Origin of the sequence: Nocardia sp. NPDC004860 (assembly GCF_040609015.1) — a bacterium.
Taxonomy (GTDB): domain Bacteria; phylum Actinomycetota; class Actinomycetes; order Mycobacteriales; family Mycobacteriaceae; genus Nocardia.
Map to the genome: position 1 here is coordinate 56,160 of NZ_JBEXJI010000004.1, position 56,690 is coordinate 112,849.

The window sequence follows — 56,690 nt, forward strand, 5'->3', positions numbered from 1 at the left end:
CGCCTCGCCCAACCCGGTCAGATTCTCGGCGATGACCGCGTGCGCCCCGCACAGAATCCGGTGCACCGGGATGTCCTCGGTGGGCGTCGGGTCGACACTGAGCGCGTCGATCCCGACAGTCCGCACGCCCGCTGCGATCAGATACTCGGCCGCCTCCACGGTGAGATGCGGATGGTTCAGGTACGTGTGGGTGCCCCAGTGCCGCGACCACCCGGTGGCGATGAGCACGATCTGCCCCGCCGCCACCCGGTCCGCGAAGTACTCGCGCCCGATCACCCCGCCCGCCCCGGCCGCCCGCGCGTCGATGACCACGCCCGGACCGGTGAACCGGTCCAGTGGCAGCTCGTCCAGCGCCGGCAGCGAGTCGTCGATATGCCGCGGCGCGTCCACGTGCGTGCCGGTCTGCGACCCGAGATCGAGGTGCAGCACGTTCACCCCGTCGACGGCCACCGTGAGCGCGGGCCGGATGGTGACCTCCGGATCGCCGGGATACACCTGCATACCGGACCGAATCGGTACCGAAAGATCGATGATGCGCACTTTCCGCCTGCCTCCCTGTGGATTTCACGCGATGATGACAGTCAGCAAGATCGAATACAGTCGCCGATGAGGAATTCGAGAATCGCTATGTCTGCCATACATATTGCCGTGTTGAACCGCAGTACCGTACTGACCGACGCGCAGGTTTCTGCCGTGGTCCCAGCATTGCAGACGCAGGTGCACCGGGATTGGGCCCCGGTGTGGGGGAGTGACGCCGACCTGAGTTTCGTGGCGACCGGCGCGCAGCCTCCGGCCGGCGCCTGGTGGCTGGTGGTCTCCGACGACTCCGATCAGGCCGGGGCGCTCGGCTATCACGACCTCACGAATGAGGGTCTGCCGATGGGAAAGGTGTTCGCGCGCAGCGACATCGACGCCGGCCTGCAGTGGACGGTCACGGCCAGCCACGAGCTGCTGGAGATGCTCGGTGACCCTGATATCAACCTGGCCGCCTACGTGTTCTCCACCGCTACCGCCGGACGCATCTACGCCTACGAGGTCGCCGACGCCTGTGAGGCGGACCAGTACGGGTACGCGATCAATGGAATCCAGGTGTCGGACTTCGTGTTTCCCGCCTGGTTCGAGAACTTCCGCAAGGCGGGCAGCACCCGGTTCGACTACGGCAATCACATCAACGCGCCGTTCCAGCTGCTGCCCGGCGGATACATCGGCGTGTTCGACATCAACGGCGGCAGCGGCTGGCACCAGCTGACCGCGGAGAGCAAGCCCGCGCAGTACACCATGCGGGCCCGGGTCGGCAGCCGCCGCGAGCGCCGCCGCACGCCCCGCGACCAGTGGCTGCTCAGCGAAGTGCGGTGAGATCCGCCAGTTTCCGGCGGTCCGGCCGCGGCAGGGAGCTGTCGCGACCGGTCAGTGAGCCCGGGCGTCGAGCAGCCAGCAGGCGGCGGTGAAGCGGGCCTCGTCGCCGTGCACGAAGGGTTCGAAGGCCGCCCGCACGGTCTCGATGACCCGCTGCCGGGTGGTCTCGTCCACCTCGAGCAGCGCCAGGCCGACCGGTCCCAGCCGCGAGAGGTAACCGACGAGCGCAGGTTCGGGCATGACGCAGTCGACATCGAGCGGGCGAATGTCGATATCGGCCCAGCCGCTCGCCGTCAGGATCCCGGCCACGTGATCGTGGTCGGCGAGAGCGAATTGGCCTGGTGAACCGGGGATTCGGGGTTCGAGATTCGACAGCAGCGGCGCCGCGGCGCGTTCGGCGGCGGTGAAGAACGGATTCGCCTCCGGATCGCGCCAGACGATGCAGCCGAGCCGGCCGCCGGGCCGGGTGGCTCGGCGCAGGTTGGTGAAGGCGGCGACCGGGTCGGCGAAGAACATCACCCCGAACCGGGAGGCGATGAGGTCGTAGGCGGCGGGTTCGAAGGGCTGGGTCTGGGCGTCGGCGCGAATGAAGTCGACGGGCAGGTCTGCTCGCTCGGCGTTGGCGCGGGCGGCGGCGATCATCGGTTCGGCGATGTCGACGCCGGTGCAGTGCGCGCCGGTTTCCCGCGCGAGGGCGAGGGTGGTGCCGCCGGTGCCGCAGCCGACGTCGAGGACGTCCCGGGCCCCGGTGTCGCGCGCCAGTGTCACCAGGATGTCCTGGAGCGGTCGCATCACCTGGGCGATGAGGTCCTGGGCATCGACCCAGGCATTGCCGGAAGCGCCGTTCCAGCGGGCGGATTGGTCATTGTCGAGCGGTGTCGTCATGGTCGCTGTCCTTCGTCGGTGGACGGGCCGGAGAGCTACACTGTCCCAATTCAAGTCGGCTCGAGGTCAAGCTCCGAGGTGAATCCCGTGAGCAGTCTGGATATCGCCGAGGTCGTCCGCCGATCGGGCGTCCCGGCGTCGACACTGCGCTACTACGAAGAGCGGGGCCTGATCGCCTCGTGCGGCCGGCGTGGGCTCCGCCGCCAATTCGACGAATCCGTGCTGGAACAGCTGGCCCTGATCGCGCTGGGCCGCACCGCCGGTTTCTCCCTCGATGACATTGTCGTCGCCTTCGGTCCCCAGGGCGACCTGCGCGTGGACCGTGCCGCGCTCCTCGGCAAGGCGGACGAATTGGACCGCACCATCACGCAATTGACCGCGGTGCGCGATGGCCTGCGGCACGCCGCCGCCTGTCCGGCCCCGAGTCACGCGGAATGCCCGACCTTCCGGCATCTGCTGGGCGAGGTCATGGCGGGCCGGATCGCCACCATCGACGCGCTCACCCCGTGACAACCGCTGTGCCGCACCGCATCTGAGCGATCCCACTGGATGGCGGAGCGTCATTCCGTCTTGTAGCCCGGATGTACGCCCGGGGTCAGTCCATGATCGGCGGCCAGGCGAACCAGCAGCCCGGACAGCTGCGCTTGTTCCTCCGGCGTCAGCGACCGGCACATGTGCTCCTCGGCCTCGCGGGCGACCGCGCCCAGTTCGACGAGGGTGGTCCGTCCCTTCGCGGTCAGGAACAGCGAATGCTGCCGCCGATCGTCGGGATTGCGTTTGCGCTCGATGATTCCGCGTTCCTCGAGCTTGTCGGCGAATTGGACGAACCGGCTGGGCGGCATGCCCAGTTCGTCGGCGAGCTCCCGCTGGTTGCGGCCCGGCTGGACGATGAGCATGCGGAGCAGTCCGGCCTGCGCGGGCGTCAGGTCCAGGGTGGCCGTGCGCTCGGCGAATCGATTGGCCGCGTAGGCGCCGATCTGGGCCAGCAGGAACCCGACGGCCGTCACGCCGCGCTGCGGCGCGACCTCGTCTTTCGCATCCATGGCGCAATAGTAGCAGCGGCAAAATAATAGACGGTTGACAATCATTACAATCTGTAATCATTATTGGTCAGCACGGTTCGCCCAGAGATTGAGGATCACCGCTGATGAGCACCGCGATCGCTCGCACCAACCCCGCCGTTCTCGTCCCCGTCGCCGCGTTCGCGGCGCTCACCATGGCCTACGTCGCCACCAATGCCCGCACCCCGCACCCGGACGCGAGCGGTGCGGACGTGCTGGCCTACACCACCGCGCATGCCGGGCTCATCAATGCCGGAGCGCTGCTGCTGGTGCTGTCCGCCGCGCCGCTGGCCATTGCCGCCGGGCTCATCCAACGGGTGCTGCGCGGTCCGTCCATCGCCACCATCGGCGGTGCGCTCGCCGCCGGTGGGCTCACCTTCAGCGCCCTGTTCTCCTGGGCCGGCGGGCGGCTGAACGATGCCGCCGCACCGGAATTGGCCCGCGCGGTCGCCGATCTGGGCTTCCTGTCCGGCGGCCCGGCGTACGCGGCCGGCTTCGGGCTGCTGGCCGTCGGCATCGCGATTCCGGCGCTGCTGGAACGGAAGCTGCCGACCTGGCTGATCTGGTGCGGACTGGCCGTCGCCGCCGCGGCCGCGCTGTCCACGCTCGCACTGATCGTCTCCGCGTTCACCTTCCTGCTGCCGGTCGTCCGCTTCGGCGGTCTGCTCTGGCTGATCGCCGTGGCGGTCGTGCTGTCCCGGCGCTGAACCGCCCGCCGCTCTGCCGATTCACCTGCCGCTCAACCCGATTCACCGAGTAGCGCGCCGATCGAGCGGCGGTGGCCCACCCCGGGTCACCGCCGCTCAATGTTTCAGGCGGCCGGTAACTTTCGGCGGGCATGTCCCGTCATATGGGTATGAGCACCGAAGACCGGCGGGGCGACGCGTTCACCGGAGCCTGGCGGCGGCATCGCGCGTACGTGGTGGATCTGGCCTTCCGGCTGCTGGGCGATATCGGCGCGGCCGAGGACGCCGCGCAGGAGGCCTTCACCCGGCTGGCCCGCATGCGACCCGGTGAGGTGAGCGACGAGCGCGCCTGGCTGACCGTCGTCACCAGCCGCCTGTGCCTCGACGAATTGCGCAGTGCGCGAGCGCGTCGCGAGCAGGCCGGTGATCCGGGACAGCTGGAGGCCGAGATGCCGGTCGCGCATTCCGTGCCTCTGGATCCGGTCGATCGCATCACACTCGACGAGGAGGTGCAGCTGGCGCTGTACCGCATGCTGCAACGCCTAGCACCCGCCGAGCGGGTGGTGCTGATCCTGCACGATGTGTTCGCGGTGCCGTTCGAACTGGTCGCCGACACCGTCGGCCGCCCCGTCGGCACCTGCCGGCAGCTGGCGCGGCGCGCACGGATCAAGATGTCGGAGGCGCAGCGGCCCGACGGCCCGGTGGCGCCGGCCGAGCATCGCGCAGTGACGGAGCGGTTCATCGCCGCCTGTGCCGGTGGGGATCTGGACGAACTGCTGGCGGTACTGGATCCGGAGGTGTGGGGCATTGCGTCGTTCCGGCCGGACTCGCCGATCGTGGCGCGGCCGAGCCACGGGCCGGAGATGGTGGCCGCCAATATGATCGCGTTCTGGGGGCCGGGGATCACGCTGGTCACGCACTCGGCTTTCGGACGTCCCGCCCTGCTCGCCTATCGGGATCGGGAGCTGTTCGGTGTGCTGGTGCTGACCATCGCGGGCGATCGGATCGTGAGCGTCGAGGCGACGGTGGACGTGTGAGGTAACTTTCCCGGCGTCCGTCCCGTCTTGAATGCATGACTCACAACAGGATTCGTGCCCGGCATGGAAAATTCGCGGTAGCGGCGCTGCTCGGGATGATGCTGTCCTGGAACGCGCCGGCCGCCCACGCGGATCGGGCGGACGGCGCGGACCGGTATCTCGGCGTCTGGAACTACGATCAGCCCGACCGCGCGAATGCCACCGATATCGCTACGGTCGGCCAGTACGGCATCAACCCGCTGACCTTTCCTCAGGTCGGGACCGTGGAGTTCGCCCGGGGCACGGACGGCGACATCACCGGCCACACCGATCAGGGCTGTACCTGGCATTTCCGGGTGAACGGTGACGCCCTGGATCTGGCCGGCGCCGATCAGTACTGCTTCAACAACGTGATCGGCTCCGGCTACAACATCTACTACTGGCACGTCACCATCCGCGATGGCCACGAGCAGGAGGTGGTCCGCGCCAACAGCTATCTCCCGTACGGCACTTTCGATTTCGAGCTCGCCAACGGCAAGCGGACTCGCGCCGATGCCGCCGACCCGGGCGACGCGGCCCGCTTGTTCACCGGCTCCTGGGCGTACGACCCCACGAATCCCGCTTACCTGAATAACCTCACCTCGCCGGGGTACAAGCCCAAAACCGGTGTGGTGCACATCGATTCGAGCGACGGACAGCTGATCGCCCATACCGGAGACGGCTGTTCCTGGACCCTGGACGGCCATGGCAATACCGCCGAACTCGCACCCGCGGATCAGACCTGCCGAACGCCCGGCGGCACCGTCATCATGTCGTTCTGGTCGATGGCCAGCGACGGCACCCACCTGATCTCCGTCATGAACAGCACCGACCCGGAGAACGGCGAGTACTTCGTCGGCAGCGGCAGCTCGACGCGACAGCCCTGACCCGCCCGACTCCGTCCGGCCCGCGGGCTAGCGGACGGCGGCGACGGCTTCCTTGGCGAGAGAGGCGACCAGCGGATTGTCCACTGCGGCAGCCTGATCCGGCTTGGTGGTCAGCACCAGGATCACCAGTGGCGCGGCGCCGCCCGCGGGCCAGGTGACTGCGATGTCGTTGGCGGTGCCGTAGTCGCCGCTGCCGGTCTTGTCGGCGGTCTTCCAGTCTGCCGGGAGCGCGGCGCGAATGCGGGCATCGCCGGTGGTGTTGGCGAGCAGCCACGCGGTCAGCTGTGTCCGTTCGGGTTCGGCCAGGGCGTCGCCGAGTACCAGTTTGCGGTAGTCGTCGGCCAGGGCGGCCGGGGTGCTGGTGTCGCGTTCGTCGCCGGGGATATTGGTGTTGAGCTCGGTTTCCCAACGATCCATGCGGGTGGTCTGGTCGCCGATCGAGCGCAGGAAGGCGGTGACGGCCGGCGGCCCGCCGAGCAGCTCGAGGATCTGATTGCCCGCGGTGTTGTCACTGTGGGTGATGGCGGCGTGGCAGAGTTCGGCCACGGTCATGCCGGTATCGACGCGGGTGCTGGTGATCGGCGAGTTCGCCACCAGCTTGTCGGGGGTGAAATGGATGACCTGATCGAAGAATCCGCTGCTGAGCGGATGCGCGTGCAGCAATGCGCCGCAGGCCAGCGGTTTGAAGGTGGAGTCGAAGGCGAACCGTTCGTCCTGCCGATAGCCGATGGTCTTGCCGGTGCCGGTATCGATGGCGACCACGCCCGCCCGGGCCCCGTGCTGCTGTTCGAGCGCGCGCAGCGCCGCGGTGTCGGTGACCGCGCCGTCGGTGGTGGTCGGTCCGCTCACCGCCGCTCCGGTTTTCGAGTCGCTGCCGCAGCCGCCGGCCAGCGGGGCCAGGAGCAGGAGCGAAACCAGTGCACCGTATTTCAGGGTCGACAAAACAAGCCTCTCAATCATTTTCGAGTGCTGAAGGGGGTATTCGGCTCGCGCCGTGTGAAATTGGAAGTGAAGGAAATCAGTGCGGGGCGCGCAGCATGCGGCCCGCGGCCTGCACGGCCGGCTCGGAACTGCCCGCGTCGCTGATGAAGACGGCGAAAGCCAGATCGCCGTCGATGCCGACGAACCAGCCGTGCGCGTGTTTGTCGTCGATGTACTCGGCGGTGCCGGTCTTGCCGAGCAGATCGGGAATATCACGCAGTTCCGTGGCGGTGCCGCCCGTAATCGTTTCCCGCATCATGGATTTCACCTGATCGGCGATCCCCGGCGGCAGCGCGGGCGACTGCCTGTCGGGCTTACCGGGCCGGCCCTGGACCACCGTCGGCGGTTGGACCGTGCCCTGCGCCAGCGCGCCGGCCAGCAGCGCCATGCCGAACGGCGAGGCGGTCACCTTGCCCTGCCCGATGCCCTCCTCCACGCGCAGCGCGGGCGTGTCGGCGATGGGCACCTTGCCGGTGACGGTGGTCAGTCCGGGCGTCACATAGTCGATGCCGAGCCCGAGCTGGGCGGCGGCATTGGTCAGCCCGTCCGGTGCGAGCTGGACCGCCAGCCGGCCCATGGTGGTGTTGCAGGACTTGGCGAAGGCGGTGTGCAGCGGCACCTGGCCGAGGTCGAAGTTGTTGTCATTGGGGATCTCCCGGCCCTCGATGTTCTCCTTGCCGGGGCAGGCGACCATGGAGTCGGGAGTGACCTGGCCGGCCTGCAGCGCGGCGGAGACGGTGACCGTCTTGAAGGTCGAGCCCGGCGGGTACAGCCCGGTCAGCCCGATCGGGCCCTGCGCGTCACCGGCCGCGTTCTGTGCCATGGCCAGCACGTTTCCGGTCGACGGTTGCACCGCGACAATGGCCGCCGGGGTGGTGATCGGGGCCAGTGCGGCCTCGGCGGCCCGCTGCAAACCGATATCGAGGGTGGTGTGAATATCGGTGACCGGCTTGGGATCCGGGCCGCCCACTCGCTGCGTGCCGTCGCTGCCCTGGGCGCGCACGGCCCAGCCGGCGGCGGCGTCGGCCTGCTGCTGCCACAGGTCGGAGAGGCCCGAGAAGGTCGGGGAGGACAGGGACTTGTCGACGGACAGCAGCCGGGTCTGCTGGGCGGTGGTCACATTCGCGAGGTTCGTGAGGGCGGCTTGGACGGTGGCGTAATCGGATTCGCGCAGGGTGACCGCCGTGATCGGTTTGCCCTGGGCCGCGGCCAGATCCGATTGCAGGCTGGTGACCGTGACATCCGGTGCGACCGGTTGCAGGGTCGCCGCGACGGCCGCCGGGTCGGCTCCGGGCGCGACGTTGACCAGCGTCACCACCTGCTGGGTGAGCAGATCACCGCCGGCGCTGTCGAGGACCTTGGCGGGGTCGGGGTAGACGAGGCTGTAGGACAGCGGGCCGACATCGAGGCCGGGCGCGACGGTCGCGGGATCCCAGTGGATCTTCCAGTCGCCGCCGGACTGCGTGGCCCGGCCCGAGGTGATGTACGTCCACTCGTTCTTGCCGTCCTTGCCCAGCTTCCAGGTGGCGGCCAGCGTGAAGGTGCCGCCGTCGTCGGTCTTCTCGACCTTGCTCGCCGCGAAATGCACCTGCTTGCCCAGGCTCTCGTAGAGCGGGCCGAGCGTGGCGGAGGCCTTGGCCGGGTCGCTGGTGGCGTTGGCGGCCGCCGGTACGTCGTCGCGGTTCAGGGCGTCCGCGAAGCCGTCGATCATCTTGGACAGCCCGGACGTGGCATCCGATCCGGAGCATGCCGTCGCCGTGACCAGCATGGCCGCGGCGCAGACACCGGTGAGGGCCTTCCTGCTGAACTCTGCCATGACAGCCACCCCAACATGGATCACCGGTGGCTGTCCAAGACCAACACGGATGAGAACCGATATAGCAATCGATATCGTCGCAGCGTGCGGGGTGTCGAACGGCTGCGTCACGGGCGGTTGACGGACCGATCGGGGCACCGGGAATGCTGGGAGAGTGGACGAGATCTTCCGGACGGCCGGTGTCGAGGGCCGGGTGCATGCCCGCTGTTTCGACTGTGACGGCGAATTCGGCTGGGCCGCCGACGCACCGGTGGTGTTGTCCTCGGTGGTGAAGGTGCCGCTGGTGCTGGAGTTCGCGCGGCAGGTGGCGGCGGGGCAGCTCGATCCGGCCGATCGGGTGCGGGCCACGGCGGCGGACCGGCTGGGCGGGGTCGGCACCGCGGGCTGTCACGACGATGTCGAATTCAGCCTGCGCGATGCCGCCTACTTCGCGCTCACCGTGAGCGACAATACCGCCGCCGACCTGCTGTTCGATCGGGTCGGCGTGGAGAACGTGCGGTCGCTGGTGCGGGAGCTCGGGCTCACCGGCACCCGGATCATGGGCTCGCTGCGCGACATCCTCTACAGCATGGCCGAGGACATCGGGGCGCGTGACCTGCACGAATTCGCCCGGCGCTACCCGGAATCCAGCGCGGCGGAGGTGTTCGGCTCGCGTGCGGTGGATCCGCTGCGCACCACGGCCGGGACCGCGCGGGATATGACCCGGCTGCTCTGGCTCATCGGCGAGGATCGCGCGGGTTCGCCCGAGGCGTGCCGGTTCGTGCGGGATCTGATGCGGCAGCAGGTGTACGGGCATCGGCTGCCGTCGGCGTTTCCGCCGGGCACCGACATCTGGTCCAAGACCGGGACGCTGCCCGGGATCCGCAATGAGATCGGGGTGGTCGGGTATCCGGATGGAAGCCGGTACGCGATCGCGGTTTTCACCGTGTCACACAGTCTGGCCGGGCGGCAGCCCGCGGTGGATCGGGCGATCGGCGCGGCGGCGCGGCTGGCCGTCGAGCGCATCGATCACGGCCGGCCCGCAACCACATCCCACGGCCGGCGCTGCGGCGTGTCTTGAATCGGGGCCGGCCGGGACGCGCCGTCACCCTGCACGACCGTGACGATGAGGTCGGCGAGTTCCCGGACCAGCGGGTGCGGGGCGGCGGCCGGCCAGGTCAGGGCGAGCCGCCAGCTCAGGGTGCCCTCGGGCAGCGGCCGCCACACCACGCGTGGCTCCTTCTGCGCCACCAGGCCCTGGTCGAAGGCGACGCCGCGGCCGGAAAGCACCATGCCGAGCACGAATTCGGGATTGCGGGCGTGCTGCACCGACGTGGGGCGGAAACCGTGCTCCCAGCAGGTGCGCAGGGTGGCGTCGTAGAGGCCGGGCGCGGCGGCGCGCGGGAAGATCACCAGTCCGTGCCCGGCCAGATCAGCCAGGGTGAGGGCGGCCCGCGCGGCGAGCGGGGAATCGCGCGGCAGCACCACGCCCAGCGGGGTCTCCACCGCCGGGCCCGATTCCAGGCCGACCACATCCACCGGGTATTGCAGCAGCCCCGCGTCCAGTTGCCGATCGGCCAGTAGCCGCACCTGCTCGGCGGTGGTCAGCTCCTGCAGGTCCACCCGCACCTGGCGGCTCTCGAACGCGGTGAGAATGGCGGCCAGCACGCGGCCCGCCAGTTCGGGCGGCACGCCCACCCGCAGTGCGTCGATCTCACCCCGATGCGCCTTGCCGACCAGCGATTTCGCCCGCTCCCAGCGCGCGATCAGGTCCCGCGCCTCCACCAGCAGGATCTGCCCCGCCTCGGTGAGCTCCACCCGCCGGCTGTCGCGCTCCAGCAGCCGGGCCCCGATATCGCTCTCCAGCTTGCGGATTCGCTGGCTCAGCGCCGGCTGGGCGATCCGCAGCCGCTCGGCCGCCCGGCCGAAGTGCAACTCCTCGGCCACGGCGATGAAGTAGCGCAACTGACGCAGCGGATCCATCCCACCGACGATATCGGTTTCCTTATCGCCGGGTCAGGCCCGGGCGCGCACCTCGAGAATCTGCAGGCACCGCCCGATCGGCCCGCGCTCGTCGTGCAGCACGGTCGAGCACATCCCGACCCCGTCCGGCCCGATCGACGTCTGCACCGCCAGCCCGATCCACTCGCCCTCCGGCAGCCGGAACAGGTCGATCGTCAGGTCGGTGTTCAGGAACGTCCACTGATGCGGATCCAGCTGCGCCCCAATACCATTGGCCACATCCGCCACCGAGAACACCCGCACCAGCGGTGAGATCTCCTCCCCTTCGACCACCTCGACCAGGGGCCGCACCCACACCCGCCGGGTGACGTCGTCACTCTCCACCGCCCGGATGTCCACCGACTTCACGTACCCGACATCCCACCCGTTCGGCACGCCCCACCCGATTTCGGACGCCTCCGGCACCGCCGGCAGCGGCGCGTCGGCCGTATGCACCACCGACGAACTGTCCGACGTGGCAATCCGCCACGCCGAAGCCTTCGCTACCGCGCGCCGGCTCCCATCCGCCTGCGTCGCCACCAACTCCGCCCCCACCAACTCGACCCGCCTCCCCGGCCGCTCCACCCACGCCCGCACCTCGACGTTCCCCACCGGCACCGGCCCCAAAATCTCCATGGTCAACCGGGCCACCCGCGCCCCCTCCCGAGGCGCACACCGCTCGACCGCCCGAGCCAGCAATGCCGAAGGCGGCGCCCCATGCTGCATGGAAGCCGCCCACACACTCACCGTCGACCCAGTAGCCCCAAACCGCTCGAACCCCTCGTCCCCCACCCCTTGTGCGACGTAATAAGCCTTGGTCCCCGCCTTCTCCAACTCCGCCCGCTCCACCGCTGTCGCGTCATGCATCTGCGTCACCCAGCCAACGTATCAGCCCACGTCCAACCCACTAGACGCTGTACGACAAACACTTGATTCCACTGCGCGGTGAACGCAGCGCGGGCGCAATTGGAACGCGAGGGCGGCGGTCGATTCCCGAGGTAGCGGGGGTCAGAGTTTGTAGCCGATGGCGCGGAGGAGGTGGTGGCGGTCGGTGCGGTCGGTCTCGGTTTCGATCCCCAGGGGTGGTGCACCGTCGACGACGCCGATGATGCCGCGGCCGAGGGAGGTTTCGGCTATGAGGACTTCGACGGGGTTGGCAGTGGCGCAGAAGATGGTGCAGAGCTCGGGGATGTGGCGGATCGCGTTGAGGACGTTCACGGGGTAGCCGTCGCGGAGGAAGACGATGAAGGAGTGGCCGGCGGCCAGGGCTGTCGCGTTCTTGGTGGCGAGGTCGACGAGGTCGTCGTCGTTTCCGGACCACCGGATCAGGCGGGGGCCGGAGGCTTCGCAGAAGGCCAGCCCGAAGCGGAGTTGCGGGCCGGTGCCGACGAGGGCTTCGTGCATGTCCTCGACGGTCTTGATGAAGTGGGATTGCCCGATGATGACATTGAGCTCATCGGGATTCTCGATGGGCACCGCTGTCAGTTCCATCGGGCTATCGTCCCTCGTCACGCGGCCGGGGAACAAGATCAGGGAGCTGTCGGGGTGAGAATTCGGGCGAGTTCCCACGGTGACAGCTCCCTGAACTTGTTCGGGCTGGGTCAGGGGACCGGGTCGGGTTCGGCGGCGGGGATCGACTCGGCGGCAGGGATGGATTCGGGGACCTTTTGCTTGCCGAGGATCGAGTGGCGGCGGCTGTAGGTGAAGTAGATGACGACGCCGAGGACCATCCAGATGACGAAGCGGAGCCAGGTTTCGATGGAGAGGTTCAGCATCAGCCAGAGGCACGCCAGGGCGGCGAGGATGGGGATGACGGGGACGAGCGGTACTCGGAAGCCGCGCTTCAGGTCGGGGCGGGTGCGGCGGAGGATCGGGACGCCGAGGGAGACGAGGACGAAGGCCACGAGGGTGCCGATATTGACCATTTCCTCGAGGGTGCCGAAGTCGACGAAACCGGCCAGGAGGGCGCAGACGACGCCGACGATGACGGTCAGGCGGACGGGGGTGCCGTGCTTGCCGGTGTGGGCGAGGCTGCGGGGGAGCAGGCCGTCGCGGGCCATGGCGAACAGGACGCGGGTCTGGCCGAGGAACATGACCATGACGACCGTGGAGAGGCCCGCGAGCGCGCCGATGGAGATGATGTTCTTCACCCAGGTCGCACCGTGCAGGGCGAAAGCGGTTGCCAGGGTGGCGTTTCCGCTCGCGAGCTCGGTGTAGGGGACCATGCCGGTGAGGATCAGCGAGACGGCGACGTAGAGCACCGTCACGATGGCCAGCGAGCCGAAGATGCCGCGCGGGACATCACGCTGCGGGTTGCGGGTCTCCTCGGCGGTGGTGGCGACCACGTCGAAGCCGACGAAGGCGAAGAACACCAGCGAGGCCGCGGCCAGCAGGCCGTACCAGCCGAAACTCGTTCCGCCGGAACCGGTCAGGAAGGAGAACAGCGACTGGTGCACGCCACCGGCCTGAGCGGAGGGCTGCGACGGCGGGATGTAGGGGCTGAGGTTGGACGCCTTGAAGTAGGTGGCGCCGACCACCAGCACGAGCGCGATCACGGCCAGTTTGATGGCCACCGCCACGGCCGAGACCCGCGAGGACAGTTTGGTGCCGGTGGCCAGCAGCACGCCGACGATGGCGATGATGACCACCGCGCCCCAGTCGAACGAGACGGATCCGACGTGCGCGACCGGATTCACCAGGCCGCCGAGCACCTCGCCGAGATACTGCGACCACCCCTTGGCGACCACCGAAACGGCAAGGGCGAACTCGAGAATGAGGTCCCACCCGATGATCCAGGCGATGATCTCGCCGAAAGTGGCGTACGCGAACGTGTACGCACTGCCCGCCACCGGCACGGTCGAGGCGAATTCGGCGTAGCACAACGCCGTCAGCCCGCAGGCGATGGCCGCGAACACGAAGGCCAGCGAGACCGAGGGTCCCGCGACCGTGCCCGCGGTCCGGGCGGTGAGCGTGAAAATGCCCGCCCCGATGACCACCGCGACACCGAAGATGGTGAGATCCCTCGCCGTCAGATCCTTGCGTAGCTTGGAATCCGGCTCATCGGTATCCCGGATCGACTGCTCGACCGATTTGGTGCGGAACACTCCGCTCGCGAACGCCACTTGTCGTCTCCTCTCTGAAACTACGGTGCGGCGATCAGAGGGCCCGCGGGATGGCGTCGAGACGCCGCTCCGCGAACCTGTTGGCCGCCGCTCCGGTGCCGATTCCCTCGGCCTTGGATTCCGCGATGATGTCGCGGCAGCGGTCGAAGATGCCCCTCACCGCATCTTCGACCTCGGCCGGCGCTGCCTGGCGCAGCTCACCGGCCACCTGAACGAGCCCACCGCCATTGGCCACGAAATCCGGGACCCAGGTGATGCCTCGCTCGTTCAGGGCGTATTCCACTGCGGGCGTGGACAACTGGTTGTTGGCGGCGCCGCAGACGAGTTTCGCCTCGATGGCCTCGGCGCTGGACGCGGTGAGCGTGCCGCCGAGGGCGCAGGGGGCGTAGACGTCGACCGGAGCGGTGGATACGTTGCTCAACAGTCGGACCGACGGATTGTCCTTCGAAATGCGTTCCAGCGCCGCCTCGTTCACATCGGTCGCGCAGACCTCCGCACCGTCGGCGAGCAGCAGCTGGATGAGTTCGCGGCCGACCTTGCCGACACCCTCGACGCCGACGGTGCGACCCGCCAGTGTGGGTGCGCCCCATACGGATTCGGCGCCGGCGCGCATGGCGTTGAACACGCCCAGCGCGGTGAGCCGGGCACTGTCGCCGGAACCGCCCGCCGCGATGCTGCGGCCGGTGACATGGCTGGTGTAGCGGCCGATGGAGTCCAGATCATCGGTGTTGGTGCCCACATCGCCCGCGGTGATGTAGCGCCCGCCGAGGGATTCGACGAACCGCGCGTAGGCCGCGAACAGCTCCTCGCTCTTGTCGTGGGCCGGATCGCCGATGATGACGGCCTTGCCGCCGCCCAGGTTCAGCCCGGCGGCCGCCGCCTTGTAGGTCATGCCCCACGACAGTCGCAGCACATCGTCCAGTGCCGCCGCCTCCGAGGCGTAGGGGTACATCCGGGTGCCGCCGAGCGCCGGGCCCAGCGTGGTCGAGTGAATCGCGATGATCGCCTTGAGTCCGCTCTTGTCGTCCTCGCAGAACACCACCTGCTCGTGGCGCCGGGCGCTCAACTCGTGCGAGCGGCCGAAAACCCCTGCGTCGGTGTGCATTGCGGTCACAATCGATTCCTTTCGTGGACGCCGCTTGTGGCGGCTGGGTGGTGGCCGCGTGGTGGGCGGCCGGGTGTCGTGCCCGGATTCCGGGCACAGGTCACCGCGGTACGGCGGCGGGAACGATGCCGCCGTACTGCGTCGGGTATGGAGTTGGGAAGGGTGAGCGGCCCGGGTCAGCCGTCGAGGCCGAGCTCGCGCAGGCGGGCGCGGTAGAGCTCGACATTGCCGAGCTTCACGTCCTCGTAGCCGCGGACCAGGTCGGGCAGGGCCGCCGCCTCGGCGGCGGTGGCGTAGCCGTCGGTGGTGAGCCCGTCCGCGAGGCGGCGGACCAGGTCGGTGTAGTGGGACAGCAACTCCCGCTCCACCTTTCGGACATGGGCGTAACCGAAGGGGTCGAGCTTGGTGCCGCGCAGGGACTTGCCCTTGGCGAGCAGTTTCAGGGCCACATGGGATTTGGGGGTGAGGCCGATCTTCTTCTTGCGGCCGAGGGCGCGGAGCACCGGGGGATGCAGCTTGTAGGTGAGGTTCTCGCCGCCGGGGACCTGGGCCCGCACCTCGTCGAGGAAGGCCGGGTCGACCAGCAGGCGGGCCACCTCGTACTCGTCCTTGTAGGCGGTGAACTTGTACAGCCCGCGCGCCACGGCCTCGCTGAACTCGGTGCGCTCGGTGACCGCGCGCTCGGCGCTCCAGGCGGCCTGAACGGTGTCGATGTAGCGGCGGGCGACCTTGGCGTTCTGGTAGCCGATCAGCTCGGCGGCCCGCAGCTCCACCAGTCGCCGGACCTCGCCCTCGAGGCTGGTGCCCGCCAGCAGCTCGGCGGGGGCGGCGCGCGGAGTGCGCTGTGCCGCAGCGGTATCGGTGGCAGCCGCGAAGGCGGCCGGATCCGCGATGGCCACGCGACCCCAGCGGAATGCCGCGATATTGGCCGATACCGCGACCCCGTTGATGGTGATCGCCTCTTCGATCGCCGCGGCGGGCAGCCGCAGGCCGCCGGTCTGGAAGGCCGCGCCGACCATCAGGAAGTTGGCGGCGGCGGTATTCCCGAACAGCTGCTGCGCGGCCGCCAGGGCATCGAAGCCGAACTGCGAATCCGACACCGCCGCAAGCCGATCCAGTAGCGGACCGGTCTCCGGGTAGGTGACCGACTTGTCGTAGACCATGTCACCGGTCGGGGTCTGGCTGGTCGAGGCGACCACGACCGTCGCAGCCGGATTGCCGTACTGCAGGTTCTTGGGATCGGCAGCGGTCAGCAGATCGATGGCCATGATGCAGTCCGCGCTGCCCGGGGTGAGCCGGTTGGACGGCTCCAATTCCGTTGTGGAGAACCGCAGGTGGGACAGCACCGGCCCGGCCTTCTGGCTGAGCCCGATCTGGTCCAGGCTCTCGACCGCGTACCCGGCCCGCAGCGCGGCGGTGGCCAGCACCTGGTTCACCGTCACGATGCCGGTGCCGCCGATGCCCGCGATGAGCACGTTCTGCGTGCCCAGCGGAGCGCCGAGTCCCGGATCGGCCACCGTGGGCGGCTCGGCCGCCTCCCGGCGCTTCGGGGCGGCCGACTTGGAACCCTTGCGCCCCTTGGCATCCGGGTTCAACTCCACCGTCACGAACGACGGGCAGTCGCCGTCCAGGCAGCTGTAGTCGGTATTGCAGGAGGTCTGGTCGATGCGCGTCTTGCGCCCGAACTCGGTCTCCACCGGCTGCACCGACAGGCAGTTCGACTTGGTGCCGCAGTCGCCGCAGCCCTCGCACACCGCCTCGTTGATCACCACGCGGGTATTGCGCACCGGCAGCGTGCCGCGCTTGCGCTGGCGGCGGGCGTCGGCGGCGCAGTGCTGGTCGTAGATCAGGACGGTGACGCCCTCGATCTCGCGCAGCATCTTCTGCGCCTCGTCGAGCCGGTCGCGATGCCACAGCAGCGTGCCCTTGGCCAGGGCTTTCCTGTTGTGGCGCTTGGGATCGTCGGCGCAGATGACGATCTGCTTCACGCCCTCGACGGTCAGCTTGTGGGTGAGCTTCGCGACCGTCAGCCCGCCCTCCACATCCTGCGCGCCGGTCATGGCGACGACCTCGTTGTAGAGCAGCTTGTAGGTGATGTTCACCCCCGCCGCCACGCACGCCTGGATGGCCAGCTGCCCGGAGTGGAAGAACGTCCCGTCGCCGATGTTCTGGAACAGGTGCGGCACATCGGTGAACGGCGCCTGCCCGATCCACTGGCTGCCCTCACCACCCATCTGGGTCAGGCCGGTGACCGCGCTGTCGCTGCGCCCGGACAGGGTGACCAGGGTGTGGCAGCCGATGCCGCCACCGCCGATCGAGCCCTCGGGCAGGGCGGTGGAGCGGTTGTGCGGGCAGCCGCTGCAGAAGTACGGGGTGCGCTTGGCGGACAGCACCTCCAGCGAAAGCGCCGGCGGCGGAGCCTTCTTCAGCTCGACCCGCTCGCGCAGCACCCGCCGCAGCGGGGCCAGCAGCCGGCCCGCGGTGAGCTCGCCGTCGAACGGCATGAGCGGCAGGCCGTCTCCATCCAGCTTGCCGAGGATCCGCGGGGCATCGGCGGTGCCGTACAGGATTTCGCGGATCTGGGTCTCGATGAACGCGGTCTTGTCCTCGACCACGATCACCTGCTCCAGCCCCCGCGCGAACTCGGTGACCCGCTGTGCCCCAACCGGATACGGCATCCCGATGCGCAGCAGGCGAATGCCCGCGCGGTGCATGGCCGCCTCGTCCACACCCAGATCGACCAGCGCCTGACGCACCGCGTCGAAGGTGGTGCCGGTGGCCGCGATGCCGACCCGCGCGTGCGCCGGATCCGCCTCGATGACGTCGAGATCATTGGCCGTCCCGAAGGCGCGCACGGTGGCCCAGCGCGGCCCGTACAGGTCGGCCTCGGCCAGCACACTGTCCGCGGGCGCCGCCATCGGCCGCTGCCGGTAGGCGAAAGTCTTTCCCTCCCACTGCACTTCGGGTACCGCGATGGGGAGCTCGGCGACCGAGGAATCCACCGTCCACGCGCCGTCGGCGACATCCGCCACGATCTTCAGGGCCACGATGCAGCCCGAGGCCCGCGACAGCGCCACGCCCTGCATGCCCATGGTGATGATCTCGCGGGCATTGCGCGGGAACAGCACCGGCACACCCATGGCCGCCAGCGACCGCTCGCTCACCGCGGGCACGGTCGAGGACTTCGAGGCCGGATCGTCGCCCACCAGCAGCAGCACGCCGCCGCGCGGATTCACCCCGTACATATTGGCGTGCCGGATGGCGTCGGTGGCCCGGTCGACGCCGGGCCCCTTGCCGTACCACACACCGACGACGCCGTCGTGCGTCGCCGTCCCGGCGGGCAGATCCGCCTGGCTACCCCACACCGAGGTGGCGGCGAGCTCCTCGTTGAAGCCCGGCACGAAGGCGATGTCGTGTTCGGACAACACATTCGGCATGCCCAGCAGCATCTTGTCGACCCCGCCCAGCGGGCTGCCCTGATACCCGGACACGAAGGTCGCGACCCGGTGCCCGGCGCGCATATCGCGGACATGCTGTTCCACCAGCAGGCGGGCGATGGCCTGCACACCGGTGAGAAGGACCGGGCCTGCGCCGGACCGGTAGCGGTCGGCGAGGTCGTAGGGCGTAGCCGGTTCGGCCTGTCGGGCAGGCGCGCAGGCAACGTCGGTCATGAACAGTCACCACACTCTCCACAGCCCAGATCGTGAGCTGCAAACCAAGGGACCAAAAGCGATCGGTGCAGCGAAATCTGCCGTGATGTGTGATCTGTGTCAACAGATGCGCGAAAAGTTGATCAGACTGCTCAAAAGTGATCTGGAACACTGTGACGTACGTAGCATTTTGCTCGAGCGTCCACGCGGAAGTCCGCTCGAGTGTCCTCGGTTCGTCATTCGGCGGGCTGGCTCGTCAGATGCTCGACGAGCGGCAGCGACCGGTACTCGACCGGAGTCGCGAGGGCCAGCATGGTTTCGGTGTGCTTCACGCCGGGAATCGCGTGCACGCGCTGGATGATGGACAGCAGATCCGGCTGGGACCGGGCCGCGATCCGCACCAGCAGATCTCCGCGCCCGGTCGTCGCGTGCACCTCGAGCACGTTCGGGAACTCCCGCAATGCCTCGACGATGTCGTTCATCTTGTTCTGGTTCAGCTCGATGCCCAGGAACGCGTGCACCGCGAACCCGATGGCCTGCAGATCCACGTCCGGCGGATACCCCCGCACCGCGCCGGACGCCTCGAGCCGCTTCATCCGCGCCTGCACGGTGTTGCGCGCGATCCCCAGCCGCTGCGCCAACTCCAGAATCGGCACCCGCGGATCGGCCGCCAACTCCGCGAGCAGCGCGGAATCGAGACCGTCGATCTTGATGCTCATGCCGCATTGTCGCACAGCGGCAGGCTGGGGCCGGCGGACCGGAACCGTCGCTCAGCCCGCCGGCCGTGGCTCAGTTCGGGCCCAGGACCACGGCATTGCCGTCGCGATCCCCCGTCGAGGGCTGTTCGCTACGTGCCATTGCACCGCGCAGGGAGGCGAGCAGTGCGGGGGATACGGGGACGATCAGGTCCACGGTGCGATCGGCCGGGGTGCCCGCGGAGTGCGGTCCGCCGACCCGGGTGGGCTCGTTGAACGACAGCTCGCGATGCAGGGACGCGAGGTCGAGCAGCTCCAGGGCCGGGCCGGGGCGTTCGGGGGCCGAGTGGTCGATCATGGTGGAGCGGATGATCAGATGATTCGAATCCTGCTGGGGGAGGACCAGTTCCAGCAGGCGGGTCTGGCAGGGCCATTCGCACAGGCCGGAGGTGAGTATGTGCCAGAATCCGCCCGCGGGGTCCTCCTGCGGATCGGGGGGACGGCGGCGCGGGGTCACCTCGTTGCGGTGCTCGTGCCCGGCGATCCACAGCACCACATTGCCGAAGCGGTGCAGCAGCGCCTCCAGATCGGCTGCGAGGTAGCGGGTTTCGCCGTCCGGGTCGGGTGTCGAGTTGGTCAGGATGCCCAGACCGTGGTGGGAGGCGATGATCACGGCGCGGTCCCGGTTTCCGGTCCGGACGATCGCGCCGTCCTCGCCGCGATACGACGAGTGCGCCGCGATCAGCTGATCGACCAGCCAATCCCATTGGCGTGCACCGATACTGCCGGTGACGTGCCCGGCGGGGTGGGTGGAGTCCAGCACGATCATCCGCACACCGGGGACGGCATCGTAGCTGTAGTAGGTGGTGCCCTCGATCAGGTTCTGCTCGGTGAAGCCGTGGCCGCGCGGCTCGGTGGGGCTGTCCAGATGGGCGCGCACGTATTCGGCCGGGCTGATGACCCGGCGGTCGGCCCGGGCGGCGATGGGTACGGCCGGACCCTGCGAGAGCACGGTCGGATCGGGCAGGTACCGCCGCATCGGATCGGCGGGCGGGTCGATGCCCAGCGCAGTCGGTGCGCTGTCGCCGGTGACCAGCGCCTGATACTCCGGGGTGACGGGCGCGCGGCCCTGGACCAGACAGTCGTGGTTGCCGAAGCAGGCCAGCCAGGGCACGCCCAGGCCGCGGGTGCGGAAGGGGCGGGCGGCGGCCGCCAGCAGGCCCGGGACGTCGGGGAATCCGTGCTCGCGCTTGTAGACATCGCGGGATTCCGGTTCCGGGTTGTAGAACTCGGCCGAGACGGCGTGCGCGGGCAGCGTTTTCGTCTCGGTAGCACCGAAGTTCGGGTCGAGTACGGTGTCGCCGTCCAGCAGGGCGAACAGGGCCGACAGCTCGTTGGATTGCGCGCTGTCGATATTGTCGCCGGTGGTGACGACGAAATCGATGGTGCCCGTGCCGAGTTCGCGCAATGTGCGAATGGTGGCCTCGAAGGCTTGCAACGCCACCGGTTCCTGCGGGCGGTAAGCCGGGAACATGAACTCCCACCCGGGCCGGCCCGCCAATCCGTGCAGAAAGGTGAGACAGCCGGGGGAGACGGGGTCGGCGATCTGGAAGTCGGTCAGCTGGACGAATCGCGCCACGGTCGCACCCGGGTCGGGGGTGGCGCCGGGGGCGAGTTCGGTACGGGTCGAACGCGGTTCGGCCGGACCGCGTTCCAGGCCCCGATACCGGCCGTCCGCGTCGAGTGCCGCGCCCGGCCGGATCGTGCGATCGGGAAAGGTCACCGGTTCAGCCCACGGATTCCGGTGCGGCCGAACCGGATTGCGCCCGGCCGGAGATCTCCGCCGAGAGCTCTTCCAGCGTGCGGCCCTTGGTCTCCGGGGCCAGCGTGGCCGCGATGGCCAGGCCGATGACACTCGCGCCCACGAACAGCCACAGCACGTGGTGCAGACCCCACGACTTGATCAGCGTGGGCAGCCACAGGGTGCCGATGATCGCGCCGATCCGCGACACCGCGGTGCCCAGGCCATTGGCGGTGGCGCGCACGGCGGTCGGGAAGACCTCGCTCGGATAGACCAGGTTCACGATGCCGGGGCCGGAATTGGCGAACAGCACCGCCGCGCCGAGTAGTACCACCAGGCCGGTCAGTCCCGGGTTCTGCCACAGCGCCAGCGCCGTCAGGGCGAGGAACATGCCCATGAAGCCGACGATCAGCAGCGGACGGCGGCCCACCCGGTCCACCAGGGCGACACCGGTGAACGCGCCCGCGACGCCGACCAGGGCGATGATCAGCGAACCGGTGTAGGTACCGGTCGTACTGGTCGTGACCTGCTCGAGGATGGTCGGCGTGTACAGCGTGATGCCGTAGTACGACAGCGTGTACATGAACCAGAACCCGCAGCAGAAGAACGTATAGCGCAGCAGCGGCATGGTCAGCAGCGTGCGCCACGGCGAATCATGCTGCGGCGCAGCGGGTCCGGACAGTCGTGCGGTGGCATCGCCGAGTCCGGTGAGCACGGCGTTCGCCTCCTCGCCGCGGCCCTGGGCGGCCAGCCAGCGCGGGGATTCCGGGATGCTGCGCCGCATCCACAGCACGATCAGCGCGAACACCGCACCCAGGACCAGCATGACGCGCCACATGGCGTCGCCGAGCGGGAGCAGGGCCAGCGCGAAGGCGTAGGTGGTCGCCGCACCCACGAACCAGCTGGCGCCGAGTCGGCACATGAGGCTGCCGCGGCGTTGGGCGGGCGCGTATTCCGCGAGCAGCGAGGTGGAGATGGTGTAGTCCGCGCCCAGGGCCAGGCCCAGCAGGAAGCGGCAGACCAGCAACTGCCAGGCGTCCTGGGCCAGCGCGGCGACCAAAGCGAAGAAGACGAACCCGATGAGGTTCACCAGGTACATCTTCTTGCGGCCCAGCCGGTCGGTCAGGCGGCCGAAGACCAACGCGCCCACAAACATTCCGACCACCGCGGCCGCGGAGAGCGCACCGGCCATGAAAGTGGACAGGTGCCACTGCTTGGTGACGGTCGGCAGCGCGACCGCGATCACCGTGATGTCGAAGCCGTCGAGGAACATGCCGGCGGCCGAGAGCACGGTCACCTTGCGGTGGAAGGTGGTCAGCTCGGTGGAGTCGAGGACTGAAAAGGCATCGCTGGACACGATGGTCCTTCCTGGGAGATCGAATTGCTCAATCGTTTTAGCAAAGGTAGAGGCGTCGAAGCGAGCACTCGCACCGGACGTTGTCGAGAGTTCAGAGCGCGGTCATCCGAGTTCAGCCTCCGTTCGCTAGTGTTTCTCTCCGTGGTAGCCGGGAGCGAACCGATCACGCAGCGCGATGTGGCGATATCGCTCGGAGTCTCCATTTCGGCGGTCAGCCTGGCACTCGCCGGGCGGCCCGGCGTCAGCGACCAGCTGCGAGAACGCATTCTGCAACGCGCCACCGAACTCGGCTACCGGCCCAATGCCTCCGCGGTCGCCCTGCGTACCCGGCGCACCCGGGTACTGGGACTGCTCATCCGCAACCTGCGCAACCCGCACTTCCTGGATGTGATCGACGGCTTCGACGAAACCTGTTCCGCCGCGGGCTACGACGTCATGGTCGGCTCCTCGCGCTACGACGCCGGCCGGGAGCGGCAGCTGCTCGACGCTTTCCAGCATCGGGCCGTGGACGGGCTGGCCATCGCGCCCATCGGCACGAGTCCGCATGCGCGGGAATGGCATTCGGTCACCCGGCGGCCGGTGGTGCTGCTCGACACCGCCGATCGCGAGCAGCCCGGGCTCACCATGAGCGTGCGCTCGGACCAGGAGATCTCGGTCGATCTCGCGGTGCGGCATCTGCTCGGACTGGGACACCGGCGGCTGGCCATGGTGGTGGCGCCGCCGGAGAAGTCCCCGGATCCCGAACGGCTGGAACGCTTCCGGCAACTCGGCGCCGAACTCGGCTTCACTGCCCTCCCGGTGACCACCGAACTCTCCGCCGACGCGGCCCGCCCCGCCGTCACCGCGGCCCTGCGGGCGCACCTGGACGAGCGGCCCACCGCATTCATCACCAACAGCGACTACATCGCCCACACCGTCTACCTGTCCGCGGCCGACTGCGGGCTCCGTGTGCCCGAGGACGTTTCGGTCATCGGCCACGACGACCTCCCCACCTCCCCCTCCCTGTCCCCGGCCCTGACCACCCTGGCCGTGGACCGCCACGCCATCGGCTGCCGCGCCGCCACCCTCCTGATCGACGCCCTCCACTCCCGCCCGATCGACCAGCCCAACATCGTCGTCCCGGTCCACCTCGAGATCCGATCCTCAACCGCCCCACCACCCCGAACCACCTAGATCGCACCGCGCCCCGGCCCGGCCGGCAACCGCCGCTGACCCGGATCGGATCGGTCTGCATCGGCGACCGCATGGCCTACGTCAACCCCGACGAATGCACCGACTGCGGCGCCTGCGAACCGGCCTGCCCGGTCGAGGCCATTTACTACGAGGACGATATGCCGGATGGGCAGGAGGAGTTCATCGCCGAGAATCGGCGGTTCTTCGACGAGCCACTGGCCGGCCGCACCGAGGCGCTCGGAGCGCCCGGCGGGGCCTTCCGATTCGGCAAGGCGGGCGTCGACACGCCGTTCGTGGCGGCGTATCGGAGGTAGGGCTGGGGGCAGTCCGGCGAATCCCTTGTGGCAGAACGCGGTACCCGCCGACGGCATGCCGGTGACCCCCGTATCGGCACCCTGCCGCTAACGCGAGTTCCCGGCACCCCGATGATCTAGAGGTGACACGTGCGCGGCGGGATGCCATGAAGACCAGGTCAGTGGCGATTCTCGCGATGGGCGCTGCCCTCGCGGCGGTGGCCACCGGGTGCGGGACCACCACTACCTCCGCGGGCCCCAGTTCCACGGCCCCCACCTCGGCTCCCGCCGCCGCCCAGCAGTCCGACGCCCCGGTGGGCAGCGGCCACGGGCTCTGCCTCGACATCAATTCCGACCTGGCCCGAGAGGCCATCGCGCGGCTGTCGCCGCCGCCGGTCGGCGGGTGGAAGACGGGTCAGGCCGCCGATGATCAGATCTCCGCGGGTTGTGCCGGGGTGCTGTCCTGGATGACGGTGAATTCCGACACCAACCACCCGTACACCCACGTTCTGTTCTTCACCAACGGCACATATCTGGGGACGGCCACCCCCAACCCGTACATGTACACGATGGTGACCGGCAAGACCCGCACCTCGCTGTCGCTCACCTACCACTGGCTCAACGGCAACGACCCCATGTGCTGCCCCCAGGGCGGACCCAGCGTGGTCACCTTTACTCTCACCGGCACTACTGTGAAGGCCGACGGCCAGCTCCCGCCGCACAATTGAGCCGTCCGTCACCCGAGGAGACGTCCCGCGTGCGAGTTGGAATCCTGTCCTTCGCGCTGGTCGTCGCCACCGCCCTGCTGACCGCCGACACCGCGGCCGCGCCGCCGCGTCCCGCGCCCATCGCGGCGGTCGGCGGCCGGCTCACCCCGCCCATGGGCTGGAATTCGTGGAATTCCGGAATTCCGCTGACCGAGCAGAACATCCACGAGGTCATCGACACCATGGTCGGCTCCGGCATGCGCGACGCCGGATACCGCTACGTGAATCTGGATGCCGGATGGGCGGCGCCGAAACGCGACGCCGCCGGGAACCTGCGGGCCGATCCGCAGCGGTTCCCGCACGGCATGGCCGCGCTCGCCGACTACGCGCACGCGCGCGGCATGTATCTGGGCCTGTACTCGAGCCCCTACAACGAGACCTGCGGGCAGACGCCCGGCAATGCCGGTCGCGGGCACGAGACCGCGGATGCGCGGACCTTCGCGGGCTGGGGCGTCGACTTCCTCAAATACGACTGGTGCCGGGCCGACACCGACCTCGCCGAGCAGGTGCCCGCCTTCGCCGCCATGCGGGATGCGCTGCGCGCCAGCGGGCGGCGGATCGTCTACAGCATCAACCCGAACAGTTCCGGCAACCTGCACGCGGGCGGGGACTACGACTGGTCGACCATCTCGGATATGACCCGCAATACCGCGGATCTGATTCCGCTGTGGCACAACGGGTCGCCGGATCAGCACCTGGCCACCCGATCCGGGCGCGGCCTGATCGGTGTCACCGACGAGCTGGGGGCCGCCGAACCGCTGGCCACCCGCTCCCGCCCCGGCTACTGGAACGATCCCGACATGATGGTGGTCGGGCTGCCGCTGACCGAGTTCATCGGCGCGCATCTGGCGGGCTATCCCGCCGATGTCCTGGCCGGGCCGTTGACCACCCGCCAGATTCTGGAACTCGAGACGTCGTTCGATCTGTCGCCCGAGGTGGTCGGCCGCCTGCGCGATCCGCAGTTCAGCCTCGATCCCGAGGAGCAGCGCGCGCACTTCTCGCTGTGGGCCATGCTCGCCGCGCCGCTGATCGCCGGCAACGATGTGCGTGCGATGTCCGAGCAGACCCGCGCCCTGCTGACGAATGCCGATGTCATTGCCGTGGACCAGGATTCGCGGGTGGCGCAGGCGACGCCGCTGCCGGGGGACGGGCGGATTCTGGTCAAGCCGCTCGCCGGCGGCGCGGTGGCGGTGGCCGTGTTCAATCCCGGCGATCGGGCGGCGACCATCGAAACCGGGCTGGCCGCAACCGGATTGCGGCAGGCGGAGTGTTACTCGGTGCGCAATCTGTGGACGCACACCGACACCACGACCACCCGTGCGCTGAAGGCCGCCGATATTCCGGCGCACGGTGTGGCCATGTTCGAGGTCGGTTCCGGCTGCGCGGCAATTCCATCCGGAGAGTAGACAGTAGAACTATCCGATAGTTACGCTATCCATTATGGATGCCAGCACTGAGCCCGAATCCGCCGCCGAACCCGGCCCCGCCTCGGGGGTCAGCAGGCGACGGCTCCTCACCACCACCGGAGTCGCCGCGACCCTCACCGCGGCGGCGGGCGCGGCCGGCGGCATCGCCCTCGTTCAGGGCGGGGCGCCGACTCCCGTGGTAAAGCCTTCCGGCGCACGGCGTTTCGACCGGAAGGTCGTGCTGATCACCGGCGCCACCTCCGGAATCGGCCGCTCGGCCGCCCTGATGTTCGCTGCCGAGGGCGGGCACGTCGGATTCTGCGGCCGCAGAGAACAACTCGGCCGCCAGGTCGAGCAGCAAATCCGGGCCGCGGGCGGGGAAGCCACCTACATCCGGGCCGATGTCCGGGTGGAATCCGATGTGCGCCAGTTCGTGGACGCGGTCGCCGACAAGTACGGCGGGCTCGACGTCTGCTTCAACAATGCGGGCATCACGCTGCAGAAAGCCTTGCACGAGTACAGCTCCGCCGAATGGGACGACGTCGTCGATACCGACCTGCGCGGCAACTTCCTGGCCTTGAAATACGAGATCCCGCACCTGATCGCCCGCGGCGGCGGGGTCGTGGTCGTCACCTCCTCGTCCAACGCCATCGCCACCACCGAGGGCCGGGCCGCCTACACCGCCGCCAAACGCGGGCTGGTCGGCATGGTCCAAGCGGCGGCCTACGACTACGCGGACAAGAACATTCGCATCAACACCCTCATCCCCGGCACCACCGACACCGAACTGGTCCGGCGCGCGGCAGGCGCGATGAGCCTCCCCGACGAGGTGTGGAAGACCATGACCGAGGTCTACGGCAAACAGCACGTCCCCGGCCTGCGCCGCATGGCCACCCCCGACGAGATAGCCGTCTTCGCCCTGGCCCTGGCCTCCGACGACTTCCCGTACATGACCGCCGCCCAGATGGTGATCGACGGCGGCAAAACCGCCTACGCCGGATAGCGGTGACTTCGGATCAACGGGTCTGCGTGATGCGGCTGTGGACCTCGGCGGCTACCGCGGCGTCGCCGCGGGGGGTGGGGTGGAAGGGGAGGCCGACCAGGTTCACCTTCGGGTCCAGGACGGAGAGGAGCCAGGGGTCGGGGGAGCAGAGGCCGTGGCCGGCGGTGGGGGTCCGGGCGTCGACGAAGTCGATGGAAAGGGCTTGGGCGGCATCGCGTTCGGCGTCGTCCAGGCGGTTCCAGAATTCGTTGATGGCAGTGCCTCGGGGCTGGACGTAGCGGAAGACGCCCAGGACGTCGAGACACCAGGCGGTCGAGTTCGCCGGGGCCAGTTCGGGATAGCCGACCAGTTCGATCTTGGCGTTGGGGGCGTAGTACTTCACGTACTCGACGACTTTGCGGATGCGGTCGGCGTAGGCCGGTCCGTTGACCGTATCGAGGTCGGGCCATCGGCCCTGGGACACCGCGTCGGCGTCGCAACCCTGAGAGATGTTGAACGCGCAGGTCAATTGGGCGGGGGCATCGGCGGTGGTCGCCGAATCATGCGGCCACTCGTCGTTGGCTCCCAGCTGGATCGCCACCACCTGGGTGCGTGGCCCGAACGCCCCGTTCTTGGCGGCCTTGATCGCCAGCTGCGCCAGGGTGTAGCCGTCGCGGCCCGGAACCTGCTGCCCGCTCGAGGTCACGGGGCCGCTGTCGATCGACGCGTTGGTGCAGGTGGCGTTCTCGAAGTCCGAGGTTCCGGCGACGCCCATGAGCGCGCTCAGCTGGACGGGCCAGGACGTGTCGCGGTGCAGGCATTCGTGTGCCGCGACGTCGTTGTTGCCGTCGCATTTCACCAGGACCCCATCGCACGGCGGGTTCGCGGCGAACGAATCACCCATGACCACAAGCGTTTTGCCCTCGACCGGAGCCGGTTCGTCGGCGGCGGCGGTGCCTATCGCGCCGGCCGCGGCGAGAACGGCGACGGCGGCGGCCAGCCTGAGTGGAAGCACGGCCCCGCTGCTGGTCCTGAAACTGATCAATGCAAATCCTCGATGACGTCGGCACTCTCGCTCAAGAGGCCGGTGGGACAACCATATAGGTCAACTTCGGCCAGGCGACGGACATGGGAACCAGGGGCTCGCGGCAGATCCACACGGTCACGTGGTGATTCTGTCCGGCGATGCCGAGCGGGTTGTCCATCTGCAGAGCCGGTGTGGTGTGGGCGAAATTGGCCAGGAAGGCCCGCAGCTCCGGTCCGTCGTTGTAGCCGACGTACATGACGGTCGTGGCCGAGTCCGGCGGCGGACCCCATTCGGCGAAGCCACGATTGGGACTGTAGACCGGCGGAATCCATTGGGACCGACCGTAATGGTCGAGCGCTCCGGCCTCGTTGTAGGCCTCGGTGACGACGACGGCACCGGCCCGTTCCTCGGCCGGCAGGCCGATCGCCACCTTGTGCACCGCGTCGGCCAGGTCCTCCCAGTTGTCGTTGCCGTAGTGCTGCAGAAAGCCCCAGTAGCCGGTGTCCGGCACGTCGATCCAGCTCTTGGGGTAGGGGAGCACCGCCAGGCAGGCGGTCAGCACCGCCGAGAGGACGGTGAGGCCGGTGAACAACCGCCGCAGCAGCAGGGCGCGGGTACCCGCGATGTCCAGGAAGCCGGACAGGATCGACGCGCCCGCGCCGAAGATCGTGGGAACGATCCCGGCGACGTAATAGGACCGGCCGTGCCCGGCGACGACCAGCACCACCATCAGCAAGGCGGCGATCAGCACGAACCGATACGGCCGCAGCTTCGGCTCCCGAGCCAGGCCGTACAGGCCCAGCACGCCCAGCCCGCCGCCGAGGAATCCGGTGACCACCATGATCGCCACGACCGTCCCCAGCTGTCCGCCGTCGCTCCCCGCCGTTTCCTGGGCGATGGCGCTGTTGGTCGCCAGCTGTGGCCAATGGTGGGAGGCCTGCCACAGCAGGGCGGGCGTCATGGCGGCCGCGAAGATCAACAGCCCTGCCCACAGTGCGGGGCGGCGCAAGACCTCGCGGGGTCCGACGGCGAGAACGCCGAGGGCGACACAGGCCCCCAGCATCAGCACCAGCCATTTGTCCTGCACGTCGATCGCCGCCGCCACACCCGCGGCGATGAGCAAGCGGTCCTGGCGGGTGCGCACCCAGCGAACCATCAGCCAGATGATCAACGCCTGGCACGCCACGTCGAATGCGACGCTGTCCAGCACGGTGTAGGCGACGACGAACGGTGAGACGGCGTACCCCGCCGCGGCGAGCATCTGGTAGCGCGGCCGCGCACCGCATTCGCGGGCCACCGCCGCCGCGAGGACGGACACCGCGATCAGCAGCAGCAACCCCGGGATCCGCAGCGCGAGAACCGATCCGGGGGCGATCACGTCGGCTGCCCGCGCGATCAGCGGTATCACCGGTCCGTTGTCGACGTAATCGACCGCCAGTCGCCGGCCGCACGCGAGGTAGTACAGCTCGTCACCGGCGAGCTGGAATCGGGCCGCGGAGACGGACCAGACGAGCGTGATCAACCCCGAGACCAGCAGGACGCTCCGCCACGCGAATTCGGGTGGCGCCGAGGTCGATTCGGATTCTGGGGTGTACGTGAGCGTCATTGCTTCTCCGATGGATGCGCCACGGCGGTACTCGTCCGGCTGGCAGGGTGGGTCCGTGTCAGTGCGCGACGTGGCTGTAGACGGCGGCGGCCACGGCGGCGTCCCCGCGGGGTGAGGGATGGAACGGCAAGCCGGCCAGGTTGATCTGAGGATCGAGGAAGCCGTTGAACCATGGATCGGCGGAACACAATCCGTGCCCGGCGGTCGCCTGCTGCACGTCGACGAAGTCGATCTGGAGCATCCGGGCCGCGTCGCGTTCGGCGACCTGCAGGCGGTTCCAGAACTCGACCATGGCCCGAGCCCGCGGCTGGACCCAGTGCACGAGCCCGAAAATGTCGAAACACCAGTCCGCAGCGCCCTCCGGCGCCACCTCGGGATAGCCGACCAGTTCGATCTTGGCGTTGGGCGCGTAGTACTTCACGTACTCGACGACCTTGCGCATGCGGTCGGCGTAGGCCGCGCCGGTGATCGCGTCGAGGGTCGGCCACCGCCCTTCGGCCACCGCGTTCTCGTCGCAGCCCTCGAGGATGTTGAACACGCAGGTGAACACCCGGGTCGCGTCCGCGGTGACCGCGCTGTCCTTCGGCCACGCGTCGTTGAAGCCCAGCTGGATCGCCACCACCTGGGTCCGCGGCCCGAACGACCCGTCCCGAGCGGCTTGGAGCGCCTCCTGCGTCAGGGTGTATCCGTCCCGGCCGGGAACCTTCTCCCCGGTCGATGTCACCGGACCGGTATCGATGGTCGCGCTGGAGCACGAGTTGTTCTCGAGGTCATCGGCCGCGATGCCCATCAGCCCACTCAGCTGAACGGGCCACGAGGTGGGGCCGTGTAAACAGGCCTGCAGACCGGTGCTGTTCTCGTCCGCGCATTTCACCAGCACCGCATCGCACGGTGGGTTCGCGGTGTACGAGTCACCGAGCACGACGAGCGCGCGGCCCGGTGCCGGTGCGGTTTCGGCGTCGGCCGTGCTCACCGACACGGCCGCGGCGAGCACGCCGACGGCGGCGCCCAGCCGGAGCCGGAGCACGGCCCGGCCTGTAGTCCAGGAACTGGTCAATGCAAATCCTCATCGGGCCACGGCCAGCCCGCATAGGGTGTCGACCATGACGCAGGTCACAGCGTCTGACAGATAAAGCAAAATATCTCCTTTTCACTTTCTCGGCAAGCAAGTGGTTGGTGGACTGCCGGACTCGCTGGGTGGCTACTCCGGCTCACGGGGAGGTATGACTCGAAATTCACTCAGTCGACGCCTGATTCGGGTTTCGGGCGGCGAATCTGGGGTCCTCATACGGCTTTTCGCCTCGTGGTGGCCATCTCAGCGGGCCGGGTGATGTCTGCGGCGTCCAGTGCTCAGGCCTCGTAAATGGTTGGTGGAGCGGTCAATTCGGACCGGCCTGGTCGAGCTGCCGGAGCTCGCCGAACCGAGGATCGCCGCCATCCGCGGCCCGGTACTCCTCGGCGCCTTCGTCTCCGGAACCTGCTCGTGGCTGGCGGTGCGCTACCTGGAGCGCTACTTCCGCACCCTCCTCCCGTTCGCGGCCTACTGCATCATCGCGGGCACGCTGTCGATCATCCGATTCATGTGAGACGGAATCGAATCCCCTGGAATGGGGTTGCGTTCTGCGACAAGCTCCTCGAGGCCGTACCCGAGCTTCCGGTCGAATACTTCGCCCGATGCCGAGCCGGATCTCGCCGATCGTGATGGCGCTCGAGTAGAGCTGGTTGAACAAGCGCACCGCTATCGTCGGGACGACAATCGGAGAGTCCGAGATCTCGGGATGGGCGGAACGGAAGTATCGATGACCGGAGCGAGTTCGACAATGCAGTCCGCGGCCGGAACTCGCCTCAATCGGCGGGGCCGGGAGACCCGGCAACGGCTGCTCGACGTCGCCATCAGCTGTCTCGCGGAGGGGTCGGGGGAACCGCTGTCGGCGAATCGAGTCGCCCGTGAGGCCGGGGTCAGTTGGGGCACCTTGAAACATCAGTTCGGCGACATCGACGGACTGTGGGCCGCGGTGCTCATCGAGCTGACCGATCGCAGTGGAGCGAACAGCCCCGAGACCTGGCCGCAGGTCACCGGCTCGATCCGGGAGCGGGTGTGGCAGGTGGTCGATGCCATCTGGACCATCCTGGATGCACCCGAGGGGCGCGCGGTCGAGGCGCTGCGCGCCGGTTTGCCCAATGGTCAGGCGGAACGGCTCGAGGTCTTCCCGCGGACCGCGGCGGCCATGGCCGGGTACGAAGACGCCTGGCTCAGGGCTTTCGAGTACTTCCTTGCGGATCTGCCCGTCGATTCGGACAAGGTGCGCGGGGTCCGGACCCTGATTCCGATGGCTATGCGTGGCATCAATAACGAGCGTCGGCTGTCTTCTCCTGCCGAGCTGGCGGCCGCGCGCCACTGTCTGGTCGACGCGATAGCGGTCTACCTGCAGTAATCGAGATTCTTTGAGAACCCTCGTTGACAATTGCGGGTGGGGAGTCCACTGTTACCCCCAGCTTTCGCAATCCAGTCAGGAGTGATCCATGTCTCCGTCTCCCGATGACCAGGGCATGCGCCTGCAACGCAGCAGCCGCGACACCGCCGCCCTGATCCCGCGCCTGACCCAATGGCTGGCCACACAGTTGCCCGAGCAAGCCGACCCGGTGCTCACATTGGGATCCGGCATCGACAGCAACGGCATGTCGGCGGAAACCCTGACCCTGACGCTGACCTGGCGTGAGGGTGGAGACACGCAGGTCGCCGATCTGATCGCCCGGGTGGTGCCGGCCCCCGGCGATTTCCCCGTCTACGAGCACTACAACCTGCGCGACCAGTTCGACGTCATGCGCATCGTGGCCGAAGTGAGCGACGTCCGCGTTCCCCGGGTGCGGTTCCTCGAGCCGACCGGTGACGTGCTGGGTACGCCCTTTCTGCTGATGGACCGCGTCGACGGCCTGGTGCCGCCCGACGTCATGCCCTACACCTTCGGCGACAACTGGCTCTTCGACGCCGGCCCCGAGCAGCAGCGCCGACTTCAGGACTCCACGATCGAGGCGCTCGCCGAACTGCACGCAATCCCGGACGCGTCCACCACTTTCGCGTTTCTCGACCCGCGGCAGCCCGGTTCCAGCCTGCTCGAACGAAACCTCAATCGAGCCCATGCGTGGTACCGGTTCGCGGCTCGCGACATCGGCGCATCGCCGTTGGTGGAGCGAATCCTGAAGTGGCTTACGGCCAATCTTCCGGAGTCATCGTCCGGTGAGACCGTGCTGTCCTGGGGTGATGCGCGGCTCGGCAACTGCATGTACCGCGACTTCGCGCCGGTCGCGGTGCTCGACTGGGAAATGGCGACGATCGGCCCCCGTGAGCTCGACGTGGCCTGGATCGTGTTCGGGCACCGCGTCTTTCATGCCATCGCCAACAACTTCGGCCTGCCCGGCATGCCGGACTTCATGCGTGAGGAAGACGTACGGGCAACCTACGCCGAGCACTCGGGCGTGCAGCTCGCCGATCTCACCTGGTACACGATGTTCGCCGCCCTGAACTACTGCGTCGTCTTCTTGCGCGCGGGCGGCCGGCAGATCCATTTCGGCGAGATGGAACGGCCCGATGACATCGAGCTACTGCTCCACCACAGGTCGCTCGTCGAAGAACTGCTCGCCGAACTCGGCGCCTGATACCTGGCATCACCCTTCATCGTTTCGAAAACCATTGGGGAAGTACAACTCTCGTGATCGAACAACTGAACGAACTGGCCTACTACTGCATCACCAGACATCCCGCCGACGCTCGTGTCCTGCTCCCGGAGGCCCGCGACGCGGAGCGGCTCGGCCTCGGCTCGTGCATGATCGGTGAACGGATGACCGTCAAGGACTCCGCCGTCCTGTCCGGCGGCCTGGCCGGGTGCACGACCGATCTCGGAATCGCCGCGGCGGCAACGAATCACCACACCCGGCACCCGATGGTGACGGCGACGATCGGTTCGACCATGCAGGCCATGACCGAAGGCCGATATGCCATGGCATTCGGCCGCGGCATGGCGGCGAACTGGAAGGCGATCGGCCTGCCCGCCGTCACCGAAGCGCAACTGCGGGATTTCGTCGGAATCCTGCGTCGCCTCTGGGCCGGGGAGACCATCCTCGACCACGACGGGCCCGCCGGTAAGTGGCCAGTCCTGTACCACCAGAACGGCCTCGAGGATTCGCCCCCGATCGGCTTCGTCGCGGTGGGCCCGAAGACCATGGAGCTCGCCGGTGCGATCGGCGACTTCGTCGTGCTGCACACCTTCTTCTCTGACGAGGCCACCGCGAATTCCGTTGCGGCAGTACGCCGTGGCGCTGAACGGGCGGGCAAGGATCCCGACAGCGTCCGCATCTGGTCGTGCCTGGCGACCGCGAGCGACGCGCTCACTCCGGAGGATCAGCTACGTCGCCGCACCGGCCGCCTGGTGACCTACCTGCAGGCGTACGCCGACATCCTGATCAGCGCCAATGGTTGGGATCCGCAGGTCTGGGACCGGATCCGCACCACGCAGCTGTACATGGACGCCGCGGCGGCGGGCCCGATCGACGCCTCCGCCTCCGCCGAGGTCCTGGAGCAGCTCGACGCCCTCATCCCGGACGAATGGCTCGCCTCGGCCGCATACGGTACGCCCGAGCAGTGCGTGAAGAAGATTTCACGCGAATACGACCTCGGCTGCCACTCGGTGATCATGCACGGCGCGAGCCCGCACGAGCTGGCATCGGTGGTGGCCGCCTACCGCGCCAACCGACCCACGCTGCGCCGGGCTGTGGCGGCGAACCCGGGAAAGTTCGCCTGAGGCAGGATCAACGCCGGTGCCGGATGGAGCGAAGCCTTCGTTCAGTCCAGGTGCCGGCGTACTTCGGCGGCGCAGCCCGATACCCCGGATCGGTCGAGGACATCGAGCAGGCCCTGGAGGTGTTTCGGGGGTCGCTTGTGCTCGGCGACTTGCGTTTGGAGCATTCGAAGGACCTGCCCTGGGGCTGGATCCAGCATGTCCAGCAGAAAGTCGTCCGGATGCATCAGTTCGGGGAACCCGTCGCCGATGGGTCTGACCTTGAAGTCCTTGATATTGAAGGTCAGCAGTACGTCGGTATTTCCCCTGTAGTGCGGCCGCAAGAACGTGTCTGTCCTTGGGGTGGTTCTCCATCCGCTCGGTCAGCTCTTCATAGCCCTCGACCATTGCGTCGGGGAAGAACGTCCGCAATGTGTCGATCAAGCGGTCGACCTGTACGGTCCGGTGGGCGTCATCGCCGTGCGCGGCTGCGAGATTGCGTTGCAACTCGGCCAGGACCTCGGCTGACCATAACGGTTGGATGAGATCTGCTTCGGCCAGGCGCAGCACCGTATCGCGCAGATATGCCGGATACAGGACGCAGGTATCGAGAAAGACTCGCTGCACGGCTCAGTGCCGTTTCAGTGGCTCCGGGGGAGTCTCGTCGTACAGTCCTAGATCCTCGGAGATCCTGGTGAGTTCGGACAGTCCTGCCGTGCGCTCGGCACGTCGGTATTCGCGAAACGCCAGGACATCGGTGAGACGTACTCTGCGGTGCCGACCCGGCCGGGTGAACGGAATCGCACCGGAGTCCAGCAGCTTCACGAACGTCGGCCTGCTCATGCCCAGCAATTCGGCCGCCTCCTGTGTGGTCAGCGTGGTGTGCAGTGGTGCGACGGTCACGGCTTTGCCCTCGGACAGGGCGTGGGCTACCAGGCGCAATGCTTCGAGGACCTCTGCCGGTAGCGCCACGACTGCGCCTTCGGGGGAACGCAGGATCGCCGCCTCGATCGCGGGCGACGTGTCCAGGAATCTGCGCAGCTCCGCGATCTGATCCGGATGCTCCGGCAGCAGCGTGCGCTCGTTCAGTGTCTCGGTCATCGTGTCGGCCTCCGGCGGTCGGCCTCCATTATGCCGATCTTTCGAATAATTCGAAAGGAGTTGGCCGGCCAGAGCGAATGGTTCGACTACCCGTGGACGCATCGGCTCGATCTTTGCGAGCTGGAATGCGAAGCGTCCGAACGACTTCGACCGGCCGCGTGTCGGAGCTACGTTGGCAGAACTGCGTCCGGAACCTGGTCAGAAGTTGGAAATACTCGAGTAAAAGAGTTCGGCCCAGGTCAGAAAGGGTTCTCTGACCTGGGCCGATTGGGGTGGCTGACGGGACTCGAACCCGCGACACCCAGGATCACAACCTGGTGCTCTACCAGCTGAACTACAGCCACCATTGCCGGTAACTTCCGGCGCGGTAGAGCTTAACCGGTCCGCGTCGTGAGTACCTAATCGGCTGTTCAGGACGGGTTTGCGGGGGGGTCGGCGGGGGTGGAGAGTTCGGCGGCCACGGCGGCGATCTCGGCGGTGGAGGGGCCGGGGGCGGGGACGAAGGCGGTGCGGCGGTAGTACTCGAGCTCGCGGATGGATTCCTTGATATCGGCGAGGGCGCGGTGGGCGAGGCCCTTCTCGGGCTGGCCGAAGTAGATGCGCGGGTACCAGCGGCGGGCCAGTTCCTTGATGGAGCTGACGTCGATCATGCGGTAGTGCAGGTGGGCGTCGAGGGCCGGCATGTCGCGGGCGATGAAGCCCCGGTCGGTGGCGATGGAGTTGCCGGCCAGCGGGACCGTGCGCGCGGTGGGGACGTACTGCTTGATGTAGTCGAGGATCTGCTGCTCGGCCTCGGCGACGGAGACGGTGGAGCGGCGGACCTCCTCGGTGAGCCCGGAGCGGGCGTGCATCTCGGCCACCACCGGCGGCATGGCGGCCAGCGCGTCGTCGTCGGCATGGATCACGATGTCCACGCCCTCGCCGAGGATATTGAGGTCACTGTCGGTCACGAGTGCGGCCACCTCGATCAGCTTGTCGCTGTCGAGCTGTAGGCCGGTCATCTCGCAGTCCATCCACACCACGTACTTGTCCACCCGCCAAACACTAACGCTTCGCCGTTCGGCGACCCGGAGGCCCGGCCGCGTCGAGCCCGCTCGGCCGCCCGACCGGGCAGTATCGTTCACACCAGTCCCGCATAACGAGCGGTCGGCATGTTGGTTGGGCATTCCCAGGGCAGTAGTTCACAGGGCAGTCGCAGTTGGCAGAGCAGACGGAGGATGCGCGATGACCACCCCGCAGGAGAAGGCAGCGGCGGCACGGAAGGCGGCGGAGGAGGCGGCGCGGATCGCGGCGGAGGCGGCGGCCGCCGCCGAGGCCGCGGAAAAGGAAGCTGCCGATCAGGAGGCGGCGGCCAAGTCCGCTGAGACGGCTCCGGGGGGCAACGGAATACCGAAAACCGCTGCCGCGGAATCTGATCAGGCCGCCGAGGACGAGGCCGCCGCACAGGAGATCGCGGCGGGATACGCCATGGAGGGCCTGGCGCTGGAGCTGGGCACTGTGATCGTCGGCGACACCGTGCATCCCGATGCGCGGGTGCGGATTCCGATGAAGACCATGAACCGCCACGGCCTGGTCGCGGGCGCCACCGGTACCGGAAAGACCAAGACCGTGCAGGGCATCGCCGAGCAGCTCTCGGCGGCGGGCGTGCCGGTGGTGCTGGCCGATATCAAGGGCGACCTATCGGGTCTGGCGCAGCCGGGGCAGGCGAACGACAGGCTGCTGGCCCGCGCCCGGGAGACCGGCGATCCGGACTGGAAGCCGCAGGGCTTCCCGTGTGAGTTCGTCTCCCTCGGCACCGGGGGGATCGGTGTGCCGATTCGCGCCACCATCACCTCGTTCGGCCCGATCCTGCTCAGTAAGGCGCTGGGGCTCAACGAAACCCAGGAATCCACCCTCGGCCTGATCTTCCACTGGTCGGACCAGAACGGCTTGGCGCTGCTGGATCTGAAGGATCTGCGCGCGGTTATCCAATACCTCACCAGCCCGGAGGGTAAGGAAGATCTCAAGGGCATCGGCGGCGTCTCCGCGCAGACCGCGGGTGTGATCCTGCGCGCACTGGTGAATCTGGAGGCCGACGGCGGCGACACCTTCTTCGGCGAACCCGAGCTCGAGCCCGCCGATCTCATGCGCACCGCGGGCGGGCAGGGCGTCATCACCCTGTTCGAGCTGGGCGCGCAGGCCGCGCGGCCGCAGATGTTCTCCACCTTCCTGATGTGGGTGCTGGCCAACCTGTTCCAGACGCTGCCCGAGGTCGGCGATATGGACAAGCCCAAGCTGGTGTTCATCTTCGACGAGGCGCACCTGCTGTTCACCGGCGCCTCCAAGGCGTTCCTGAACCAGGTGGAGCAGACGGTGAAGCTGATCCGCTCCAAGGGCGTCGGCGTCTTCTTCTGCACCCAGCTGCCCACCGACATCCCGAATCCGGTGCTGTCCCAGCTGGGTGCGCGCATCCAGCACGCGCTGCGCGCCTTCACGCCGGAAGATCAAGCGGCACTGTCGAAGACGGTGCGCACCTATCCCAAGACCGCCACCTACGATCTCGAAAAGGCGCTCACCTCACTGGGTACCGGCGAGGCCGTGGTGACGGTGCTGTCGGAGAAGGGAGCGCCGACACCGGTCGCCTGGGCGCGCATGCAGCCGCCGCGCTCGCTCATGGACACCATCGGAGACGACGGAATCCGTTCCCGCGCACAGCAGTCCGCGCTGTACGGTAAGTACGGGACCACCATCGACGCGGAATCGGCCTACGAGATCCTGACCGCGAAGATTCAGGCGACCGCGCAGCGGCAGGCCGACGAGGCGGCGGCCAAGGGCTCGCGCTCAAAGCCTGCCCCGCAGGAGGATTCGATGGCCGAGAAGATCATCAGCAACCCGGCCTTCAAGAACTTCCTGCGATCGGCGGCCACCGTCGCCGGGCGCGAGATCAGCCGCAGCATCTTCGGCACCCGGAAGCGGTAGCCAGGCTCAGCGCCCGATATCGCGGCTGAGCAGATCGTCGATGGTTTCGCGCCGGACCAGTTCCCGGCACCCGCCGTCGCGGACCGCGACGATCGGCGGGCGGCCGACGCCGTTGTAGGACGAGGCCAGGCTGTGGTGGTACGCCCCGGTGCAGGGCATGGCCAGCACCTCGCCTGGCCGCAGGTCGGCCGGCAGCCGGACGTCGCGGGCCAGGATGTCGCCCGCCTCGCAGTAGCGTCCGGCGATGGTGGCGGTCATGTGCGGGCCGGTGGGATGCCGGTTGGCGACCACGGCGTCGTAGCGCGCGCCGTAGAGGGCGACCCGCGGGTTGTCGCTCATACCGCCGTCCACGGTCACGTACGTATGGCCGTGCTCGACGTGTTTGACCGACAGCACGCGGTACAGCGTGACGCCCGCCCGCGCCACGATGGCGCGGCCGGGTTCGAGGGCAATGCGGGGCCGCGGGAAGCCGTGCCGGGCGCAGGCGGCGTCCAGCGAATCCTCGATGATGTCGGCCAGTTCGGCCAGGTTCATCTCGGCGTCGCCGCTGCGGTAGGCCACCGCGTGCCCGCCGCCGAGGTCCAGGTCGGTCAGGGTGAGGCCGAATTCATCGCGGATGCGGGCCATTTCGGCGATCATGCGCCGCACCGCCTCGCCGTAGGGGAAGGTGTTGTAGATCTGCGACCCGATATGGCAGTGCAGCCCGGCCAGGGTCAGATTCGGTTGCCGCACAATGCGATCCACCGCCTCCGTCACCGCCCGCCCGCCGATCGGGAAACCGAACTTCTGATCGGTGACGCCGGTGCGGACCGCCGGATGTCCGTCGATGTCGATATCGGGGGTGACGCGCAGCAGCACCCGCTGCGGCCGCTCGGCCAGCGCCGAGAGCAGCGTGATCTCGGTGAGCGAGTCGATCACGATGCGCCCGACCCGGCAGTTCACGGCCGTCTCCAGTTCGGCGAAGGGTTTCCCGTTGCCGTGCAGCACGATCCGCTCCGGGTCGGCCCAGCTGGACAGGGCCACCGCCAGTTCCCCGGCCGAGCACACGTCCAGCGACAGCCCCTCGTCGGTGATCCATTCGGCGACCGCGCGCGTGAGCAGTGCCTTGCCCGCGTAGATGATCTCGGCGTCGGGGAACCGAGTGCGGTAGGCCTGACAGCGGGTGCGCACCTCGCCCTCGTCGAGCACATACGTCGGCGTGCCGTACTGATCGGCGATGTCGGCCAGCGCCACGCCGCCGACGGTGATGCGCCCGTCGGCGTCGTAGTGGGTTTCGCGTGGCCAGACCGCCGGATCGAGCCGGGGGACCATGCCCCCGTCACGCAGCGACGGGAAGATCTCGAGCAGCGTCAAGACGTCTCCTGGTGAGAGCTCCCCGCTTTCTCTCATGCGGGGCCGACACCAGGACTACGCCCGATTGCGCGGTCCGGAATGTCCGGCAACGTCCCCTTTACGAGCGTCCCGCCGATCTTGACGGTTTGCTGATCAGCTGCCGAGCTTCTTGTAGGCGGCGCCGGCCACCACCGAGGTGATCGAGCGCGGCCCGAACTGCCCGGCCAGGCTCATACCCTTGCTGATCAGGCCCGGGACCACGCGCATCTTGTTGCGGGCGAGCGCGTCGATGGTGATCTTGGCGGTGTGGGCGGCGGTGACCCAGATGAACTCCGGGATCTTGTTGCCCATCTCCTCCTGGTCCGGGTTGTCGGTGCGGACCGGGCCGGGAGCCAGCAGGGTGACATTGATGCCGGTGCCCTTGAGCTCACCGCGCAGCGACTCGGAGAAGGTGTTCACGAACGCCTTGCTCGCGGAGTAGGTGGTGTTGTTCGGAATCGGCATATTGCCCGCCGCCGACCCGGTGACGAGGATGCCGCCCGCCCGGCGCTCCAGCATGCCCGGCAGCACGGCCAGCGTGAGATCGTGCACGGCAACGGCATTCAGTTCCATGATGTCGCGCTCGTAGTCCAGGTCCAGCTTGGCCAGCGGGCCGAAGGTGGAGACACCGGCGTTGTTGCAGAGGATGGCGATGTCCCGCGCGGCCAGCTCCTTGGCCAGCGGCGCGCGCTGATCGCGGTCGGACAGGTCCACCGCGCGCACCTCGGCGGTGATGCCGTACCGCTCGGTCAGCCGCTGTGCCAGCTCGGCCAGCAGGTCGCCGCGGCGGGCGACGAGGATCAGCGAGTAGCCCCGCGAGGCAAGCTCTTCGGCGAGGGCGGTGCCGATCCCGGAGGAGGCTCCGGTGACGACGGCACGATTGTCGGCGGTGGGTACAGGCAGGCTCACGGGACCCGAGCCTACCGATGTTCGCGCGGATGGGGCGCTCGGCGTGCGGGTGGAGTGGACGAAAGGGAAACCACCCCACCCGCACGCCCGCGTTCCCGCCGTTCAGCGCGTGTCCGGCGGGCGGATCAGGAGGTGCCGGCCGAGATCAGGCGGTGCACTTCGAGATGAGGACGCTGGCCTGGGAGGGATCCGCGCTGCCCAGGCTCACCATCAGGGGGTTCGGGTCCGGGCCGCTGGCCGCGAGGGCATTGCGCTCGGCGGCGGCCAGGTTGTTGCCCAGGCCGGTGTACAGGCGGCCGTCGCGGTCCACGAGGGCGGCGCAGCCGTTGCTCCAGCGCAGCGCCACCGCACAGTTGGAGAAGCCGCACTCGTCCATGGCGTCGGCATCGGCGCGGCCCTGGTCGGGCGCGTTGTAGGCGTACCCGATGGACCACTGGTCGCCCCGGTCGGCGACGGCGAAGGAGCCGTAGTAGTCGTAGTCGGCGTGCGCGGTTCCCATGCCGGCGCTCATCAGCGCGGCGGCGGCGGAGGCCACCGCACCGGCGGCGGCCTTACGAGACAGATGCATAGAGAATTTCTCCCCCAGGATCGTTGAAGCAAGTGCTCCGCGATCATGGCAGGGTGGTATGACATTCCCGACCATCTGAATCGGTTGGTGTATCGGTCATCTCGGATTGCGGCCGGAAATGTCGTGACCGGTCAATAGGGGGCTTGGGCTCCATGAAGGCGATGCCCCAGTTCAGGTGACCGTGCCACACGCTGGCTATGCGGCCGCCCTGGACGGCGGGTTTGGGGTCGCCGATGGGGCCGCCCGCGGCGCGGACGGCGGCGACGGTGGCGTCCAGGTCGGGGGACAGGAAGGCGACACCGGTCAGAGCGGGCGCGCGGCCGGACGACACGGCCTCGATGAACGGTTCGCCGACCCGGTAGAAGGCCATTTCGGGCCCTTCCGGGCCGCGCGGGAAGAAGCGCCGGCGCGGCGGAACGCCCAGGACGGCGGTCAGATCGGCGACCGCGTCGTCCAGATCGGACACCCAGTAGACGACGTGATCGACGGTGGTCACGCCGTTCGGATGCGCCGGTATGGAATCAGCTTCGGGCGTCGTCGATTCCAAGTACGGGATGCCGAGTGATTCGGGGGCGGCATGGGTTTCGTCGAATCCCCAGGCGGGCTCGCCCAGGGTGCAGGCGACGCGGCCGATCTGCACTCGGCCGCCGCTGACGGTGAAACCCAGTGCCGCCCAGGACTGCTCGTCTCCGGGCAGTCCCAGGCGGGTGAGGTTCGGCATTACAGGGCCGCCGCCAGCCGGGTGCCCTGGTTGATGGCACGCTTGGCGTCGAGTTCGGCGGCCAGGTCGGCGCCGCCGATGAGGTGCACCTTCACGCCCGCGTTCTGCAGCGGATCGTGCAGGTCGCGCACGGATTCCTGGCCCGCGCACAGGATCACGTTGTCGCACTCGATGATCTGCGGGCGCTGGCGCTTCTCGCCGAAGCTGATGTGCAGGCCGCGGTCGTCGATGCGCTCGTAGTTGACGCCGCCGATCTGCTCGACGCCCTTGGCCTTGACCGCCGCCCGGTGCACCCAGCCGGTGGTCTTGCCCAGTCCCTTGCCGAAGGAGGACGACTTGCGCTGCAGCAGTACGACTTCCCGGGCGGCCGGAGAGGGCCTGGGGGTGGTGACGAAGCCGGGGACGGTGGGATCGTCGGAGACGCCCCACTCTTCCTTCCACTCGTCGAGCTTGAGGCTGGGATGTCCTTCGACGGTGAGGAATTCGCTCACGTCGAAGCCGATGCCGCCGGCGCCGATGACCGCCACCTTCTTGCCCACCGGTTTGCCGTCGCGCACCAGCTCGGCGTAGGTGAGCACCTTCGGGTGGTCGATGCCCGGGATATTGGGGATGCGCGGCTTCACGCCGGTGGCCAGGATGACCTCGTCGTAACCGCCCGCGATGAGCTGCTCGGCGGTGGCCCGGGTCTCGAGATGCACACGCACACCGGTGATTTCGAGCTGCCTGGTGTAGTAGCGCAGGGTCTCGTTGAACTCTTCCTTGCCCGGGATCCGGCGGGCGATGTCGAACTGCCCGCCGATCTTGTCGTCGGACTCGAACAGGTCCACGTGATGCCCGCGCTGGGCCAGGCTGACCGCGGCCGAGAGTCCGGCCGGGCCCGCGCCCACGACGGCGAACTTCCGGGTCCGTCGGGTGGGCAGCAGCTTCAGCTCGGTCTCGTGCCCGGCGCGCGGATTCAGCAGGCACGAAACTGTTTTGGCCTGGAAGGCGTGGTCCAGGCAGGCCTGATTGCAGGCGATGCAGGTATTGATCTCGTCCCCCCGCGCGTCCTGGGCCTTGCGTGCCCAATCCGGGTCGGCGAGCAGCGGGCGGGCCAGCGACACCAGGTCGGAGTCGCCGCGGATGAGGATCTCCTCGGCGGTCTCCGGCATATTGATGCGGTTGGACGCGCACACCGGAATGCTCACCAGGTCCTTGACCTTCGCGGTCCACTCCACGAACGCCGCACGCGGCACCGAGGTGACGATGGTGGGCACCCGGGCCTCGTGCCAGCCGATGTCGGTATTGATGATGGTAGCGCCGGCGGCCTCCACATCCCGTGCGACGGCGGCGATTTCGTCCCAGGTCTGGCCCTTCTCCACGAAGTCGGCCATGGACAGCCGGAAGACGATGATGAAGTCCGGTCCGACCGCCTCGCGCACCCGGCGCACGATCTCGCCCGCGATGCGGCGGCGGTTCGCCGGCGAGCCGCCCCACTTGTCCTTGCGCTTGTTGGTGCGCTCGGCCAGGAACTGGTTGATGAAATAGCCTTCACCACCCATGATTTCGACGCCGTCGTACCCGGCGAACTTGGCCAGGTAGGCGCAGCGCGCGTAGTCGTCGATGGTCTCCTCGACGCCCTTGGACGAGAGCGCGCGGGGCTTGAACGGGTTGATGGGGGCCTTGATGGCGGAGGCGGACACGCTGGTCGGCATGTAGGAGTAGCGGCCCGCGTGCAGGATCTGCAGCGCGATCTTGCCGCCCTCGGCGTGCACCGCCTTGGTGATGGCGCGGTGCCGGTAGGCCTCGGTCTTGTTGGTCAGCTTGGCGCCGAACGGCAGCAGCCAGCCGGTGCGGTTGGGGGCGTAGCCGCCCGTGATGATCAGTCCGACACCGCCTTTGGCCCGCTCGGCGAAGTAGGCGGCCAGCCGATTGATGTGCCACGCCCGATCCTCGAGGCCGGTGTGCATGGAACCCATGACCACGCGATTGCGCAGCGTGGTGAATCCCAGGTCCAGGGGTTCGAACAGGTGCGGGTACGCGCTCATCGCTGAGAGCCTTTCGGTTCGGACGCCTGCGACCGGGCTGAGTCGCGCTTCAGGGCGTCGAGTACTTCCTCGCACCAGTCGACGATTCCCTCCTCGACGCGGATGCCGCCGCGCAGGACGAGGTACTGGTGCAGCTTGGGGCCGGTGAGCCGATCCGGCGCGGGGTAGTCCTTCTTCTCGAAGGTGCGGTACAGGTCGAGCCGGTGCGCGTGCTGGTCGCGGTGGCGCTGCACCTCGGCGGTGAGCGCGCCGACATCGCCGAGGGAGGCGGCTCGCAGCTTCACGCCGAGTTCGTTGCGCATGGGTTCCAGATCGGCGGGTTCGGCGATCCAGCGGATCAGTTCGGCCCGGCCGGCGTCGGAGACGGTGTAGACCTTCTTGTCCGGGCGGCCCGCCTGGGGCACGGTCTCCGCGATGACCCAGCCCTGCTCGTCCATGCGCTTGAGCACGCGATAGATCTGCTGGTGGGTAGCGTTCCAGAAGAATCCGATGGATTTGTCGAAACGGCGCGCGAGGTCGTATCCCGAGCTGGCACGTTCGGTCAGCGATACCAGCAGCGCGTGTTCGAGGGCCATGCCGCCAGGGTAACTGAGACGAGACGTACTATGCAATTCAGTGCATAAAAGGTCGGCGTGGTGCGGGCTCGTCGGTGTGTCGGTTAACGCGGCCGGTCGCGAACCTGATTTCAGAGCGAATCACCCGCCCGGGGTGCTGGGCGGGGATGGACTCAGGGGAGGAAATATGCGTTCGGCATTCACATCGGTGGGGGCCGCGGTGCTCATCGCGACATCCGCGGTTCTGATGACGGCCTGCAATGACAAGAACACCACCGCGGCGACGCCGGCGTCGGTGAGCGCCGCGGCACCGGGCGCCGGGCAGCCGGGTGACACTGCCACTCCGGGTGGCACCGTCAAGCCCGGTGGCACGAACTCACAGGCGACCGTGCGCACTATCGGCAAGACCGGCTGGTACGAGGGCTTCGAGATCACCGTCGACAAGGCCACCGTCACGCCGGACGAATTCGGCGGCGCGAAGGTGCGGGTGGACATCACCTACAAGAACACCACCACGAAGGACCAGACGCTCAGCATCGTCCCCGGCGTGCAGATCGACGGCGCACTCGATCCCGGGGCCGGATTCGACAATCCGGACGTGCCCGGAAAGGGCTCGGCCGCAGGCGATGTCACCACCTCGGTGAAGAAGCTGGACAATGCCGAGCACCTGCTCGACACCATCACGATCGTCTACGGCACCTCCGCGGACAACCAGACCCTGATCCCGCTGAAGACCGACGCGAAGGCCGACAGCGTCGCTCCCAAGACGCTGAACGTCTCGGGCAAGCTGGCGCAGGACCAGACCGCCGTCGAAATCACCGGCGGCACATTGACACCCAGCTACACCAAGGGCGAGCGCAACAAGATGGATCTCGCCCTGCACATCACGCTGGTCGGCGGCTCCGGCATCGCGGCGGGCGGGCTGAACGTCTTCTACGAGTACTTCAGCATCAAGACGCCGGACGGCCAGAACGTGGTGGCCGATATCCGCGGCCCCATCGACGAATTGCTCAACCGCAACCAAACCATCGACAAGGCGGACAATGTCGTCGTGTTCGTGGTCCCTGCGCCGGCGACCGGCTCCTATGCGATCAGCTACGACGCGACCAAGGGGGCGAGCACCGCACCGACCTTCTCTTTCACGATCAGCTGAAAAGCCCTGCGCGCCCGGGTCTTTCAGGGCCTTCATCACAACGCACCTTCGCTACCTGCATCGATCGGACATGCCCGGAGACACCACCCGCGTCTCGACCGTGACGTCGAAGCAGTGTGTCGGCCGTCATAGGGCTCGCACTGTCGCACCGGGGTCGGTGTGGCGATGGCCAATTCTGGTGGTCATGGTTCCGTCGATCACTTTGGAACTGTGGCATTTCATATATGTCGGGATGCTGATTCGGAGCAGACCGCAGGTCGAGTGCACTGTCATGTTGCTTCCCGTGCCGGGTGCGGAGGCCGACGCAGAGGACATGCGGGACGCCGCTGATCGGGGCGTTGCCGACCGGCTTGCGGGAGTGTGACATGCTGGTAGCGAGCACGGGTTGTTGATGTGATCGCTCGGCTCGCAACAGGGAGATTTAAAAAGAATGTCGCAAGGCAGTGTGAAGTGGTTTAACGGCGAAAAGGGCTTCGGGTTCATTGCGCAGGACGGCGGCGGCCCCGACGTTTTCGTCCACTACTCCGAGATTGCCGGCTCCGGTTTCAAGTCCCTCGACGAGGGCCAGCGGGTCGAGTTCGAGATCGGCCAGGGCCAGAAGGGCCCGCAGGCGCAGAACGTCCGCGCCATCTAGGAGCCGACACAACACCTAACCCGCGCCGATCGGCGCGGGTTTCGTGCTTTTCACACCCCTTCACTCAGCGCCGCGAACTCCTTGGCGTAGTCCATCCACAGTTCTCAGCGGGCGGCCTTGACGGCGAAGGCTCCGGCGATGAGGACGGTGATCCCTTCGGCGATGGCGGCGGCGCCGACAGCGTGCGCGGCCGAGAGCGCGGAAGTGCCTGCGAGGGTGAGGAATACGGTGCCGAAGCCGGCTACGCCGATGACGACGCCCAGTTGCACGCAGGTGACCAGGATGCCGCTGGCGTCGGCGGCGAGGGCCAGGGGGATCTTGCTGGTGGCGCGGGCCATGAGGGGGCTGAAGGCGAGGCCGTAGCCGATGCCCATCACGCCGAAGACGGTCAGTTCGAGCGGGCCGATGTCGCGGCCGCCGCGCATCTGCAGGCCCATGACGATGGTGGTCAGGGCGGCGATCAGCAGGCCGGTGGGGATCATCGCGCGGTGGAAGCGGGCGGGGATGCGCGTCCAATTCAGGCTCACCAGGCCGAAAGTCACGCCATTGGGGAGGAACAGGAGTCCGGCGTGCAGAGCGCTGTAGCCGAGGGTGGACTGGAGATGGATGGTGAGGACGAAGACCCAGCCGCCGAAGGTGCACATGACCAGGAACAGGGTGGCCGCGGTGAGCACCAGGCCGGGGGCCCGTAGCACGCGGTCGGCGAAGAGCGGTTCCCCGCCGCGGCGGTGCACCCAGCGCTCGACCAGGGCGAAGGCGGCGAAGCCGAAAGCTGACGCGCCCAGGGTGATTCGGGTCCACAGCGGCCAATCCTGTTCGTGCCCGAGCACCAGCGGCACGACCAGCGCCAGTACCGAGGCGGTCAGAACGGCCAGACCGGCCAGGTCGAGTTTGCGGTCCACGCCGGTCGTGACCGCCGGCAGGATGCGCGGGGCGGCGGCGAGCAGTGCCAGCCCGATCGGCACGTTCACCAGAAACACGCCACGCCAGCCGGTTCCGGCGAAATCGCTGCTCACGATGATGCCGCCGAGGATCTGGCCGACGACCATGCCGCCGGAGATGACGGTCGCGTAGGCCGACATCGCGCGGGCGCGGGCAGGTCCGGTGAAAACCCGCTGCAGGATGGTCATCACCTGCGGCACCATGGCCGCCGATCCGACTCCCTGCAGGAACCGGAAGACGATGAGCGAGCCGGAGTTCCAGGCCAGCCCGCAGGTCAGCGAGGCGAGGGTGAACAGCGCCAGGCCGGTGACGAAGACGGTGCGCTGCCCGAACCGGTCACCCAGCCGCGCGCCGGTGACCAGCAGCACCGCGTACGCGATCACATATCCGGAGACGATGAGCTGCAGCCCGGAACCGGTGGCGTGCAGGGAGGTTCGGATCGAGGGAATGGCGACGTTCACGATCGAGGCGTCCAGCACCGCCATGAACTGGCCGAGCAGGATGACGGTCAGGACCGCGAGGGGACGTCGGACGGCTACCGGGGCGGGAGCCGCCGCGGGTGGAGACTGGGCCAGGCTCTGTGTCATGGGAATCAGCGTGCGCGGCGGCCGAATCGGCGGACAGGAGTCTGTTTATACGGGTACTGGCACCACCTGGATACCCCTAGCGATTACCGCCACCATGGAGGCATGGTGTCAGGAGCGGGATGCGGCGATCTCATCGAGTCGAGCGTCACTGAAGCGTCCGTGCGCAACGGTGATTCGCGGTCGGTGCGCAAGGTGCGCCGGGTGGAGCTGTCGACGTTCCTCAAGTCGCGGCGGGCCCGGATCCGGCCGGAGGACGTCGGCCTGCCCGCGGGCGCGCGCCGGCGCACCCCGGGGCTGCGGCGCGAGGAGGTGGCGCAGCTGGCCGGGGTGGGGATCACCTGGTACACCTGGCTCGAGCAGGGGCGCGACATCAATTGCAGTGTCCAGGTGCTGGATGCGATCGCCCGGGCGCTGTGCCTGGACGGCGCCGAGCACGCGCATCTGTACCGGCTCGCCGACGTCCCGACCGCGCCGGCGCCGATCACCGAGGAGCTGGTGCCCGAGGAGGTGCAGATCATCCTCGACCACATGCATCCGCTGCCCGCCGCCCTGTTCAGCGCCAAATACGATGTGCTGGCCTGCAATACCGCCTACGCGACGATGTATCCGACGTTCATGAGCGGCTCCCGGAACGTGCTGCGCAAGGTCTTCCTGGCCGACGAGTGCTGCACGCCCTACCCGCCCCACTCGGAGCCGGACCACCTGGCCCGCATGGTCGGCTACCTGCGCGCCGCGTACGCGCGCAACCTCGGTGACCCCGAATGGGTGGCATTCATCGACGACATGGTCTCGGCGAGCCCGCATTTCGCGGAACTCTGGGCACGCAACGACGTCGCCCTCCCGCTGGGTCGCACCCGCATCATCCGCAATCTCGCCATCGGCGAACTCGAGATGTACATGACCAGCATGTCGCTACCGTCCATCGCAGGCGCGTGGATGCAGGTCTGGACGCCATCCGGCGCCGCGGCCTGGGACAAACTCCACGCCTTGCTGGCCATGACCCCCGAAGACCGCCGCCTCCCCTGGGCCGACCACGTCGAGCGAGTCCACAACCGCGTTCTGATCTGACCGAGCCGCATTCTCGGCCGACAGGGCTGCCCGACCCCAATCGGCCGGCACGCACCGGCTGGAAGCCCTTCGGGCCGGGGCGAACCCGGGCCTGGCCGCCGGTGCGCACTGATTCCGGCCGCAAGGTCCGGTCCTCCTGGAGCGTGGTCGATGCTGCTCGCGGCCCGAGGTCGCTGCGGGCGGCCGGACCACGCGCGTGAATGTTGCGCCGAATTCCGGTTCGGTCGCTTAGTCTGCGCTGCATGACCGAGCGCGCGGGCGATATCACCGTCGGGCAGGCAACCGGGCGGGCGACGGTGCTCGCGTGGGGGTTCTGGGACTGGGCGGGTGCGGCGTTCAACGCGGTGATCCTGACCTTCGTGTTCTCGGTGTATCTGACCGACAAGGTCGGCGAGGATCTGCCGGGTGGGATCTCGCCCAGTGCCTGGCTCGGGTGGGCGCTGGGAGCGGCGGGGCTGGTGGTGGCGGTGACCGCGCCGGTGGCCGGGCAGTGGTTCGACGCCACCGCCAGACGCAAGCTGGCGCTCGGGCTGCTGACCTCGCTGACGGTCCTGGTGATGGCGGCCATGTTCTTCGTGCACGCCGACTACCACTACCTGTGGCTGGGATTGGCCCTGCTGGGCGTGGGTTCGGCGACGTTCGAGCTCTCGCATGTGCCGTACTTCGCCATGCTGCGGCAGGTGTCCACGCCGGCCAATGTCGGGCGAGTGTCCGGGTTCGGCTGGGCCATGGGCTATTTCGGCGGGATCATCCTGCTGCTGATCAGCTATGCCGGCTTCATCGTGGGCAAGGGCGACTATCGCGGACTGCTCGGCGTGCCGACCGAGGACGGGCTGAACATCCGCCTGGTCGCGGTGCTGGCGGCGGTCTGGTTCGCCGGATTCGCGGTGCCGCTGTTCCTGTTCGTTCCCGAGGTGCCGCGGACCACGGCCGATCCCGGTGCGGCGGTGCGGGGCCGATCGTTCCTGCGCTCGTACGGGGTGCTGTTCCGCGACATCCGGGAACTGTGGCGCGTCGATCGGCGCACCGTGGCGTTCCTGCTGGCCAGCGCGGTATTCCGGGACGGCTTGGCCGGGGTGTTCACCTTCGGCGCGATCCTGGCGGTGCGGGTGTACGGCATCGCGGACTCGGATGTGCTGCTGTTCGGCATTGCCGCGAATGTGGTTGCGGCCCTGGGCGCGCTGGTCGGCGGCCGGTTCGACGACCGCACCGGCCCGAAGGCGGTGATCGTCGCCTCGCTGGCGGGCATGATCGTGTGCGGAGCGTTCCTGCTGGTGTTGTCCGGTCCGCTCATGTTCTGGATCTTCGGGCTGGCGCTGACCGTATTCGTCGGCCCCGCACAGGCTTCCGCGCGCTCGTTCCTGGCCCGGGTGTCCCCGCCCGGCCGCGAGGGTCAGATGTTCGGGCTCTACGCCACCACGGGTCGCGCCGTATCCTTCCTGGCACCAACCCTTTTCGGCTTCTTCGTCTGGGCGTTCGACGCCGAGCGGGCGGGAATCGTTGGCCTGCTACTCGTCCTGATCGTCGGCCTGATGCTCTTGCTGCCGGTGCGCGGAGATGATGTGCGCGGCCGCTGATTTCAGGTGCGACCCGTCGCTGTGCGGGCCGCCACGCGCCATCCCTATGCGGGCCGCCACGCGCCCATGCCGAGCGCGATGAGCCGGACCTGCAGCACCGCGCGCTCCACTGTCCGCACGCTCTCCCGGGATTCGGCCATCAGGTAGTCGGCGATCCGGTCGGCGACCGTGGACACGATGAGATCCGCGGCCAGCTCCAGATCATCGGGCGACCATGCGTCCAGCGCCCGCACCCGGGACAGGTCGACCACCAATTCCCGTTCGATGAGCTGCATTTCGACCGCGATGGCTCCGCGCAGCGCGGCCGAGCCGCCGTGGCGTTCGCGAATCAGGAAGCCCCACAGGTCGCGCTTCCCGTCGACCTGATCGAAGACGAAGCGCACGGTCTGCGCCAGCGTCGCGTGCGGGGTGCGCCGCATTTCCCGTAGTGCCAGGCGCAATTGGCGCACACCCTCCTCGACCAGGGTGGTGCCGAGTTCGTCGAGCGAGGTGAAGTGCCGGTAGAAGGCGGTGGGCACGATGCCGGCCGAGCGTGCGATCTCACGCAGGGACAGCGCCGCGAAGCCGCGGTCCGCGGCCAGGGCGAGGGTGCCGTCGAGTAGCGCCGCGCGGGTGCGCTCCTTGCGCTCGACTCGGGTAGCTGCCTGCTCGCTCATCTCGATCACCATACATGCGTTCACATTCGTTCCATTCGCAAGATGTCGTGTGGGTCACACGAACTGCCGGTTGAACTGGAGTGGCTTCACCCGGCACACTATCTCAGTGTACAGATGTGCACCGAAATGACTCGGGGTTCGGTATGACATCGAGGTCACACCGGAGGCGCATCGACTGCGAAGAGGCGTCGCTCAGCCCGGCGACGCGACAGGAGGCTCACATGGTCGGACTACTCGACCTGGTGCAGAAGACAATGACCACCCCGCACCCGCTGGATCGCTACCTCGAGCTGGTGCGCCCGACCCTGACCCGGCGCTCGATGCGCGCGGAGATCACCCACGTGCGGCGCAGCGCGGTCGGCTCGGTCACTCTCACCCTCAAGCCCGCCCGGCAGTGGTCCGGGCACGTGGCGGGACAATACGTGCAGATCGGCGTCGTGATCGACGGCGTCCGCCACACCCGCTGCTATTCACCGGTCAATGCCGAGGGGCGCCGCGACCGGCACATCGAACTCACCGTCAAGGCCCACCCGCACGGCCTGGTCTCGAACCACCTGCACGAGAACGCGATTCCCGGCATGGTGGTGGACCTGGAGCCCGCCGCCGGCGTGTTCCACCTGCCCGAGCCGCGGCCCGAGCAGATCGTGCTGATCAGCGGCGGCAGCGGCATCACGCCGGTGCTCTCCATGCTGCGCACCCTCGCCAACGAGGGCTACCGCGGCCGCATCCTGTTCCTGCATTACAACCGTTCTCCGGAATGGGTGCCGCATCGCCAGGAACTCGAGGCGATCGCCATGCAGCACGGCAATGTCCGCATCGAATTCCGCTACCCGGAGACCGTTCGCGGCCGTCTCGATTCTGGACCGAGTGGAGCGGGGGAGCGAAGCGGAGGAGCGGAGGGAGGGAAGAATCGAGACTTCGGGGGCGTGAACCCGCCCGGAGCGAAGCGGAGGGCAAATCAGGCAGAGCGCGACGCCCACTTCGGCTACGACGAGCTGGAGTCCCTCGCGCCCTGGTTCCCGTCCGCGCAGACCTACCTGTGCGGACCGCCCGGCCTGATGGCCGCGGTGCGCACCGTCTACGAGGCCGAACAGCTCGGCGATCGGCTGCACAGCGAGGAGTTCACCCTCACCACCGCGGTCGTGGACCCGGCCGACGCCGAGGGCAAGGTGACCTTCTCCGGCAGCGGCGTGGTCGCCGAGAACACCGGTGCGAGCCTGCTCGAGCAGGCCGAATCCGCGGGCCTGAGCCCGGAGTACGGCTGCCGCATGGGCATCTGCTTCTCCTGCACGGCCGTCAAGCGCAGCGGCTGCACCCGCAACCTGCGCACCGGGGAGCTCGACAGCGACCCGGACCAGCCCATCCAGATCTGCATCAACGCCCCCGTCGGGGACGTCGACCTCGCTCTCTGACTCATTTCTGCCATCTGAACAGGAGGGATCATGGCGATCCTCACCGAAACCACCGAGGGCCCGCTGGTGCTCAGCGTCGATCAGGTCGAGGAGATCGGCCGCGAGCTCGACGCGCTGCGCGCTCGTATCACCGCGGACCTGGGCGACCGGGACCGCGAGTACATCTACCAGGTGATCAAGGTCCAGCGCGGCCTGGAGATCGCCGGCCGCGGCCTGCTCTACCTGGGCTTCCTGCCGCCGTTCTGGCTGGCCGGCGTGGCCGCGCTGAGCGCGTCGAAGATTCTCGACAATATGGAGATCGGCCACAACGTCATGCACGGCCAGTGGGACTGGATGCGTGAGCCGACCCTGAATTCCCGTGTCTTCGAATGGGATACGGTCTGCCCGGGCGACCAGTGGCGGCACTCGCACAACTACATGCACCACACCTACACCAACATCCTCGACATGGACCGCGACATCGGTTACGGCATCCTGCGCGTGGACGAGGCGCAGAGCTGGAACGTGCTGCGGCTGGGCAACCCGCTCTACGCCTTCGCGCTGATGGTCGCGTTCGAGTGGGGCGTGATGGGCCACGACCTCGAGGTCGAGAACATCGTCCGGGGCAAGAAGCCCTGGCAGGAGGTCAAGACGCTGGTCAAGGGCCAGTGGCGCAAGGCCGGCCGGCAGGTGCTCAAGGACTACGTGGTCTTCCCGGCGCTGACCGGACCGCTGTTCCTGTCCACGCTGGCGGCCAACTTCACCGCCAATATCGTGCGCAACCTGTGGACGTTCTCGATCATCTTCTGCGGCCATTTCCCGACCGGCGTACAGACGTTCACCCAGGAGGAGTGCGCCGAGGAGACCCAGGGCGAGTGGTACGTGCGCCAGATGCTGGGCTCGGCCAATATCAAGGGCGGCAAGCTCTTCCACATCATGTCCGGCAACCTGTCGCACCAGATCGAGCACCACCTGTTCCCGGATCTGCCGGCCAACCGGTACCCGGAAATCGCCCCCGAGGTGAAGGCGCTGTGCGAAAAGCACGGCCTGCCCTACAACACCGGACGCTTCTCCCGGCAGATCGGTTCGGTGTGGTCGAAGCTGTTCAAGCTGGCGCTGCCGCCGTTCCTGGTCAAGAATTCAGCACAGGCCGGTGTTATCGTGATGCGCCGGGGGCAGGCGAGCGAAGTGGGCGTGTAAATGATTTCTAAATTCGAGAGCAACAAGGATCTGATCCAGGAATTGACGTCGTCGGGAGCACGACACGTCGGCAATATCGCCTCGATCATCACCGGCACCGTCGCCGAGGTGACCCGCGAGATCGGTGACTGGATCACCGATGCCATCGAGATGCGTGAGGCCGCCGCCGCTGCCGCGCAGGACGCGGCCGCCCAGCGTGCCGCGAACCTGACCGACGACCTCGACGACGAGGTCGACGAAGCCCCGGAACCCGCACCCGCGCAGGACAATTCGGCGACGAAGCCGGTCCATGGCGAGCGCGTGACCGATTCCGACGTCATCGACGCAGAGGTCATCGACCCGCGTTAGTCGGGCTCCTCACCAGCTCGGCAGTCGCCGGCGATGCTGGGCGACCTCCGTGATCAGATCCCGATAGCCGTCGGCGAGCTCGGCGAGCCGGTACCACTGCAGGTGGGCCTCCGTGTCCACCCCGCGGCGGGGCCGGTCCTCGCTGATGCGGTGCGCCACCGCGCGGTGTGTCTCCTTCTCCACCCCGTGGTGGGGCCGCGCTCGCCCGTCGCCTGCTTTCGAAGCCCGCGCTGGCTCGGACTCGGCATTGCCCAGAGCCCGTTGTGCGGCAACCCATTTCGCGGCCATCCGGTCGATGACCGCGCCGAGGGTCTCGGTGTGCAACGAGGCCCCGGCGCGGTGCGGAATGTTCACCGCCACCCAGTCGTCGATGCGGGCCACCAGTTCGGCCCGGCGCTCGTCGATCCGGTCGACGCGGTGGGTGCTGTCGGCGACATCGTCGGGGGTGGCGTCGGCGGCATGCGCCGTGTCCAGGGCGCGATATCGATGCTCATGCCATCGCACCAGTTCGTGGGCTGATTCGAGGACGTCGCGATCGCGACGATCGGAGCTGACCGGTTCCCGGAAGGCGCGCAACAGCGTTGATGGCGATGGGAGCTCGGCCCCGAAACCCGCTCCGGTGTAGTCGATTGCCATGATTCCCACCCTCGGCGTCGCATGCGTGGATGCGCCAGGGCCGAGGGGGTTTCGGGGAGGGGCTCCCCTCGGCTCCGGCGCAGCCCCGCACCCGGAACGCAACAGCCCACCACCAGCGACACGGTGAAGTAACCGGGAAATCCGCGACGATGCGATGAGAAGACTGTCCGATAATGCGGGACATATTCAGGAAAGCGCGATAGTCGGAGAGGCGCAACCATCCGGCGCGTGATCGGCGAAGCTGCCTGAAAATCGTTATACAGCATTACAAGACGGTCACATGGCCGCGGCGGTTGAAGGCTGATCGACACCTCTGCGGGCGGTGTGTGAGACAGGTTCGAGGGCTGGGCTCGACCGGGGCGAGGCCTCCCGCCGGCGGGTACGGTTACCAAGGCTTATGAATAGCTATCTGTGCGGCGTGCCGAGGGCGCGACGCGCCGTAGTCCGTTAGCCTCGATATTCGTGCCCGCCTATGCGTCGTCGCCGGAACTGCGATTCGGTTTCATGTTCGCGCTGGAAGACCCCGAGCGAATTGCCGAAGTCGTCCGTAATCTGATTGTTCGCCGGACGGTGTCGGTGTTCCGTCTCGCGCATCTCTCCAGCGACAACGGACCGCCCGATCGGTTTGTCGTGAACTGGGGCGCGCTGCCGCAGGTCTCCGTCACGATCGCCGCGCCGGACCCCGACGAATTGCGTTCCAGCGGAACGATGCTGGTCAACGCGTTTCTGGGGGAGGACGGCGAGGTGAGCCTGTATTCGGCGGGCGCGGCGCCGCCGCAGTAGAGAACTGGACGGTCCTCTCCCTGTGACGGGTCGCACAACCCGTCTCAGCGATCTCTCAGCTACCGACAAGGTTCGCCTCAGTGTCCCTCGGCAGTGTGGGTCCGGTCGCCGATCGGAGATCCCGGACGGCGGCGTCACTAGAGAGAGGTTGAAACATGATCCCGGTTATCATCCAGACTGGTTCCGCTGCGCTGAACGGCGTGCTGAACACCGGTAGTGCGGCCCTGGGTGGTCTGCTCAACACCCTGTGGACGGGATCCTTCGGCCGTTAATTCGCAATAGAGCGAAGGGTTTTCGGGCAATCGCCCCGGGTGCGTTCGCATCCGGGGCGATTTTTTGTCAGACGGCCAGGGCGGGAGCCCGGCGGGCCTGGAGGATCTGCTCGAGCAGGGCCACCAGGACGAGTTTCACCGATTCCCGGTCGCGGGCATCGCAATCCATGAGGTGGATGGTGGGCGAGAGGTCCAGCGCCTCGCGGACCTCGTCGAGCGCGAAGCGCGGTCCGGCCTCGAATCGGTTGACCGCCACCACGAACGGGGTGCCGCGCTGCTCGAAGAAGTCCAGCACGGGGTAGCAGTCCTCGACGCGGCCGGTGTCGACCAGGATGACGCCGCCGAGCGCGCCGTCGAGCAGGTCGTCCCAGAGGAATTCGAACCGCTCCTGGCCGGGGGTGCCGAACAGATAGAGCACCAGGCTGGGGTCGAGGGTGATGCGGCCGAAGTCGAGGGCCACGGTGGTGGTGGTCTTGCCGGTGGCCAGGCCCGGATCGTCCAGTCCCACCGACACTTCGGTCATGGCGGCTTCGGTGGCGAGTGGCTCGATCTCCGAGATCGCGCCGATGAATGTGGTCTTGCCGACGCCGAATCCACCGCTGGTCACGATTTTCACCGAAGAGGCCAGCGGTACGTCGGCGGGGTCAGAGGTTCCGAACAAGGTCCCGGATCCTTTCCAGAGCAGCGGTGGAGAGTTCATCGGTCCGGCCGACCGAGACGTGTCCTTCGGATACCAGATCGCTCACCAGCACTCGCGCCACCCCGATC

The 56,690-nt window shown here is 68.0% G+C and carries 54 protein-coding genes, 1 tRNA gene and 2 pseudogenes (2 of these 57 cut by a window edge); 24 read left to right on the forward strand and 33 right to left on the reverse strand.

All coding sequences use genetic code 11. The annotated features are described in order from the left end of the window. Positions 1-540: the 5' portion of a cyclase family protein gene (locus tag ABZV44_RS10555; RefSeq protein WP_354834311.1), read on the reverse strand. 108 nt of this gene lie to the left of the window's left edge; the window shows 540 of its 648 coding nt (coding positions 1-540); it begins with the start codon at positions 538-540; the stop codon falls past the left edge of the window. 111 nt (positions 541-651) lie between these two features. On the opposite strand from ABZV44_RS10555, the gene ABZV44_RS10560 reads away from it, so the two are divergent. Then, entirely contained in the window at positions 652-1,356 is a 705-nt protein-coding gene (locus tag ABZV44_RS10560; RefSeq protein WP_354834314.1) for a hypothetical protein, read from the forward strand. 51 nt (positions 1,357-1,407) lie between these two features. Here ABZV44_RS10560 and ABZV44_RS10565 read toward each other — a convergent pair whose 3' ends face one another. Then, a complete protein-coding gene (locus tag ABZV44_RS10565) occupies positions 1,408-2,241 on the reverse strand; it encodes a methyltransferase domain-containing protein (RefSeq protein WP_354834317.1) in 834 nt (277 codons plus the stop codon). Between the two features lie 87 nt (positions 2,242-2,328). On the opposite strand from ABZV44_RS10565, the gene ABZV44_RS10570 reads away from it, so the two are divergent. Then, entirely contained in the window at positions 2,329-2,751 is a 423-nt protein-coding gene (locus tag ABZV44_RS10570) for a helix-turn-helix domain-containing protein (RefSeq protein WP_354834320.1), read from the forward strand. Positions 2,752-2,801: 50 nt separating this feature from the next. On the opposite strand, the gene ABZV44_RS10575 is transcribed toward ABZV44_RS10570, so the two are convergent. Continuing rightward, positions 2,802-3,284, reverse strand: coding sequence for a MarR family transcriptional regulator (locus tag ABZV44_RS10575; protein WP_354834323.1), 483 nt, complete (start codon positions 3,282-3,284; stop codon positions 2,802-2,804). Positions 3,285-3,388: 104 nt separating this feature from the next. Here ABZV44_RS10575 and ABZV44_RS10580 point away from each other — a divergent pair, with 104 nt between their 5' ends. The 3 genes from ABZV44_RS10580 to ABZV44_RS10590 all read left to right on the forward strand — a co-directional run bounded on the left by ABZV44_RS10580 (position 3,389) and on the right by ABZV44_RS10590 (position 5,930). Next, positions 3,389-4,009: a DUF4386 domain-containing protein gene (locus ABZV44_RS10580; RefSeq protein WP_354834326.1), complete on the forward strand. Its 621-nt coding sequence runs from the start codon at positions 3,389-3,391 to the stop codon at positions 4,007-4,009. Between the two features lie 149 nt (positions 4,010-4,158). Then, a complete protein-coding gene (gene sigI, locus ABZV44_RS10585) occupies positions 4,159-5,025 on the forward strand; it encodes an RNA polymerase sigma factor SigI (protein ID WP_354834329.1) in 867 nt (288 codons plus the stop codon). A 35-nt stretch (positions 5,026-5,060) separates the two neighbouring features. Continuing rightward, entirely contained in the window at positions 5,061-5,930 is an 870-nt protein-coding gene (locus ABZV44_RS10590; RefSeq protein WP_354834332.1) for a hypothetical protein, read from the forward strand. A gap of 27 nt (positions 5,931-5,957) precedes the next feature. On the opposite strand, the gene bla is transcribed toward ABZV44_RS10590, so the two are convergent. Further along, on the reverse strand, positions 5,958-6,872 hold the full coding sequence (gene bla, locus ABZV44_RS10595) for a class A beta-lactamase (RefSeq protein ID WP_354834335.1): 915 nt from the start codon (positions 6,870-6,872) through the stop codon (positions 5,958-5,960). A gap of 76 nt (positions 6,873-6,948) precedes the next feature. After that, positions 6,949-8,727: a penicillin-binding transpeptidase domain-containing protein gene (locus tag ABZV44_RS10600; protein ID WP_354834338.1), complete on the reverse strand. Its 1,779-nt coding sequence runs from the start codon at positions 8,725-8,727 to the stop codon at positions 6,949-6,951. A gap of 154 nt (positions 8,728-8,881) precedes the next feature. On the opposite strand from ABZV44_RS10600, the gene ABZV44_RS10605 reads away from it, so the two are divergent. Continuing rightward, complete coding sequence (locus ABZV44_RS10605; protein ID WP_354834341.1) at positions 8,882-9,787, forward strand: serine hydrolase; 906 nt, start codon at positions 8,882-8,884, stop codon at positions 9,785-9,787. Here the strand turns inward: ABZV44_RS10605 and ABZV44_RS10610 are convergent. The 9 genes from ABZV44_RS10610 to ABZV44_RS10650 form a co-directional block, all read right to left on the reverse strand. Next, positions 9,736-10,689: a LysR substrate-binding domain-containing protein gene (locus tag ABZV44_RS10610; RefSeq protein WP_354834344.1), complete on the reverse strand. Its 954-nt coding sequence runs from the start codon at positions 10,687-10,689 to the stop codon at positions 9,736-9,738. The two genes, ABZV44_RS10605 and ABZV44_RS10610, sit on opposite strands and share 52 nt — an antisense overlap. Positions 10,690-10,722: 33 nt before the next feature. Further along, a complete protein-coding gene (locus ABZV44_RS10615; protein ID WP_354835296.1) occupies positions 10,723-11,574 on the reverse strand; it encodes a thioesterase family protein in 852 nt (283 codons plus the stop codon). A gap of 141 nt (positions 11,575-11,715) precedes the next feature. After that, positions 11,716-12,198 carry an adenosine-specific kinase gene (locus tag ABZV44_RS10620; RefSeq protein WP_354834347.1) on the reverse strand — a complete coding sequence of 161 codons (483 nt, stop codon included), beginning with the start codon at positions 12,196-12,198 and terminating at the stop codon, positions 11,716-11,718. A 110-nt stretch (positions 12,199-12,308) separates the two neighbouring features. Next, on the reverse strand, positions 12,309-13,829 hold the full coding sequence (locus ABZV44_RS10625) for an amino acid permease (protein ID WP_354834350.1): 1,521 nt from the start codon (positions 13,827-13,829) through the stop codon (positions 12,309-12,311). A gap of 34 nt (positions 13,830-13,863) precedes the next feature. Next, positions 13,864-14,934, reverse strand: a complete 1,071-nt coding sequence (locus tag ABZV44_RS10630; protein WP_354835298.1) for a Glu/Leu/Phe/Val dehydrogenase dimerization domain-containing protein — start codon at positions 14,932-14,934, stop codon at positions 13,864-13,866. Positions 14,935-15,110: 176 nt separating this feature from the next. Beyond that, positions 15,111-18,605, reverse strand: coding sequence for an indolepyruvate ferredoxin oxidoreductase family protein (locus tag ABZV44_RS10635; protein ID WP_354834353.1), 3,495 nt, complete (start codon positions 18,603-18,605; stop codon positions 15,111-15,113). 215 nt (positions 18,606-18,820) lie between these two features. Continuing rightward, positions 18,821-19,303, reverse strand: coding sequence for an Lrp/AsnC family transcriptional regulator (locus ABZV44_RS10640; RefSeq protein ID WP_354834356.1), 483 nt, complete (start codon positions 19,301-19,303; stop codon positions 18,821-18,823). Between the two features lie 70 nt (positions 19,304-19,373). Then, positions 19,374-21,062: a hypothetical protein gene (locus ABZV44_RS10645; protein WP_354834359.1), complete on the reverse strand. Its 1,689-nt coding sequence runs from the start codon at positions 21,060-21,062 to the stop codon at positions 19,374-19,376. Positions 21,063-21,066: 4 nt separating this feature from the next. Then, the gene (locus ABZV44_RS10650; RefSeq protein ID WP_354834362.1) at positions 21,067-22,437 is read right to left on the reverse strand and encodes an MFS transporter; all 1,371 of its coding nucleotides are present in this window, start codon (positions 22,435-22,437) and stop codon (positions 21,067-21,069) included. Positions 22,438-22,578: 141 nt separating this feature from the next. On the opposite strand from ABZV44_RS10650, the gene ABZV44_RS10655 reads away from it, so the two are divergent. The 5 genes and pseudogenes from ABZV44_RS10655 to ABZV44_RS10675 all read left to right on the forward strand — a co-directional run bounded on the left by ABZV44_RS10655 (position 22,579) and on the right by ABZV44_RS10675 (position 27,079). Beyond that, positions 22,579-23,610 carry a LacI family DNA-binding transcriptional regulator gene (locus ABZV44_RS10655; protein WP_354834365.1) on the forward strand — a complete coding sequence of 344 codons (1,032 nt, stop codon included), beginning with the start codon at positions 22,579-22,581 and terminating at the stop codon, positions 23,608-23,610. Positions 23,611-23,687: 77 nt separating this feature from the next. After that, positions 23,688-23,924: pseudogene (locus ABZV44_RS10660) on the forward strand (ferredoxin family protein); the annotation flags it as partial. A gap of 122 nt (positions 23,925-24,046) precedes the next feature. Next, positions 24,047-24,631 carry an LppP/LprE family lipoprotein gene (locus tag ABZV44_RS10665; RefSeq protein WP_354834367.1) on the forward strand — a complete coding sequence of 195 codons (585 nt, stop codon included), beginning with the start codon at positions 24,047-24,049 and terminating at the stop codon, positions 24,629-24,631. Between the two features lie 29 nt (positions 24,632-24,660). After that, positions 24,661-26,076 (forward strand): glycoside hydrolase family 27 protein, encoded by a 1,416-nt coding sequence (locus ABZV44_RS10670; RefSeq protein WP_354834370.1) that lies wholly within the window; start codon positions 24,661-24,663, stop codon positions 26,074-26,076. Between the two features lie 34 nt (positions 26,077-26,110). Continuing rightward, complete coding sequence (locus tag ABZV44_RS10675; RefSeq protein WP_354834373.1) at positions 26,111-27,079, forward strand: SDR family NAD(P)-dependent oxidoreductase; 969 nt, start codon at positions 26,111-26,113, stop codon at positions 27,077-27,079. A 13-nt stretch (positions 27,080-27,092) separates the two neighbouring features. Here ABZV44_RS10675 and ABZV44_RS10680 read toward each other — a convergent pair whose 3' ends face one another. Genes ABZV44_RS10680 through ABZV44_RS10690 form a run of 3 tightly spaced genes read right to left on the reverse strand, consistent with a single transcriptional unit; the run spans position 27,093 to position 30,748 of the window. Further along, complete coding sequence (locus tag ABZV44_RS10680) at positions 27,093-28,103, reverse strand: SGNH/GDSL hydrolase family protein (protein ID WP_354834376.1); 1,011 nt, start codon at positions 28,101-28,103, stop codon at positions 27,093-27,095. Positions 28,104-28,134: 31 nt separating this feature from the next. Further along, complete coding sequence (locus ABZV44_RS10685; RefSeq protein WP_354834379.1) at positions 28,135-29,691, reverse strand: glycosyltransferase family 39 protein; 1,557 nt, start codon at positions 29,689-29,691, stop codon at positions 28,135-28,137. Between the two features lie 58 nt (positions 29,692-29,749). Continuing rightward, positions 29,750-30,748: an SGNH/GDSL hydrolase family protein gene (locus ABZV44_RS10690; protein WP_354834382.1), complete on the reverse strand. Its 999-nt coding sequence runs from the start codon at positions 30,746-30,748 to the stop codon at positions 29,750-29,752. Between the two features lie 313 nt (positions 30,749-31,061). On the opposite strand from ABZV44_RS10690, the gene ABZV44_RS10695 reads away from it, so the two are divergent. The 4 genes from ABZV44_RS10695 to ABZV44_RS10710 all read left to right on the forward strand — a co-directional run bounded on the left by ABZV44_RS10695 (position 31,062) and on the right by ABZV44_RS10710 (position 34,490). Continuing rightward, positions 31,062-31,277 carry a hypothetical protein gene (locus ABZV44_RS10695; RefSeq protein ID WP_354834385.1) on the forward strand — a complete coding sequence of 72 codons (216 nt, stop codon included), beginning with the start codon at positions 31,062-31,064 and terminating at the stop codon, positions 31,275-31,277. 213 nt (positions 31,278-31,490) lie between these two features. Then, positions 31,491-32,126, forward strand: a complete 636-nt coding sequence (locus tag ABZV44_RS10700; RefSeq protein ID WP_354834387.1) for a TetR/AcrR family transcriptional regulator — start codon at positions 31,491-31,493, stop codon at positions 32,124-32,126. Positions 32,127-32,214: 88 nt separating this feature from the next. Continuing rightward, entirely contained in the window at positions 32,215-33,348 is a 1,134-nt protein-coding gene (locus tag ABZV44_RS10705) for a phosphotransferase family protein (RefSeq protein WP_354834390.1), read from the forward strand. 56 nt (positions 33,349-33,404) lie between these two features. Next, entirely contained in the window at positions 33,405-34,490 is a 1,086-nt protein-coding gene (locus ABZV44_RS10710; RefSeq protein WP_354835300.1) for a TIGR03857 family LLM class F420-dependent oxidoreductase, read from the forward strand. A 41-nt stretch (positions 34,491-34,531) separates the two neighbouring features. Here ABZV44_RS10710 and ABZV44_RS10715 read toward each other — a convergent pair whose 3' ends face one another. From ABZV44_RS10715 to orn, 5 genes and pseudogenes are all read right to left on the reverse strand, one after another. After that, positions 34,532-34,810, reverse strand: a complete 279-nt coding sequence (locus tag ABZV44_RS10715) for a hypothetical protein (protein ID WP_354835364.1) — start codon at positions 34,808-34,810, stop codon at positions 34,532-34,534. Between the two features lie 37 nt (positions 34,811-34,847). After that, positions 34,848-35,093, reverse strand: a pseudogene (locus ABZV44_RS10720) (PIN domain-containing protein); the annotation flags it as partial. Between the two features lie 3 nt (positions 35,094-35,096). Continuing rightward, positions 35,097-35,567: an excisionase family DNA-binding protein gene (locus ABZV44_RS10725; protein ID WP_354834393.1), complete on the reverse strand. Its 471-nt coding sequence runs from the start codon at positions 35,565-35,567 to the stop codon at positions 35,097-35,099. A gap of 268 nt (positions 35,568-35,835) precedes the next feature. Then, positions 35,836-35,911 (reverse strand) — tRNA-His (locus ABZV44_RS10730). Positions 35,912-35,977: 66 nt separating this feature from the next. Continuing rightward, positions 35,978-36,601, reverse strand: coding sequence for an oligoribonuclease (gene orn / locus ABZV44_RS10735; RefSeq protein WP_354834396.1), 624 nt, complete (start codon positions 36,599-36,601; stop codon positions 35,978-35,980). Positions 36,602-36,791: 190 nt separating this feature from the next. On the opposite strand from orn, the gene ABZV44_RS10740 reads away from it, so the two are divergent. Beyond that, positions 36,792-38,525, forward strand: coding sequence for a helicase HerA-like domain-containing protein (locus ABZV44_RS10740; RefSeq protein ID WP_354834399.1), 1,734 nt, complete (start codon positions 36,792-36,794; stop codon positions 38,523-38,525). A gap of 6 nt (positions 38,526-38,531) precedes the next feature. Here ABZV44_RS10740 and lysA read toward each other — a convergent pair whose 3' ends face one another. The 6 genes from lysA to ABZV44_RS10770 form a co-directional block, all read right to left on the reverse strand. Continuing rightward, positions 38,532-39,878, reverse strand: a complete 1,347-nt coding sequence (gene lysA, locus ABZV44_RS10745; protein ID WP_354834402.1) for a diaminopimelate decarboxylase — start codon at positions 39,876-39,878, stop codon at positions 38,532-38,534. Between the two features lie 132 nt (positions 39,879-40,010). After that, positions 40,011-40,805 carry a mycolate reductase gene (gene cmrA, locus ABZV44_RS10750; RefSeq protein WP_354834405.1) on the reverse strand — a complete coding sequence of 265 codons (795 nt, stop codon included), beginning with the start codon at positions 40,803-40,805 and terminating at the stop codon, positions 40,011-40,013. A gap of 145 nt (positions 40,806-40,950) precedes the next feature. After that, positions 40,951-41,373 (reverse strand): DUF4189 domain-containing protein, encoded by a 423-nt coding sequence (locus tag ABZV44_RS10755; RefSeq protein ID WP_354834408.1) that lies wholly within the window; start codon positions 41,371-41,373, stop codon positions 40,951-40,953. Positions 41,374-41,416: 43 nt separating this feature from the next. After that, positions 41,417-42,094 (reverse strand): VOC family protein, encoded by a 678-nt coding sequence (locus ABZV44_RS10760; RefSeq protein ID WP_354834411.1) that lies wholly within the window; start codon positions 42,092-42,094, stop codon positions 41,417-41,419. Next, positions 42,094-44,121, reverse strand: coding sequence for an NADPH-dependent 2,4-dienoyl-CoA reductase (locus ABZV44_RS10765; protein WP_354834414.1), 2,028 nt, complete (start codon positions 44,119-44,121; stop codon positions 42,094-42,096). Before ABZV44_RS10765 ends, ABZV44_RS10760 begins: the two co-directional genes overlap by 1 nt. Next, the gene (locus ABZV44_RS10770; protein ID WP_354834417.1) at positions 44,118-44,696 is read right to left on the reverse strand and encodes a PadR family transcriptional regulator; all 579 of its coding nucleotides are present in this window, start codon (positions 44,694-44,696) and stop codon (positions 44,118-44,120) included. The genes ABZV44_RS10765 and ABZV44_RS10770 overlap by 4 nt, the downstream gene beginning before the upstream one ends. A gap of 166 nt (positions 44,697-44,862) precedes the next feature. On the opposite strand from ABZV44_RS10770, the gene ABZV44_RS10775 reads away from it, so the two are divergent. Both ABZV44_RS10775 and ABZV44_RS10780 read left to right on the forward strand, forming a co-directional pair. Continuing rightward, positions 44,863-45,828 (forward strand): hypothetical protein, encoded by a 966-nt coding sequence (locus ABZV44_RS10775; RefSeq protein WP_354834420.1) that lies wholly within the window; start codon positions 44,863-44,865, stop codon positions 45,826-45,828. Between the two features lie 430 nt (positions 45,829-46,258). Continuing rightward, positions 46,259-46,462, forward strand: coding sequence for a cold-shock protein (locus ABZV44_RS10780; RefSeq protein ID WP_040813159.1), 204 nt, complete (start codon positions 46,259-46,261; stop codon positions 46,460-46,462). Between the two features lie 104 nt (positions 46,463-46,566). Here ABZV44_RS10780 and ABZV44_RS10785 read toward each other — a convergent pair whose 3' ends face one another. Next, positions 46,567-47,991 carry an MFS transporter gene (locus tag ABZV44_RS10785; protein ID WP_354834423.1) on the reverse strand — a complete coding sequence of 475 codons (1,425 nt, stop codon included), beginning with the start codon at positions 47,989-47,991 and terminating at the stop codon, positions 46,567-46,569. A 102-nt stretch (positions 47,992-48,093) separates the two neighbouring features. Between ABZV44_RS10785 and ABZV44_RS10790 the strand changes: the two genes are divergently transcribed. Together ABZV44_RS10790 and ABZV44_RS10795 are read left to right on the forward strand one after the other, a co-directional pair. Continuing rightward, on the forward strand, positions 48,094-49,059 hold the full coding sequence (locus tag ABZV44_RS10790; protein WP_354834426.1) for a helix-turn-helix transcriptional regulator: 966 nt from the start codon (positions 48,094-48,096) through the stop codon (positions 49,057-49,059). A 242-nt stretch (positions 49,060-49,301) separates the two neighbouring features. Further along, positions 49,302-50,636 carry an MFS transporter gene (locus ABZV44_RS10795; RefSeq protein WP_354834428.1) on the forward strand — a complete coding sequence of 445 codons (1,335 nt, stop codon included), beginning with the start codon at positions 49,302-49,304 and terminating at the stop codon, positions 50,634-50,636. Positions 50,637-50,680: 44 nt separating this feature from the next. Here the strand turns inward: ABZV44_RS10795 and ABZV44_RS10800 are convergent, their stop codons facing one another. After that, entirely contained in the window at positions 50,681-51,292 is a 612-nt protein-coding gene (locus ABZV44_RS10800; RefSeq protein ID WP_354834430.1) for a TetR family transcriptional regulator, read from the reverse strand. 221 nt (positions 51,293-51,513) lie between these two features. Here ABZV44_RS10800 and ABZV44_RS10805 point away from each other — a divergent pair, with 221 nt between their 5' ends. Genes ABZV44_RS10805 through ABZV44_RS10815 form a run of 3 tightly spaced genes read left to right on the forward strand, consistent with a single transcriptional unit; the run spans position 51,514 to position 54,231 of the window. Beyond that, positions 51,514-52,704, forward strand: a complete 1,191-nt coding sequence (locus tag ABZV44_RS10805) for an FAD-binding oxidoreductase (RefSeq protein WP_354834432.1) — start codon at positions 51,514-51,516, stop codon at positions 52,702-52,704. Between the two features lie 30 nt (positions 52,705-52,734). Next, entirely contained in the window at positions 52,735-53,883 is a 1,149-nt protein-coding gene (locus ABZV44_RS10810) for an acyl-CoA desaturase (RefSeq protein WP_354834435.1), read from the forward strand. Beyond that, entirely contained in the window at positions 53,884-54,231 is a 348-nt protein-coding gene (locus ABZV44_RS10815; protein WP_354834438.1) for a hypothetical protein, read from the forward strand. A gap of 9 nt (positions 54,232-54,240) precedes the next feature. On the opposite strand, the gene ABZV44_RS10820 is transcribed toward ABZV44_RS10815, so the two are convergent. Then, a complete protein-coding gene (locus tag ABZV44_RS10820) occupies positions 54,241-54,867 on the reverse strand; it encodes a DUF4254 domain-containing protein (protein WP_354834441.1) in 627 nt (208 codons plus the stop codon). A 462-nt stretch (positions 54,868-55,329) separates the two neighbouring features. On the opposite strand from ABZV44_RS10820, the gene ABZV44_RS10825 reads away from it, so the two are divergent. After that, complete coding sequence (locus ABZV44_RS10825; protein ID WP_354834445.1) at positions 55,330-55,650, forward strand: hypothetical protein; 321 nt, start codon at positions 55,330-55,332, stop codon at positions 55,648-55,650. A 339-nt stretch (positions 55,651-55,989) separates the two neighbouring features. On the opposite strand, the gene ABZV44_RS10830 is transcribed toward ABZV44_RS10825, so the two are convergent. Together ABZV44_RS10830 and ABZV44_RS10835 are read right to left on the reverse strand one after the other, a co-directional pair. Further along, complete coding sequence (locus tag ABZV44_RS10830; RefSeq protein ID WP_354835302.1) at positions 55,990-56,550, reverse strand: ATP/GTP-binding protein; 561 nt, start codon at positions 56,548-56,550, stop codon at positions 55,990-55,992. 16 nt (positions 56,551-56,566) lie between these two features. Continuing rightward, a protein-coding gene (locus ABZV44_RS10835) for a DUF742 domain-containing protein (RefSeq protein WP_354834447.1) crosses the window boundary here: on the reverse strand, positions 56,567-56,690 show its end. The gene runs 314 nt beyond the window's last position; only the last 124 of its 438 coding nucleotides appear in the window; its start codon lies beyond the right edge, outside the window — the gene reads right to left on this strand; the stop codon is at positions 56,567-56,569.

Coding starts and splice junctions, on each gene's coding strand:
- ABZV44_RS10820 (WP_354834441.1), bottom strand. CDS start 54,867: ATGGCAATCGACTACACCGGAGCGGGTTTCGGGGCCGAGCTCCCATCG.
- ABZV44_RS10805 (WP_354834432.1), top strand. CDS start 51,514: ATGGTCGGACTACTCGACCTGGTGCAGAAGACAATGACCACCCCGCAC.
- ABZV44_RS10610 (WP_354834344.1), bottom strand. CDS start 10,689: ATGGATCCGCTGCGTCAGTTGCGCTACTTCATCGCCGTGGCCGAGGAG.
- ABZV44_RS10785 (WP_354834423.1), bottom strand. CDS start 47,991: ATGACACAGAGCCTGGCCCAGTCTCCACCCGCGGCGGCTCCCGCCCCG.
- ABZV44_RS10600 (WP_354834338.1), bottom strand. CDS start 8,727: ATGGCAGAGTTCAGCAGGAAGGCCCTCACCGGTGTCTGCGCCGCGGCC.
- ABZV44_RS10580 (WP_354834326.1), top strand. CDS start 3,389: ATGAGCACCGCGATCGCTCGCACCAACCCCGCCGTTCTCGTCCCCGTC.
- ABZV44_RS10790 (WP_354834426.1), top strand. CDS start 48,094: ATGGTGTCAGGAGCGGGATGCGGCGATCTCATCGAGTCGAGCGTCACT.
- ABZV44_RS10675 (WP_354834373.1), top strand. CDS start 26,111: ATGGATGCCAGCACTGAGCCCGAATCCGCCGCCGAACCCGGCCCCGCC.
- ABZV44_RS10800 (WP_354834430.1), bottom strand. CDS start 51,292: ATGAGCGAGCAGGCAGCTACCCGAGTCGAGCGCAAGGAGCGCACCCGC.
- ABZV44_RS10590 (WP_354834332.1), top strand. CDS start 5,061: ATGACTCACAACAGGATTCGTGCCCGGCATGGAAAATTCGCGGTAGCG.
- ABZV44_RS10630 (WP_354835298.1), bottom strand. CDS start 14,934: ATGCACACCGACGCAGGGGTTTTCGGCCGCTCGCACGAGTTGAGCGCC.
- ABZV44_RS10770 (WP_354834417.1), bottom strand. CDS start 44,696: ATGGCCCTCGAACACGCGCTGCTGGTATCGCTGACCGAACGTGCCAGC.
- ABZV44_RS10810 (WP_354834435.1), top strand. CDS start 52,735: ATGGCGATCCTCACCGAAACCACCGAGGGCCCGCTGGTGCTCAGCGTC.
- ABZV44_RS10775 (WP_354834420.1), top strand. CDS start 44,863: ATGCGTTCGGCATTCACATCGGTGGGGGCCGCGGTGCTCATCGCGACA.
- ABZV44_RS10640 (WP_354834356.1), bottom strand. CDS start 19,303: ATGAGCATCAAGATCGACGGTCTCGATTCCGCGCTGCTCGCGGAGTTG.
- ABZV44_RS10780 (WP_040813159.1), top strand. CDS start 46,259: ATGTCGCAAGGCAGTGTGAAGTGGTTTAACGGCGAAAAGGGCTTCGGG.
- ABZV44_RS10755 (WP_354834408.1), bottom strand. CDS start 41,373: ATGCATCTGTCTCGTAAGGCCGCCGCCGGTGCGGTGGCCTCCGCCGCC.
- ABZV44_RS10635 (WP_354834353.1), bottom strand. CDS start 18,605: ATGACCGACGTTGCCTGCGCGCCTGCCCGACAGGCCGAACCGGCTACG.
- ABZV44_RS10620 (WP_354834347.1), bottom strand. CDS start 12,198: ATGGAACTGACAGCGGTGCCCATCGAGAATCCCGATGAGCTCAATGTC.
- ABZV44_RS10565 (WP_354834317.1), bottom strand. CDS start 2,241: ATGACGACACCGCTCGACAATGACCAATCCGCCCGCTGGAACGGCGCT.
- ABZV44_RS10760 (WP_354834411.1), bottom strand. CDS start 42,094: ATGCCGAACCTCACCCGCCTGGGACTGCCCGGAGACGAGCAGTCCTGG.
- ABZV44_RS10740 (WP_354834399.1), top strand. CDS start 36,792: ATGACCACCCCGCAGGAGAAGGCAGCGGCGGCACGGAAGGCGGCGGAG.
- ABZV44_RS10615 (WP_354835296.1), bottom strand. CDS start 11,574: ATGCATGACGCGACAGCGGTGGAGCGGGCGGAGTTGGAGAAGGCGGGG.
- ABZV44_RS10575 (WP_354834323.1), bottom strand. CDS start 3,284: ATGGATGCGAAAGACGAGGTCGCGCCGCAGCGCGGCGTGACGGCCGTC.
- ABZV44_RS10705 (WP_354834390.1), top strand. CDS start 32,215: ATGTCTCCGTCTCCCGATGACCAGGGCATGCGCCTGCAACGCAGCAGC.
- sigI (WP_354834329.1), top strand. CDS start 4,159: ATGAGCACCGAAGACCGGCGGGGCGACGCGTTCACCGGAGCCTGGCGG.
- ABZV44_RS10725 (WP_354834393.1), bottom strand. CDS start 35,567: ATGACCGAGACACTGAACGAGCGCACGCTGCTGCCGGAGCATCCGGAT.
- ABZV44_RS10795 (WP_354834428.1), top strand. CDS start 49,302: ATGACCGAGCGCGCGGGCGATATCACCGTCGGGCAGGCAACCGGGCGG.
- ABZV44_RS10700 (WP_354834387.1), top strand. CDS start 31,491: ATGACCGGAGCGAGTTCGACAATGCAGTCCGCGGCCGGAACTCGCCTC.
- ABZV44_RS10685 (WP_354834379.1), bottom strand. CDS start 29,691: ATGACGCTCACGTACACCCCAGAATCCGAATCGACCTCGGCGCCACCC.
- ABZV44_RS10765 (WP_354834414.1), bottom strand. CDS start 44,121: ATGAGCGCGTACCCGCACCTGTTCGAACCCCTGGACCTGGGATTCACC.
- ABZV44_RS10815 (WP_354834438.1), top strand. CDS start 53,884: ATGATTTCTAAATTCGAGAGCAACAAGGATCTGATCCAGGAATTGACG.